A 45,138-nucleotide genomic window follows, 5' to 3' on the forward strand; every position below is an offset into this window, starting at 1 on the left:
TATCGACAGCACCATTGTAGATTTTCACACCGTCATCAGTTTGCTTGGTGCCAAAGTGGTCCCAGTGCGCACCAATTACAATGTACTCATCAGGAGTTTCGCTACCTTTAAGCGTTGCAACAACATTATGCGATTGCGCTTGAGAGATATCACTTTTCAGTGTCAGCGCTGCTTTCGCTTTTAAGTCGACAGGTTTAAAGTCAGCTTTTAGTGCGTTGGCTTTTTCAGTTTGATAATCAAGGCCTGCTTGAGCAAAAATTTCATTTGCCGCTTGCTCATCAATCCAACCCATTACAGGGATGTCAGAAGCATTCTTATCTTGGTCGATTAAGGTATATTTGCTACCCGTGTTCGAGCTTTCTACAACGCCCCAAGGGTATGCGGCAGGAGCAGTTTCGTGAACGATAAATACTGCTTTTGCACCTTGGCGAGCACCTTCTTCATATTTGTAAGTCCAACGACCGTAGTAGGTCATAGCATTACCGGTGAAAAGCGTGTCGTCTTGGGTGGCAAAACCAGGATCATTAACAAGCACGATAATTGTTTTGTCTTTTACATCAATATCTGCAAAGTCATCCCAATTATATTCAGGTGCATTAATACCATAGCCAACAAACACAACATCAGAGCCATCAATGTTGATCTCAGGGTTAATTTGTTGAGTACGGGCGGTAAAATCACTGCCAGCATTAAAGCTTAAATCACCCACTTGTAAGGTCATGTTTTGATCTGGAGTGAGTTTTGCCATAGTAACTGGCTGTAAAAACTCGCCATTAAAACTACCGCTTAAGCCGAGTTTTTTATATTCATCAGCTAAATAGTTAATAGTGAGCGTTTCGCCTTCAGTTAAAGGGCCGCGGCCTAAGAATTCATCAGAGGCGAGGGTTTTAATATGTGAGCGTACATTGGCAATGTTCACGGCTTCATTGCTTTCAGCACTTGGTTCATCAGTGCTTGTTGTTGGTTGCTCAGAGCAGCCGAATAAACCAATTGCAAGTGCTAAGCTTGCATACTTAAGGTGAGTTGTCATAGTTTTTCTGGTTGATTGCACAGGGTTTCACTATATGGGACGCGAAGGGGGCTGTCCAGAAAGAGTCTACAAATAACTAATTATTCAGGATGAAAGGATAATAATGCACCTTTCATCCTGTCAATTTTACCACCACGCTTTATCAATGGCGGTATCTTGAATTTTAAATACCTCACCAACTAACGGAGTACTCAGTGATACTTGCTCTTGTCCTGCTTTTTTAGCAACACGTTTAAGTGGGTCATACCAAGCATGAAAGGCCAGATCGAATGTTCCATTATGCACTGGCACCATCACATCACCTTGTAAATCGAGGTGAGCTTGTACTGATTGTTCTGGTGTCATGTGAATGTCAGCCCAATCTTTGTCGTAAGCACCGGTTTCAATAAAAGTGATATCAAACGGCCCATAACGATTACCAATCTCTTTAAAGCCAGAAAAATAGCCAGAGTCACCGCTAAAATAAAAGCGCTTGTCATTTACTTTAATAGCCCAAGAGCCCCAAAGGGTTGTATTGCCATCTGTTAAACCTCGGCCAGAGAAGTGCTGAGTTGGGGTAAATACAATTTGGCTATTTGCCATATTTTTCTCTTGCCACCAATCAAAACTATGGACTTTTTGTTCATCAACGCCCCATTTTTTCAGGTCGTTTTCGACTCCTAATGGCACATAAAAAGAATCTGTTTTATCAACAAGCTGTTTAATTGCCGCTTTATCTAAGTGGTCATAATGGTTGTGTGAAATAAACACTTTAGCAATGTTTGGTAGCTCTGCAATGCTGATAGGTGTTGGCTGAAAGCGCTTTGGCCCCATGAATGAAAAAGGCGAAGCGCGTTCTGAAAATACCGGATCAAATAGCCAGTATTCGCCATACACTTTCGCTAAAATAGAGGAGTGACCTAATTTCACAAAATGCACTGTGTCATTAGATAAACGCTCAAGCTGTGCATGAGAAACAGAATGCATAGGCAGTTCACCTTTTGGCTCTGCATCAATTTTCTTTTCTGTAATAAAGCGTTTGAAGATACCTAGCGTTTTCTTAAAGCTGGGTCTTTCTACCTCAGCAGTATTGTGGAACTTGCCATCAGATAATTGCGCAGAGTGGCTGTTATCACTCACGCCTTCAGCGGCTAATTGATTATTCATAATAAACACTCCTATCACGATGCATAGAGTGGCGATTGCGAGCCATTTTAGAAATTTCATATCGTCACCATAAGTAAACTACACGGTGTAGTTTTTCATGGTTTGCTATAAAAGTAAACTATCTAGTGCATTTTTTATTTTTGCGTTACACTAGTAACCCTTATCGGAGGGGTCCATGAAATTATCACAGAGAAAACGATTAGATATTTTGAATGCTGCTGAGACATTGTTTTTTCAGCAAGGTGTTGAGCATACCAGTATGGATCAGGTTGCAAGCTTAGCGGGTGCCTCAAAGCGTACCGTATATAATCACTTTGAAAATAAAGATGTGTTGTTTCAAGCCATTCTAGTGTTTATGTTTGAAAAAGTCCGCCAAGAGCAAGCGGTTGTATTTGATGCTGCTGTGCCAATTGCACAGCAGTTAACACGCATTGCTGAACAAGAAGTGGCACTTTTGACCTCTGAAGAGTTTTTAAAAGTAGCGAAAGTCGCTTTTATGCAGATGTTACAGCAGCCTGATTTAGCAAAATCATTAGCCAGTAATAACATGGGCTGTATGCAAGATCTGGTGGCGTTTTTAGAAGCAGGTGTGAAAGCACAGGTTTTAACTATTGATGATGTTGAGTTTGCAGCAAAACAGTTTGTGTATCAGTTAAAGTCGCTGATCTTTTATCCGTTGCTGTATGGCTTTGAGCGCCAAGAAGGCGACTCAGATAACAAAGTAATAAACGAAACTGTAAAAATGTTCTTAGCGCGTTATGGGCGCTGATATTTTGGAACATAAAAAAGCCCGCTTAATGCGGGCTTTTAAATAATTGTAAAAGTATTACTTCACTTCTTTACCAGCTGCTTGTTGGTCAGCATGGTAGCTTGAGCGAACAAATGGACCACAGGCCGCATGTGTAAAGCCAATTTCGTCTGCATAATCTTTTAAAGCATCAAACTCTGCTGGCGGCACATAGCGTTTAACCGGTAAGTGGTGCTTAGAAGGTTGTAGGTATTGACCTACTGTTAGCATATCAACGTTATGCTCGCGTAAGTCACGTAACACTTCTTCGATTTCGCTAATTTCTTCACCTAAACCTACCATCAAACCAGACTTAGTTTTCACATCTGGATGTGCTTCTTTAAAGCGGCGTAACAACTCAAGTGACCATTTATAGTCAGCACCTGGACGCGCTAATTTGTATAAACGCGGTGCTGTTTCTAGGTTGTGGTTAAATACATCTGGCGGCGTCTCGATTAAGATATCAAGGGCTCTGTCCATACGACCACGGAAATCAGGTACTAGAATTTCAATCGTGATTTCTGGGTTGTGCTTACGAATTTCACGAATACAGTCAGCAAAGTGCTGTGCACCACCATCACGTAAATCATCACGGTCTACTGAGGTGATTACAACATAGCTTAGCTTCATGTCTTTAATAGTCAGCGCTAGCTTTTCTGGCTCAGCTGCGTCTGGCTTTAATGGACGGCCATGGGCAACATCACAGAACGGACAACGACGAGTACAAATAGCACCTAAGATCATGAAAGTCGCAGTACCATGGTTGAAACATTCAGATAGGTTAGGGCACGAAGCCTCTTCACACACTGAGTGTAAACCATGTTTACGCATCGCTTGTTTAATACCATCAATACGTTCAGTTGATTTTGGTAAGCGAATTTTTAGCCACTCTGGCTTACGCAACATTTCGTTTTTTTCAGTCGGTAAAACTTTAACTGGGATCAGTGCCATTTTTTCTGCATCACGCAGTTTTACGCCTGGTTCCATTTTGACTGGTTTATTCATTCGTTTTCAAACCCTTCAGTGTGCTTAACCACAGTAGCATTAAGCTTTTTAATCATGTGTTTTACAAGCCCTGCACCTGCTTGCTCGAGGTTTTGCGGACCGTTAAGATCGGTTGTTTGCACCATGTTCATGCCAGCATAGCCGCATGGATTAATACGTAAGAATGGACTTAGATCCATACTTACATTTAGTGCTAAACCGTGGAAAGAGCAACCGCGGCGAACGCGAAGGCCTAATGAGGCAACTTTGCTGTCGTTAACGTAAACACCGGGTGCATCCGCTTTCGCGTAGGCATCAATGTCGTAGTCTTTTAACGTATCAATAATGCACTCTTCAAGCCAGGTTACTAGCTCCCTTACACCAATGTTTAAACGACGTAAGTTGAATAGCACATACATCATTTGTTGGCCTGGTCCGTGATAGGTAACTTGACCACCACGATCCACTTGGATCACTTCGATATCACCGGTATTTAATAAGTGCTCAGCTTTGCCTGCTTGGCCTTGCGTAAATACTGGCTCGTGCTCTACAAGCCAAATTTCATCTGCTGTGTGCTCATCACGGGTGTCGGTAAAAGATTGCATTTTTTGCCAAATTGGCATGTAACGCTGACGACCTAGTTGACGAACGATTAATTCTCTTTCGCTCACGACTTACTCCGTAATCGGCCTATAGCATGTGACGTACGTCATCGATGTTGCTGATCACGTTATAAATTTCTTCAATGTGCTCTTTACTTGTAACGGTTGCTACAAGCGTTACAGATTCGTAATTACCTTTGCTGCTTGGTTTTACCTTTGGCGCATAATCGCCAGGTGCAATTGGTTGCAGCTTTTCTAGGATCTGATCTGTTAGATTTACGTTAGCTAAGCCCATGATTTTAAATGTGAATGGGCATGGGAAATCTAAATACTCGTCAAACTTAGTATTTTTTACAGGTTGAACCACGACGGTGACTCCTCAAACAGTGAGTGTGCTTAATAGAGGTGTTCTCTGCCATTTCTTGGCGTTAAGCAAACTTAGATTACGACGCACTCGACCCAGCGCGACTGATATGGAGCGCATTCTATCATTTTTCAGACAAAAAAAAACGCCTTGCGGTGCAAGGCGTTTATAAACTTTATGACCAGATTACTGAATTTGTAAACGTAGGTAATCGTAGATCTTGCTAAAGAAGCTGCCTTCTTCCACTTCCTCTAGTGTAACTAGTGGATATTGTGCAATTTCTTCACCTTCAAGCTGTAAGAATAGCGTGCCTACTTTAGTACCTTTAGCAAGCGGCGCTTCTAATGTTTTATCAAGCTCGAAGTTCGCTTTTAAGTTTTTACGCTGACCACGTGGAATAGTAATAGGTGTATCTTCTAAGATACCTAACGATACGTTTTCTTTGTTACCCATCCAAATACGTTGCTCAGCAAAGCTGTCGCCTGCTTTATATGGCGTGATTGTTTCGAAAAAGCGGAAACCGTAGTTTAATAGCTTTTTGCTTTCAACTTTACGAGCACGTTCGCTTTCTGTGCCCATTACTACCGCGATTAAACGCATGTCATCTTTAGTTGCAGAAGTTACTAAGCTATAACCCGCTTCTGATGTATGGCCAGTTTTAATACCGTCAACGTTCATGCTTTCATCCCATAACAATGAGTTACGGTTGTATTGCTTGATGCCGTTAAAAGTGAATGATTTTTTCGCGTATACTTCGTACTCATCTGGTACATCGCGAATAAGTGCAGCACCTAATGTTGCCATATCACGTGGTGTCGTGAAGTGTTCGTTAGTATCTAAACCATGGCTATTTACGAAGTGGCTGTTAGTCATGCCAAGCTTTTCAGCGTGGGCATTCATTAAATCAGCAAATGCGCTTTCACTACCGGCAATGTGTTCAGCCATTGCTACACAGGCATCGTTACCTGATTGAATAATGATACCGTGGTTTAAGTCATCAACACTGATCTGCTTACCGACTTCGATAAACATTTTTGATGATTCAGGAAAATTCTTTGCCCAGGCTTTTTCACTGACTGTAACCATATCAGTTGGTGCAATATTACCTGCTTTTATTTCAGTACCAATTACATAACTGGTCATCATTTTGGTTAAACTAGCCGGTGCTAATTTTGTATCAGCTTCGCCTTCGACAATTACTTTACCTGTGGTGAAATCAACCAAGAAATAACCTTTCGCATTAACTTGAGGTGGGGCAGGGATAATTTGGGCTGTTGCAGAAAATACGCTAGCAGTGCAAACAAGGCCACAAACGCCACTTAAGATTTTATATTTTATAGATTTCATCGTACTCATTAATGGTTAAAGTTAAACATGTTGCGTTGACCTATTCTAAAGGTCTTACTCACTGTAAAGCAAGAACGCGTTCTGAAATTGGTTTTGTTTTAGCTTTTCTAAAACTGCTTGTGCTTCTGCGGCATCTTTTATTGGACCAAGACGTAATCGATAGATTCCATCTTTTTCAACAATGTTTGTTGGCACATGATATTGCTGACGAAGTTGAAACGCGAGCGCTTCAACATTAGCAAGAGTACTTCCCGCTGCAACCTGAATGTAGCTTAAACGAGGGGCAGAATTGGCAAGGGTAACAGCCTCAACCTTAACACGGGCTGTACCTTGTCGGTAATAACCTAATTTATAGGCCGCAGAATAAGATAAATCGATAATCCGGTCATCATGAAACGGGCCTCGGTCGTTTACGCGAACAATTACTGATTTTCCGTTGTCTAAATTTGTTACTCTGGCAAAGCTCGGTAGCGGCAGTGTTTTATGAGCTGCTGTCATCGCAAACATATCGTACACCTCGCCGTTTGAGGTGTGATAATTGTGAAACTTTCGACCATACCACGAAGCAATGCCTTCTTCAGAGTAGCCAGTTTCATCTAACATCGGCGTGTAGCGTTTACCACGGACTTCGTAAGGGCGACTAGCGCTTGCACTTTTAACAACCGGGGTGACTATAGCATCTTGCATTTCCAGCTCGGTTGGTTTTCGAAGCGGGGCTGCATCATGCTCCATAGCATAACGGCCTTGCTGAGATGAAGAGCTACACGCCGCAAGCAGCACAGAAAATAACGCTATAAGTAAGTAATTGACTCGCTGTGTCATTATTTTAAAAGCATCCTTTTATCGGTGGCGATAGACATGATAATGCCAAATCCGGCCATCAAGGTCACCATTGAGGTTCCACCATAGCTTATTAGAGGTAACGGAACACCTACTACAGGCAGTAAGCCCGAAACCATGCCAATATTTACAAATACATAAACAAAGAAGGTGAGTGTTAATGCGCCGGCAAGCAGTTTACCAAACGCATCTTGCGCATTAACCGCAATATATAAGCCACGGCCAATAATAAACAAGTACATACAAAGTAATAAACAAACCCCGAACAGGCCAAACTCTTCGCTCAGTACAGAAAAGATAAAATCGGTATGACGCTCAGGTAAAAACTCCAATTGTGATTGGGTGCCTTGTAGCCAGCCTTTACCTTCAACGCCGCCAGAACCTATCGCAATTTTCGATTGAATAATGTGGTAACCCGAGCCAAGCGGATCGCTTTCAGGATCTAAAAAGGTCAATACCCGTTGCTTTTGATAATCAAGCATCACGTAATGCCAAAAAGGCCATGCTGCCAAACCAACAGTGGCAGATAAAAAGCCAATAAGACGCCAACTTAGCCCAGATAAAAACAATACAAATATCCCTGAGCTGGCAATCAGAATAGAGGTACCTAAGTCGGGTTGCTCTTTAATTAAAATGGTTGGCACCATTACAATCGCAAAGCCAATAATTAAATGGATGATTCTTGGCGGTAAATGGTTACGCCCGATATACCATGCAACCATCATTGGCACAGCAATTTTCATTAGCTCTGACGGCTGGAAACGGGTCACACCTAAGTCAAGCCAGCGCTGTGCACCCTTTGAACTTACCCCAAATAACAACACCCCAACCAGCATTAAAAGCCCCACGCAGTAGAGCGGAATAACCATACTCTTTAATGTGTTAGGCGAAAACTGCGCGAGTATAAACATACCTAAGATAGCGCCAAACATACGTGTTGCGTGGCGTATCATCATGGCAGAGTCTTGGCCGCTAGCGCTGTAAACAATAGCAAGGCTGGCTACCATCATCGTCATAAGGGCGATAAGTAGTGGTAAATCGAGGTGTAGGCGCTGCCAAATTGAGCGTTTTTTATTTAATGGGATCATGGCGCGTCACTTTGGGCTATTTGAATCGGGTTCGCTGAGAAGTAGTAATCCATTAATTGACGCGCAATAGGCGCACCAACTGTACTACCACCACCGGTGTTTTCAACCACCACAGAGACCACAATTTGTGGATCGTTATAGGGTGCAAAACCAACATAGATAGCGTTATCACGTTGGCGCTCTTTAAGTGATTTTGCGTCGTAACGCTCACCTTGAGCAATACTCACAACCTGAGCAGTACCTGTTTTACCAGCTGGGTCGTAATTCGCCCCTTTAAATGCTTTATGCGCCGTACCTGTGACTTTATGTACGGTGTTGTGCATCGCATCTAGCGCAATTTGCCAATGATGTGGATTTTTTAATACTACAGGTGGCTTTTCATCATTATTAATTTGCGTTACTTCGTTTTCTTTTTTAGCGACTTGTACAAGGTGCGGAGGGTGATCGAGTCCGCGGTTCACTAATATGTTGGTAGCATTAGCTATTTGCATCGGTGTTGCGGTCCAATAACCTTGCCCGATACCCACTGAAATGGTGTCGCCGCGCCACCATGATTCTCTAAAGCGGGCTTCTTTCCACTCTCGCGATGGCATAATGGCAGATGTTTCTTCATGAATATCGATTCCAGAAAGTTCGCCAAAGCCAAACTGCGTCATAAAGTCACTGATTTTGGTGATCCCTAAACGGTAAGCAACATCGTAAAAATAGGTATCGCATGACTCTTCAATAGCACGATAAACATCAACATGACCATGGCCCCAACGTTTCCAGTCACGCCATTTGTGCTCCACATTAGGAATTTGGAAAAAACCCGGATCCCAAATTTGTGTTTGCTCGGTTACAAGTCCTTCTTCAAGGGCAAGGATCGACATATGAGGTTTTACTGTAGAGGCAGGGGCATAACGCCCTTGCGTGGTACGGTTAATTAGCGGTCTGTCAGGGTTTAACAACTTTTTGTAATCTGTGCTGCTGATACCATGAACAAATAAATTCGGGTCATAACTTGGGTTAGAGTAGAGCGCTAAAACGCCGCCATCTTTAGCATCAAGCACTACAATGGCACCACGCATATCTTTTAAGGCATGTTGAGCAATTTGTTGCAGGCCAATATCCAAAGTAAGTACTAAGTCGTGACCAGGCTCAGGTGGTGTGAGGCTTAAAGTGCGTATAACTCGGCCACGGTTATTCACTTCAACGCGCTGCGAACCAACCACACCATGAAGGAGTTCTTCGTAATACTTTTCGATACCCAGCTTACCAATGTCGTGTGTTGCACGGTAGTTAGTAGCTTGGCCTTCAGCTTCAAGTTTGGTGAGTTCTTTTTTGTTGAGTTTGGCAACATAACCTAAGGCATGGGTAAGGGTATCACCATAAGGGTAATAGCGAGCTAAACGCGCTTCGATACTAAAGCCAGGAAACTTATGCTGATTAACCGAGAACTTTGCAACTTCGGTTTCGTCTAAACGGGCTTTTAATACTTGGCTTTTAAAGCGGCGATTGTGTTTAATGTCATCTAGAAAGTCAGCTTTTTGTTGCTCAGTTATTTGAATAACTTTTTCAACTTCGCTCAGAGCCTCTTCAAGGTTATCAACTTCCTCGGGTATTACTTCTAAATTATAAACTGGCTTGTTTTCAGCCAGTAATACGCCATTTCTGTCGTAAATAAGCCCACGGTTAGGGGCAATTGGAATAACTTTGATGCGGTTATCGTTCGAACGTGTTTGATAGTCTTGATGTTCGATAACTTGGATGTTGTATAGGTTAGATAACAACACACCAATTAACAGTGTAACAAACACAAAACCCACAAATGCTCGGCGAGCAAACAAGTTTGCTTCAGCCGAGTGGTCTCGAATCGTGGGTCTGTGTTTTCGCATTGGCTTTACTACTCGCGATGATAAGGGTGGTTGTTATTCAAGCTCCAGCCTCGGTATAGGCTTTCTGCAACAATGATGCGCACTAGCGGGTGCGGTAGTGTCAGGTTTGATAATGACCACTTTTGCTCAGACGCTGCAATACACTCAGGTGCTAAGCCTTCTGGTCCACCAATCAATAAGCTAACATCGCGACCATCAAGCTGCCACTTTTCCATACTTTTTGCCAGCTGATGGGTATCCATTGGTTTACCGGTCACCTCTAGCGTTACAATGCGGTTACCTTTAGGGATAGCAGCTAGGGTCTTTTCGCCTTCAAGTTGTAAAATACGTTTGATATCCGCATTTTTACCACGTTTACCTGCGGGGATTTCAATTAGCTCAAGGGGCATATCACGTGGGAAGCGACGTTGATATTCTGTGAATCCGGTTTCAACCCATGCTGGCATTTTGGTGCCAACAGCAATCAATTGTATTTTCAAAATGGTTACCTATGTCCTTGCTAAGGGTTAGCCCCAAAGTTTCTCTAGATCATAGAAGTCGCGAGTTTGGTCTTGCATTACATGCACTACCACATCACCTAGGTCTACAAGCACCCATTCACCTTCGTTTTGGCCTTCGTAACCGAGAGGTTCTTCACCAGCATGGCGTGCTTCTTTAGCAACGTGATCAGCAATCGATTGTACATGGCGTTTTGAGTTACCTGAGCACACTAACATGTAATCAGTAATGTCAGACTTACCACGAACATCAAGCTGTACCACATCACGGGCTTTCATATCATCGACTTTATCAAGGGCAAATGCGAGTAGTTGTTTAGAATCCAAAGTGTTTTCTCAAAAATAAATAATCTTAATTTGTTATTTTATCACGCAGGCAGTATTTATTCATCTGTTTGGTAAAGATGATGCTGCGCAATGTATTGACTTACAGAGGTAGGTAAAAGTTCCGCTATATTATCATTTAAATGCAGCTTTTTTCTTATTTCGCTTGAGGCGGCATTAACTTGTATGCCATTTAAAAAGAATAACTTACCAGCAGGGGCTTGTTGTAGCTGGCTAAGTTGCTCTGTTAAGGCATGTGCCTTATAAGTGGCCAGTTCTCCAGCAACTTGGCAGTGTTGCCCCGGACGCTGGTACACCACAATATGACATAGTTTGACAATCTCTTGCCATTTAAACCATTTATCTAGGGTATTGAATGAGTCCATACCAATTAAAAACATAATCGGCGCTGCTGGGTTTTCTGCACGAAGCTCTTCTAAACTCAGCAAAGAATAAGACGCACCTTCTCGGTTTAGTTCGCGGTAATCAATAGCAAAATGCGGATTGTCGGCAATCGCAAGTTTTAGCATGTTAATGCGATGCTCATCACTAATTCCTGGCTTGGCTTTATGAGCAGGAATAGCACAAGGCATGAAGTAAAGGGTATCGAGTTGGCACTGCTGAACACACTGCTGGGCCATATTAATATGACCTAAGTGAATTGGATCAAAGGTGCCACCAAAAATAGCAATCATCAATTGTTACTCTTAGTCAAAGACCGGGTGGCAAGGTAAAGGTATCGCCACAGGTTGGCAAAACACTAAGCATATTTGCATTAATGCTTGGTAGGGGGCTACAAGGTTGCCTTGTTTATATGCGGCATCAAACTGAGCTAATTGCTTGGTAATTTGTTCGAGTACTTGGATGTTCAAGCGGTTTAAGGCCTGTTGTACAACAGCTTGTTGGTTTTTCCAAATATTATACTTTTTGTATAAATCAGCCATATTGGCACCATTCAAGCGCCCGTGTTGCATTGCCAGTAAGTTAGCGCCTTCTTTATTAATGGCCCAAAAAATACTCATGGCTTCAGTGTTATCGGCAGCCAGCTTAGTCATTACTTTAACTGCTTGTTCGGCGTGGCCATTTAATAAAGCATCACTCAAATCAAAAATATCAAACTTTGACTGGTTGAGTAGCCCTTGCATCACAGCTTGTTGGTCAATTAGCTCACTACCATAAAGCAAAGATAGCTTTTCTAACTCTTGATGACAGGCAAGTAAATTTCCTTCAGTGGCATCAATTAAGCTTTGTTTCGCGTTGTTATGAAGGTTTAAGTTTAAACGGTAGCATTGCTCATCTAACCAGCGGCTCAGGTGATTACCTGTTAATGGGTAACAAGGAACAAATAAGCCTTGCTTATCGAGGGCTTTAAACCAAGCACTGCGTTGAATATCTTGGCTGGCTTTGGCACCTTTTAAAACCAAAATAGTATCGGGATTAGCAAGCTCAACAAGCTGCTTAAAGATTTGACTGCCTTGCGTACCTGGTTTTTGCTCGTTTAAATCAAACTCAATTAAGGTACGAGCGCTGAACAGTGACATACTTTGGTATTGAGCAACAATTTCTTGCCAATCAAAACCCGGCATTAAAGTAAATTTGATTACCTCGTCAAAGCCTTGCTGTTTAGCTGCTTGACGAATTTGCATGATGCACTGAGCAATTTGGTAAGGCTCTTCACCAAAAACCATGTAAAAAGGCGCGAGGCCTTTTTTTAACTGGCTAGGAAGTTGGTTTGCATAACAACGCATTACAGTTGTGATAACTCACGAACAATACGACGACTCGCTTGCTTACGAATTTCGCCTAATAGCAAATCAAGCTCTTTTGCTTTTGCAAGAGCATTGTCTGGGTCGTCTTGGTAGTTACGATACAATTCAAAGCTTTGATTAATCGCTTTTTGTCCAGGGCGCTTGAGGGTATAGCTTACGCTATAGGCAAGTTCATATTCAGCAACCTGACCATTATCAAATAATGACAAGATTTGACGCTCTAAGCGGTCTTTGTGAATCTTTAACTCAGGGTGTTTACCAACTTGGTTAAGCTCAACTTTACTCGCAATCAGTTCTTTTTCGACTAATTCGAATAAGGCTGACTTTTCATCATCACCAACAAGGGTGAGTACTTTCAAGTCGTCAGGCAAGTTAGAGGCTTTCTTTAAGTGAAAGCCACAACTTGTCAGCAGTAAACAGACTAGCGCAAGGGCTAGTCCGTTTTTCAGTGCTTGAAGCGCTGCCATCTTAGTTAGCAACCACGTTAAGTAGTTTGCCAGGTACGTAAATTACTTTACGGATAGTCGCGCCTTCAGTGAACTTAGTCACGTTTTCTTCAGCAAATGCTAATGCTTCAACTTGCTCTTTGGTTGCATCAGCAGGCACTGTTAACTTAGCACGTAGCTTACCGTTAACTTGTACAATGATTAGCTTCTCATCTTCAACAAGTGCTGACTCATCAACTGTTGGCCATGCTGCATCTAAGATGTCGCCTTCTTTGCCAAGGTCTTGCCATAACTGGTGACACATGTGCGGTGTGATAGGCGCAAGCATGATAAGTAATGCTTCAAGTGCTTCGTTAGCAATTGCCACATCTTGTTTATCAGCAAGTGGTGCTTTAAGTAACTTGTTCGAGATTTCCATGATTGCAGCGATTGCAGTGTTGAATGTTTGACGACGTTCAACGTCATCAGTCACTTTTGCAATTGCTTTATGAAGTTCACGACGAAGAACTTTTTGGTCGTTGTTTAATGCTGATTTATCAAGCGCTTGGTAGCCTACTGTTTCTACATCAACAGCGTATTTCCAAATACGTTTTAAGAAACGCATTGCACCTTCAACACCTGAATCAGACCATTCAAGAGTTTGCTCTGGTGGTGCTGTAAACATCATGAATAAACGAACTGTATCTGCACCGTACTCGGCAATAACTTGTTGTGGGTCGATACCGTTGTTTTTCGATTTCGACATTTTGCTCATGCCCGCAGAGAATACCGGCTCGCCATCTTCTTTGTGCCATGCTTTAACAACACGACCTTTGTCGTCTGTTTCAGTTTGTACGTCTGTTGGTGAAATCCAGATATCACCGCCTTTCTCATCTTTACGATAGAAAGTATCAGCTAGTACCATGCCTTGACATAATAAGCGCTCAAATGGCTCATCTGAGTTTACTAAACCAAAGTCACGTAATAATTTGTGGAAGAAACGCGAGTAAAGTAAGTGCAAGATCGCATGCTCAATACCACCAATGTATTGGTTTACTGGTAACCAGTAATTGGCAGCACCTGGCTCGATCATGCCTTCGTCAAAACGTGGGCTACAGTAACGAGCGTAGTACCAAGACGATTCCATGAAGGTATCGAAGGTATCTGTTTCGTGGAATGCAGGCGCACCATTTACCGTTGTTTTAGCCCACTCAGGATCAGCTTTGATTGGTGAAGTCACACCATTCATAACGACGTCTTCTGGTAAGCGAACTGGTAGCATGTCTTCTGTTGCTGCAAGCTCATCACCATTTTCGTCGCTAAGCATTGGAATTGGAGAACCCCAGTAACGCTGACGGCTAACACCCCAGTCACGTAGACGGAAATTAACTTTACGCTCACCTACACCCAGCGCTTCTAGTTTGTCTGCAACGGCATTAAACGCTGCTTCAAACTCAAGACCATCGAACTCACCTGAGTTAACTAACACGCCTTTTTCTGTGTAAGCTTGATTGTCTAAATCAACCGTTTCTTCAGAGCCTGCAGCTGGTGCGATAACTTGGGCAATTTCAAGGCCATAAGCTGATGCGAACTCGTAGTCACGTTGGTCATGTGCAGGAACAGCCATAACTGCGCCTGAGCCGTAATCCATTAATACAAAGTTAGCAACCCAAATCGGTACTTGCTTACCTGTTAATGGGTGAATCGCATAAAAGCCAGTTGCAATGCCTTTTTTGTCCATGGTTGCCATGTCTGCTTCAGCGATTTTCGTGTTTTTACACTCATCAACAAACATAGCTACAGCATCGCTGTTTTTAGCGGCTTCTTGTGCAATTGGGTGACCGGCAGCAACTGCTACATACGTCACACCCATGAAGGTATCTGGGCGCGTTGTATAAACACTGAATGTATCTTCGTTATCAGCACGCTTAAATTCGATTTCTAAACCTTCAGAGCGACCAATCCAGTTGCGCTGCATGGTTTTAACTTGCTCAGGCCAGTGATCAAGTTTATCTAAATCGTCTAGTAGCTCTTGTGCGTAATCAGTGATTTTGATGAACCATTGTGGAATTTCTTTTTGCTCAACAATGGCACCTGAACGCCAACCACGACCATCAATAACTTGCTCGTTAGCAAGTACAGTTTGGTCAACTGGATCCCAGTTTACTGTTGACATCTTTTTGTATACTAAGCCTTTTTCGTAAAGCTTAGTGAAGAACCACTGTTCCCACTTGTAGTATTCTGGGTGACATGTTGCGATTTCACGATCCCAATCATAACCAAAGCCTAATTGCTTTAACTGGTCGCGCATGTAATCGATGTTTTCGTAAGTCCACTTAGCAGGGGCTGTGTTATTTTTGATTGCCGCATTTTCAGCAGGAAGACCAAACGCATCCCAACCCATAGGTTGCATTACGTTTTTGCCTTGCAAGCGTTGGAAGCGTGATACTACGTCACCAATGGTGTAGTTACGAACGTGACCCATGTGGAGTCGGCCGCTTGGGTATGGGAACATAGATAGGCAGTAATACTTTTCTTTGCTCTCATCTTCAGTGACTTTAAATACTTGGTTTTCTTCCCAGTAGGCTTGTACTTTTGACTCAATGTCTTGCGGGTTATATTGCTCTTGCATCTACGATTCCAGACTTCTTGCAAATTAATAAAAAATTGTCGATAAGGATAACCCAAAATACATGCTAATCACAGCGGCAAATAGGCGCTTTTGTTAATTTTCCAATGAAATATATTTTCAGGGCAGGTTAACCTATACTCAACTAGAATAACGGTTGATTTTTCATCATTTTTGAAGGAGTAAACGATGGCAGATTATAAATCTTGGCTTAGCGATTTAAGTGCATGGCTTAAAGACGTAAAAGATCATGAGCTAAAAGATGCAATGGAAAAATTTGTTGAGTCAGAGCAGGCACTTAAAGACTTAGGGCAAGAAAAGCTCAATCAGTATCGTGACTATCTACAACGCGATATCGACCACATTAAAGAAAACGACAGCCACTATGATTCACTCGCATGGCTAGAGCTTAAAGAATCGCTTTGGTATGAGTTATCGCACATTGAAGATAAAACCCAGCTCGAATGGCAAGCCTTAAACCAAGATTTTCAACATAATGGTGTTTATCAAGAGGGAGAATGGATAGCCATGGGCACATTAGTATGTAAAAATTGTCAGCATAGTTACGATGTTTACCATGCTACGCAAATTACTCCTTGTACTGAATGTGGCGGTATTTATTTTCGCCGTAAGGCATTACAACCTTAATCAGTGACGCAGGCTTGTGCTGGGCGTTACCTATAATGCCCAGTCAAGACTGGGAAATAAGAAGTTAGAATGACAAAAAAACTAATCCCTCTACCTATTTCTGCGTTAGCGCCTAAGATTGCCGCAAGTCATGTTGCAACTTGTATGCAAAACCCATATCCAGAAGCGTTGCCATTTATTGGTCAACAACGTGCACAAAGTGCCCTCGACTTTTCACTCGGAATGGAATTACCGGGTTACAATGTTTATGTGATGGGTGAAGCGGCTCACGGTCGTTACACCTTAGTAAAAGACAAACTCACAGCCCATTCAAAAGACCGCCCAACGCCTAATGAGTGGTTGTATGTTAACAACTATGATGACCACCGCGAGCCAATCGCGTTATTTATGCAAGCAGGTCAATCAAAGCAATTAGCTGACGATATAGATTCATTTATCGACGAAGTACTCGATACATTCCCAGCGGCTTTTGATAACCCAGGTTATCAACGCAAGAAAAAGTCAATCGATCGTGAATTCACCGATACTTACGATGCGGCAATTACTGCTGTTGAAATTGCAGCTCTTGAACAAAGTGTGGCACTGATTGAAGAAAATGGCGTTGTTGGGTTTGCGCCTTTAGTGAATGGTAAACAACTGAGCGACAGTGAATTTGCTGCTCTTGATGAGCCACTGCGTATCGAATTTTATGAGGTTATCGAAAAGCTTGAAGATGCGTTAATCGAAGCGCTGATTGAGCTTCCTCGTTGGAAACGAGAGTCATCTGAAAAGCTACGTAACCTTAAAAAATCAACTGCTGAGCTTGCCACTAAGCCACTCATTAAAGCCCTTGAACATAAATACGCGACACACATCGGTGTATTACGTTATTTAAAAGATATTCGTGAAGAAATCATTGATGCGGTACTTGAATGGCTCGACGATGATGAAAACGACGAAAACAAAGAAGACTTTGACCGTAAAGGGATGCTCACAGACTTCTTTGCGCCAAATATTCTAGTCGAATACAAAGAGGGCGATGCAGCCCCTGTGGTGTATGAGCCAAACCCGACCTTTGGCAATATTTTCGGCAAAATTGAATATGCGACTTCGCAAGGCTCGCTTATCACCAGTTACCGCTCAATTCAGCCAGGTGCACTGCATCGTGCTAATGGTGGCTATTTGATTATGGATGCCGAGAAAGTCATGGCGAACCCACAAGTGTGGGATGGCCTTAAGCTTTCTCTAAAAACGCATCAAATTAAAAACGACTTACCCTATCAAGACAGCTCTGTGGGAAGTAGCTTTACGTTACGTCCGCAGCTTATTCCTCTTGATGTAAAAATAGTGCTGCTAGGCTCTCGGGACCTTTATTACACCATTGGTGAATATGACGAAGAGTTTGCAGAGTTGTTCCGTGTCCTTGCTGACTTTGATTATTACTTGCCAAGTAGCGATAAACTGCAATATCAGTTCATTACCAAGGTGACTGAATATTGTCAGCAAACACTCAATTGCACCGTAAATGAAGCGGCTATGGCGAGGTTATTAAAGTTTAGTTATCGCCAAGCTGAGCACCATAACAAGCTCTCAGCTCGCTTTGCAGATGTATTAGAGTTAGTGGCAGAAGCCAGTTTTTATGCCAAACAAGATGGCCAAACCGTGATTGATGCTCATCACATAGATGAAGCCATTGTTGGTAAGCAATACCGCACAGGGCAAATTTCTGAAACCATGCTGAGTGATATCAAAGAGGGGCAAATTTTAATTGCAACCGAAGGTCACGCAGTGGGCAAAGTAAATGGCTTAACTGTGCTACATATTGGCGATACTTCATTTGGTACACCTGCACGCATAACAGCCACTGTATACGCAGGTGCAGATGGCGTAATTGACGTTGAACGTGAAGCCGAGCTGGGTAAAGCCATTCACTCAAAAGGGGTGATGCTATTAACTGGTTACTTAGGTAATAAGTATGCTCAGCAATTTAGCCTAACGCTCAGTGCCAATATCGCAATAGAGCAAAGCTATGGCTACATCGACGGTGATAGCGCCTCATTAGCAGAGCTGTGCGCGCTTATATCAGCCATTACAAACTTACCTATTAGCCAATCTATTGCACTGACAGGTTCAATTAACCAGCATGGTGATGTGCAATCAATTGGTGGCGTAAACGAGAAAATAGAAGGTTTCTTCAAACTTTGCAAAATGCGTGGCTTAACCGGTGAGCAAGGGGTGATTATTCCTAAATCAAACCAAGTTAATTTAGTGCTTGATGACGAAGTACTCGATGCCGTTGAAAAAGGGCGCTTTAATATTTATGCCGTTGAAACGGTTGATCAAGCACTGAGCTTATTAATGGATAAAGACGCAGGTGAAATGACCGCAGAAGTTTACCCTGAAGGCTCTATAAACGCGCTAGCCTTAGCAAGGCTTGCCAATATTGCAGATATCGTAAATGGCGACAATGATGATGAGAAGGACGCAGAATGATTAATTTAATACTTTTACTGATCATTGGTATTTTTTGTTTTTTAATCTTTAAAAATAGTAAAAAGGCGAAGCTACAAGCCCTTGAAAATGAAAAACTCGCCGCGGACTTTTTAGCGAATAACAGTAAAGCCGACGATGTTCATGAAACCACATCTGGGCTGCAATACAAAATTGAGCAAAGTTCAGGGAATGACACAAAGCCAAGTGCAACCAGTAAAGTAAAGGTTCACTATCATGGCACGCTTATGGATGGCAGTGTTTTTGACAGTTCAGTGGTAAGAAATTCGCCAATTAGCTTTGGTTTAAATCAAGTCATTGCAGGTTGGACCGAAGGATTACAGCTAATGAACGAAGGGGATAAGTTTACCTTTTATATCCCGCCTCAGCTTGCTTACGGCCGTAAACGCGTCGGCAGCATTCCAGCAGGTTCGCTACTTATATTTGATGTAGAGTTGATTAAGATAGAATCTTAAAATGTTAAAAAGGCTTCATCATGAAGCCTTTTTTAATAGTTATTTCTTAACCCTTACAAATACACCCACAGCACTCAGTAATATCACTACTGCCCACACTGGCCAATTGCCGTATTGGCTATAAATACTATCGCCTTTAATCAAAGTGATATTGGCCTCAAGTACATCAGCTTTAAATTGTGGCATAGCTAATTGTGATTTAGCGATAGGGTCGTAAACGGCGCTAATACCATTATTAGTAACACGAATTAGTGGGCGCTGTAACTCTAGGGCGCGCATACGCGCTATTTGCATATGTTGATGCGGGCCATGGGAGTCACCGAACCATGCATCGTTACTCACCGTGAATAAAATGTCAGAGTCACTGCGATAATTACCACGAACCAACTCAGAAAAAGCAATTTCATAGCAAATAGCCGGTAAAATATTTAAACCATTTGCGCGTAAATTGTTTTGTACTTCATCACCACGGGTAAAGGAGGACATAGGTAAATCAAACAGTGGAGCAATTGGGCGCAAGAAGTCCTGAAACGGCACAAATTCACCAATAGGTAATAACTGATGCTTTTGATAGCGATTTTTACCTAAATATTGATAGTGGCCTTCACTGTCATTGTGTTCTTTTTTACCAAGCACTATTAAGGTATTAAAAATGTTACGCGTGTCGTATTGGTAATCAACGATACCGGTAATAAGTGCGGTGTCATTAAACGTTGCTGCACTATCAAGGCCTGTTAAATACTCGGTTGATAAAGCTTCAAGCTCCGGCACCGCAGCTTCTGGCCAGACAATCAAATCAGCATTCCAATGCAGGCGAGTCATATCCTGGTATTTGCTCATAGTCGTCCAAAACTCAGACGGCTCAAAGCGAAGATGCTGTTTAATATTACCCTGCACTAGTACAGTCTTAATGGTTTTGTCTTGGTAGTGTAGCTGGCTGCTGCTTGCAATCGTATATAAGCCAGCTAATAGGGCTACAGAGGCGATAAGAGGTTTACCATCTTTATTTGCTAGGCGATATAAAGCAAACGCAATTAACATACATACAAGCGTAATCCCAAACTCACCAATCACTGGGGCTAAAAAATTAAGTGGGCTGTCTGTTTGCGTGTAACCAAAACTCAGCCACGGAAAGCCTGCTAACAATGTGCCACGTAAGTATTCTGTGGTTGCGATAGCGGCGAGTAACCAACATATAAAGCTATATGGGCCTGTAGCAAGGCGTGTTGCCAGCCAAGTAGCTAATGCAGGATAAAGGGCTAAATAAGCACAAAGCAACACCATTAACGAAAGTGATGCGATTAATGGCATGCCACCAAAGGTCGCTATTGATACATGCACCCAGCTTATACCTGCACCAAACCAACCTAAACCAAATATAAAGCCATATTTAGCACTTTGTTTAGCGGCTAATTTACCGTTTGCGAGAGGGTTAATGCAGTAGAGTAGAGCACCAAGGGAAAGAAAAGTTATAAACCATAGGTTATAGGGTGCGTAACTTAAGGTTAAAAAGAGGCCCGCAACAAGTGCGAGCCAGGCTTTTTTATCTTTTGCAAGGTGACTTAGGTTAGTTAGCAGTTTCTTCACTGTCGTTATCATCAGCCTTTGGAATGGTGACTTGCAATTGTAAGATACGGCGGTTATCTGCGTTAGTGACTTTAAATTGTAAGCCTTCTACCTCAATTGTTTCACCACGGCTTGGCATATGGCCAAATGCATGTAAAACAATACCACCTATGGTGTCAGCATCTGAGGTGCTGTAACCAGTTTTAAAATACTCATTAAAGTCATCAACTTCAGTCAGCGCCTGCACAGCGTAAACGTGTTTTGCAACTTGGCGAATATCTTGTAGGTCTTCACTTTCATCGTGCTCATCTTCGATTTCACCAACGATGATTTCAAGGATATCTTCGATAGTGACAAGACCAGACACACCACCATACTCATCAATAACAATCGCCATGTGGTAACGTTGTTGACGGAACTCATTAAGCAGCGTGTCTACACGTTTACTTTCAGGCACTACAACTGCAGGACGCAAATATTCACGTAAAGAAGGCAGTTGCTCATCTTTGTTGATGATCAGTGGTAATAAATCTTTTGCTAATAAAATACCTTCAACATGGTCTTTGTCTTCACATACCACAGGAAAACGTGAATGTGTTGAATCAACCATCATAGGTAATAGCTCTTCTAATGGTGTATCAACCTCTAAGGTTACCATTTGCGAGCGTGGGATCATGATGTCCCGCACTTTTAGCTCTGATACACCTAGCACCCCTTCAATCATATCCTTGGTTTCAGGGTCGATAAGGTCGCGTTCTTGCGCATCGGCAATTACTTCTACCAGCTCTTCTCTATTCTGGGGTTCCCCTTGCAACATTTGGGCTATGCGGCCCAGCCACGTTTTGCCAGAAGAACCCTGGCTAGTTTGCGAGTTGTCGTCGCTCATTGCGTCTAATTGCTCCGTTAATTTAAATATCGTCTCGATATGGGTCAGCGATGTTCAGATCGGCAAGTAATTGCTTTTCTATGCTTTCCATTTCAAGTGCATCTTCGTCCTTTATATGGTCAAATCCAAGTAAATGCAAGCATCCATGGATAACCATATGGGCAAAATGGTCGTGAAAGGTTTTTTCTTGCTCAATTGATTCGGCTAAAACAATAGCCGGACAAATGATTAAATCACCTACTAAAGGTAACTCAATGCCCGGTGGTGCTTCAAATGGAAAAGATAAGACATTAGTCGGTTTATCTTTGCCGCGGTAATCATTGTTGAGCTGCTGGCTTTGTGCTTCATCGCTGATCACTATAGTCAGCTCTGCATCTTCACGGTAGTTGCTAAGGGCTTTGTCAGCCCATAGCTGGAATTGTTCAAAGCTTGGTAAGTCGTCAAACTCACAGGCTATTTGTAAATCTAATTCTGTCACGAGTTTGCTTCTTGTTGGTTTGCTTGTGCTTCTTTCGCACGTTGCTTCTCTGCACGTTTTAAACGTTCTGCTTCATCGTTACGCTCATAAGCTTCAACGATACGAGCAACAACCGGGTGGCGAACCACATCGTGTGATTGGAAGAAGTTAAAGCTAATTTCATCGACACCGTTTAATACTTCGATTGCATGACGTAGGCCTGAGCGGGCACCACGCGGTAAATCGACTTGTGTGATATCACCCGTGATCACCGCTTTTGAATTAAAACCAATACGAGTTAAGAACATTTTCATTTGTTCTGCTGTGGTATTTTGGCTTTCATCGAGAATAATAAACGCGTCATTAAGCGTACGACCACGCATGTAGGCAAGGGGCGCGACTTCAATCACGTTTTTCTCTATTAACTTTTCTACACGCTCAAAACCCAGCATTTCAAATAATGCATCGTATAGAGGGCGTAAATACGGGTCGATTTTTTGGCTTAAGTCACCCGGTAAAAAGCCTAGTTTTTCACCAGCTTCAACCGCAGGACGAGTTAATAAAATACGGCGAATTTCTTGACGCTCTAAGGCATCAACAGCTGCAGCAACCGCTAAATAAGTTTTACCTGTACCGGCTGGGCCAATACCAAAGGTAATATCGTGGTGCAAAATATTTGCAACATACACGCCTTGATTATCATTGCGCGGTTTAATAACGCCACGGCGAGTTTTAATCACCATGTCTTTGCCATATACACCTGGGTTTTCATCTTGCTCTAGCGCATTTGATTCGCTAATTGCCAAGTGTACGGCTTCAGGTTCAATCTCGCCAATCAGGCCGCGAATAGGTTGAGTTTCAATATAGAGGTTTTTTAGTATCTCAACAGCCGCTGCTGCAAGGTGCAGTTTACCAGTTACTCTGAAGAAATTATCACGGTGTGCAATCTCAACACCAAGGCGGCGTTCAATTTGCTTAATGTTTTCGTCAAACGGACCACATAAAGATGAAAGGCGTTTGTTGTCGGCGGGTTCTAAATAAATCTCTAATGTTTTTAACTGATTACTCAAAATTGCTTCCTATTGATGGGTGCAGGCTGTGCCTGCACCAAGTGTCACCCTAAGGTACGAAAGTAGCAACGCCAATTTCGTTAGGGGCCGCAGCGGCCTCAGCTTCAGCAGCTTTACTTAAAATAGCTGAAGGTGCCACATCACGGCGTAAGTTCATTTCTGATTCTGTACGAATTAGTTCACCACGTAAAGAGTTTGGTAATGCTTCTGTAATACGTACATCAACGAATTGACCGATCACTGAGTGAGGGCCTTCAAAGTTAACCACTCGGTTGTTCTCAGTACGGCCACGTAATTCCATTGGGTTCTTCTTAGAAGGACCTTCAACTAGGATACGCTGTTCGGTATCAAACATTTGGCGGCTGATTTGCTGCGCCATTTGCGTGATACGGTTTTGCAGAATGTATAAACGTTCTTTTTTCTCTTGCTCTGTTACGTCATCTGGTAAATCAGCAGCAGGCGTACCAGGGCGCGCACTGTAGATGAAGCTAAAGCTCATATCAAAACCAATATCATTGATAAGGTTCATAGTTGCTTCAAAGTCCGCTTTACTTTCGCCAGGGAAACCAATGATGAAGTCTGAAGACATGCTTAAGTTAGGGCGAATTTTACGTAACTTACGAATCGTAGATTTGTACTCGAGTGCAGTATGACCACGTTTCATAAGGTTAAGAACACGGTCTGAACCACTTTGCACTGGTAAGTGTAGGTGGTCAACAAGCTCAGGTACGTCTGCGTACGCATCAATGATATCTGGCGTAAATTCTACAGGGTGCGATGTGGTATAACGAATGCGGTCAATACCGTCAATCGCAGCGACATAACGTAATAGATCAGAGAAGTAACAAATTTCACCGTCGTGAGTTTCACCACGATACGCATTTACGTTTTGACCAAGTAGGTTTACTTCGCGAACACCTTGCTCTGCAAGTTGGGCAACTTCAAGTAAGACGTCATCAAGTGGGCGGCTTACTTCTTCACCACGTGTATAAGGAACTACGCAGAATGTACAGTATTTAGAACAACCTTCCATAATTGATACAAACGCAGTAGGGCCTTCCGCTTTTGGCTCTGGTAAACGGTCGAACTTTTCAATCTCAGGGAATGAAACGTCAACTACCGAGCTGCTGTCGCCACTTTGCACTTGCTTAATCATTTCAGGTAAGCGGTGTAATGTTTGCGGGCCAAAGATTACATCAACAAACGGCGCACGTTGACGAATTGAGTCACCTTCTTGCGATGCAACACAGCCACCAACACCAATGATTAACTCTGGTTTGTCATCTTTTAATAGTTTCCAACGGCCAAGCTGATGGAATACTTTCTCTTGTGCCTTTTCACGGATTGAACAGGTATTGAGTAAGATCACGTCAGCGTCTTCAGCTTCTTCAGTTAACTGATAGCCGTTAGTCGCATCTAGTAGATCAGCCATTTTCTGAGAGTCGTACTCGTTCATCTGACAACCCCAGGTTTTAATATGCAGCTTTTTACTCATTGAAATATAGCCTCGTTTTCAATTCGGTAGTGACACAAAAATGTGTTAGAAACAGGATTAAGTGGCAAGTATGCCGACTTAAAGGACGCGTATTTTAGCTGGATACCCGCACAGATCCAAGTATAGTTTTTATCTTTGTGGTGTGAAATCAAACAAGTCACTGTTTTGAAATTCATAAGCAGTAAATGCACTGACACGCAATATTGAATTACGTTACAATTTATCTCGTATTTAAATAGCCAAATGAGCGAATATTAAATGAATAAAAATAAGGTAATTGTTGTCGGTGGCGGCATGGTAGGTGCTGCTACTGCTGTAAAACTGGCTAAGCAGGGTAGGGATGTCACCGTTATTGAAAAGCACCTTATCGATGCTGATCACATTTTAAGCTCAGATAAGGTTGATATTCGCATTTCGGCTATTAATCGTTTTTCAGAGAATTTACTCGATGAGCTTGGTGCAATGCCATTACTAAGACAAAATCGTATCGCACCTTATCAACAATTAGAGGCCTACCAGCAACAAGGCGAAAATTTATTGTTTGATAGCCATGAGATTGGCGAAACGCATTTAGGTCATTTAATCGAAAATAATTTAATTCAAGCAAGTCTCTGGCAGCAATTCGCCAAGTACAACATCGAAGAGATAGAGCAGTTATCAGCCATTACGGATATTACTCAAACGGCTGATTCAATCACCTTACATTATGGCGATACTCAATATAGCGCTGATTTAGTTGTTGCTGCAGATGGTGGACAGTCACAATTGCGAACTAAAGCTGGTTTAGGTGTAACAGGTTGGCAATATGGCCAGCATTGCATGGGCGTGTTAATCAAATTAGATGCCCCACAGCAGGTAAAAACGTGGCAACAATTTACACCAACCGGGCCTGTGGCGTTTTTACCAATGCAGGCGCCTTATGCTAATTTAATTTGTTATCACGATGCTGCGGTTTTAAAGCAGTGGCAAAAATTGTCGAATGAGCAACTTAAAGCAAAACTCATTGACCATTTTCCTGAACTACCGGGCGACTTTGAATTACTTGAGCATGCTGTTTTTCCACTTGCACGCCAACATGCCAATGATTACTCGCACGGACGTTTAGTTTTAGTGGGTGATTCGGCGCACACAATTAACCCGCTTGCTGGGCAAGGTGTAAACCTAGGCTTTCAAGATGTTGTAGCACTGGCAGATATTTTGGCAGATCAACCTGATGTTGGTCAGCAAGCGTTATTAAAACGCTACGAGAAAAAACGCCGCCACGCTAATTTACTAATGATGAGCATGATGGATGCATGTTATTTTGGTTTTTCAAACGAGATTAAACCACTGAGCTGGGTGCGCAGTAAGTTTTTAAAGCTTGCTAATAACACAGGCCCTGCAAAGAACTGGGTTTTAAAGTATGCGATTAGCGGGACATTAAGTTAATCGTAAAAAAATTAATCGTACAAAAGACAAAGAAGCGGGGTAATGAAAATTAGCCCGTTTTTTTTGCTAAAAATTACCGAATATACTTTGGAGAAACTTGAAACTTGAAACTTGAAACTTGAAACTTGAAACTTGAAACTTGAAAGGGAAGTAAGTAGTTGGCTGGGATACCAGGATTTGAACCTGGGAATGGCAGGATCAAAACCTGCTGCCTTACCGCTTGGCGATATCCCAACGCTAAACTTGAGAGTTTTAGTTCCACTTAAGAACATGGTGCGGAAGGAGAGACTTGAACTCTCACAACCGAAGTTACTGGAACCTAAATCCAGCGCGTCTACCAATTCCGCCACTCCCGCATCATTTGTACTAAAAGTACTGGTAGTTATTTTAGACTCTTCATTGAGTATTCTTTATCACTTTAAGAAAGTGGCTGGGATACCAGGATTTGAACCTGGGAATGGCAGGATCAAAACCTGCTGCCTTACCGCTTGGCGATATCCCAACAAAGAATAGCTTGATAGTTTTAGTTCTTATCAAGAACATGGTGCGGAAGGAGAGACTTGAACTCTCACAACCGAAGTTACTGGAACCTAAATCCAGCGCGTCTACCAATTCCGCCACTCCCGCATCATTCGTACTTAAAGTACTGGTAGTTATTTTAAACTCTTCATTGAGCAACAAAAAGAATGGTGGCTAAGACGGGATTTGAACCTGTGACCCCATCATTATGAGTGATGTGCTCTAACCAACTGAGCTACTTAGCCATCTTTTTTGTTAGCACTTCATCGCTGAGTGCGGGGCGTATTATGCTGATATGACCTAAATCCGTCAACACCTTTTTTGCAAAAAAATGCTTATCAGTGTTTGTTTGCATTAAAATTAAGCTAAGTGGCGAAATTTCATTTAAATTGCTGTTTTTTTGACTGCAATTTATGGGTTTAATTCCCAAACGCATCGTAAGAGTTTTAAAACGTACATTTAAAGTTGCTTGATTTTCATACAAAAATCAAGTTTCAAAATTAGTTAGCGTGATCTTTTAGGTGATTTAAACATAAAAAAGCGAAAGCGAATGAATTTATATAGGCTATTTTGTTACTAAGGGGGCTTATTTTTACTTTTAAAATACCCACAATTTGCTAATCGAGCAGTCAACAGTTTGTAAAATGGGGAGCGAGCTTTAGAAGTTCCCCTCAATTAACTGTTGTTATCACTCTTAATAACATAACTCACTGTTCAGCTTGAGTAACATAATACATCACTAAAAAGAGGAAGCAGAAGTATTACTCACCATGCTTTGATGTTTTAGTGAGTTAGTAATATTTAGGCAATAAAAAAGGCTCGTAATAACGAGCCTTTTTTTATAATCGAATGAGCAAATATGCTTATACGTTAAATAAGAAGTTCATCACATCGCCGTCTTTAACGATGTATTCTTTACCTTCTTGACGCATCTTACCAGCTTCTTTAGCACCGCTTTCGCCTTTAAACTCAATGTAGTCGTCAAATGCGATAGTTTGTGCACGAATAAAGCCACGCTCAAAGTCAGTGTGGATTTTACCCGCAGCTTGTGGTGCAGTCGCACCTACTGGGATTGTCCATGCACGTACTTCTTTAACGCCAGCAGTGAAGTAGGTTTGTAATTTAAGTAACTCGTAACCACCACGGATCACTAAGTTAAGACCTGGCTCTTCTAAACCTAGGTCAGCCATAAATTCTAGTTTATCTTCTTCTTCAAGTTCAGATAACTCAGATTCAATCGCTGCACATACTGGAATAACAACCGCATCTTCTGCAGCAGCAATTTCACGTACTTTGTCTAGGTAAGGGTTATTTTCAAAACCATCTTCTGCCACGTTAGCAATATACATGGTAGGTTTGATTGTTAAGAAGTTAAGCGGCTTAATCGCTGCTTTTTCTTCTTTTGTTAGTTCTAAAGAACGTAACGTTAAACCTTCATCTAAGTGTACTTTTACTTTTTCTAAAACAGCATTTTGCTCTTTAGCGTCTTTGTCGCCGCCTTTTGCTTTTTTAGCATTACGAACAATCGCTTTATCAGCACTGTCCATATCAGCAAGTACTAATTCAGTGTTAATTACATCGATATCATCAGCAGGGTCAATTGTGCCAGCAACGTGAACAATGTTTTCGTCTTCAAAACAACGAACAACGTGACCAATCGCATCTGTTTCACGAATGTTTGCTAGGAATTGGTTACCTAAACCTTCACCTTTCGATGCGCCTTTTACTAGACCGGCAATGTCAACGAATTCCATCGTCGTTGGTAAAATACGCTGAGGATTTACGATAGCGGCTAAATCATTCAAGCGCGCATCAGGAACCGGTACCACACCCGTGTTAGGCTCAATGGTACAGAAAGGGAAGTTAGCGGCTTCAATACCCGCTTTAGTTAGTGCATTAAATAGAGTTGATTTACCAACGTTTGGCAAACCAACGATGCCACATTTAAAACCCATAGTAAGATACCTTGTGTAATTTCATTAAAACGGATTAAGGTTTAAATGAATGTAGTCTGTTTTGTGCTTTTAACACACCATCTTTTGCAAGTATTTCCATACAACGAACTGCTTCGTCAACGGCGGCGTCCATTTTTTCTTGATCGTCTTTCGCGGCTTTACCTAGCACCCAGCCTGTTACCATTTCTCGGTGACCTGGATGACCAATGCCAATGCGAAGGCGCATGAAATCTTTTTGGTTTGCCATTTTCGCAATAATATCTTTTAAACCATTGTGACCGCCGTGGCCGCCACCTTTTTTAAGTTTTGCAACCCCAGGATCTAAGTCCATTTCGTCATGAGCAACGAGAATGTTCTCAACAGGGATTTTAAAGAAATTAGCGAGACTACTCACCGCCTTACCACTTAAATTCATATAAGTTGTAGGGATCAGTAATTTAAATTCTTGGCCTTGAATAATCACTTTGCCGGTGAGGCCGTGATATTTAGGATCATGTTTGAGTGTGCAGTTATAACGTGCAGCCAGTTCTTCGATGAACCAAGCACCTGCATTATGGCGTGTGTTTGCGTATTCGGGGCCTGGATTAGCCAGGCCCACAAGCATTTGAATAGAATTCAAGGTGTTTACACCTTAAAAATTATTCTGCAGCGTCTTCTGAAGCTTCTTCTTCAGCTGGAGCTGCTTTGTTAGCTTTAACAGTAACAACTGACTGATCGTGATCAGCGCCTTTAGTTAGCTCAACAGATGCAACACCTGAAGGAAGTTTAAGGTCAGAAAGGTGGATTGAATCACCAGCTACTAAATCTGAAACGTTAACTTCAACGAACTCAGGAAGTGCTTTAGGAAGACACGTGATTTCGATTTCAGTTAATTGGTGAACAACAGTGTTACCAGCTTTAGTTACTTTCTCTTCACCGATGAAGTGTACAGGCACTTTAGTGTGAAGTTTGTGAGTAGCATCTACACGTTGGAAGTCTAAGTGAGTGATCTTAGGCTTGTACGGGTGACGTTGAATATCTTTAAGGATAGCTTCAACTGACTCGCCACCGATGTTTAAAGTAAGGATGTGCGTGTAGAAACCTTCGTCTTCTTGCGCTTTGATCATATCTTTGTGTGCAAGAACGATTGATGCAGCTTCTTTGTCAGCACCGTAAAGGATTGCAGGAACTTTATCTTCACGGCGTAGGCGGCGGCTCGCACCAGTACCTGTTTCTGTACGTAATTCTGCATTGTAAGTGTAAGTTGACATAATGTCTCCAATAATTAATAGTCTTAGGGCCTTTGCGACCAAGGTCCCCAGCCAAAAGGCGCGCTATCATACCACCCCTTTCGGGGAAAATAAATAACGACTACAAAAAAAGCACCTAAGCGGTGCTTTTTTTAGTATTGCAGTAATGTTGATTAGTGTTCAAACATCGCTGAAATAGATTCTTCGTTGCTGATACGACGGATTGTTTCAGCAAGCATATCTGCAAGTGTAAGCACTTTGATTTTATCAATTGCTTTAAGCTCATCAGATAGTGTGATTGAGTCAGTTACGATAACTTCGTCAATAACTGAGTTACGAATGTTCTCAGCTGCATTACCTGAAAGTACAGGGTGAGTAGCATAAGCAAATACGCGTTTTGCACCGTGTTCTTTAAGCGCTGCTGCTGCTTTACATAAAGTGCCACCGGTATCGATCATGTCATCAACGATGATACAGTCACGACCTTCAACGTCACCAATAATGTGCATTACTTGTGAAACGTTTGCTTGTGGACGACGCTTGTCGATAATAGCAAGGTCTGTGTCGTTTAATAGCTTAGCGATTGCACGAGCTCGAACAACACCACCGATATCAGGAGAAACAACAACAACGTCATCGAAGTCGCGTTCTTTCATATCTTCAAGTAGAACTGGGCTACCAAATACGTTATCAACTGGTACGTCGAAGAAACCTTGGATTTGTTCTGCGTGTAAATCAACCGTTAGAACGCGGTCAACACCAACACTTGAAAGGAAATCTGCAACTACTTTAGCTGTAATTGGTACACGAGCAGAACGCACGCGGCGGTCTTGACGTGAATAACCAAAGTAAGGGATAACGGCAGTAATACGTCCAGCAGACGCACGACGTAGGGCATCAACCATAACGATAAGCTCCATTAAGTTATCGTTAGTAGGGTTACAGGTTGATTGGACAATGAAAACGTCAGAGCCACGAACATTTTCATTAATTTGAACACTGATCTCACCGTCACTAAAACGGCCAACAACAGCATCGCCTAATTCAATATACAAACGTTTTGCAACTTTTTGAGCTAGCTCAGGTGTTGCGTTACCAGCGAAGAGCTTCATGTCAGGCACGGTAGGGTTCCTCAGGCACTGAATTTTGGGACTAACAGGCTATGGTAGGCACCAAAGCAGGTTAACATTTACTTGTACGTTACTTCATTTCAAAGTGAGCATTTAATGCTGTATGAGCAGGAGAAAGTGTAGCACTACTTGCAACAAAACCTGTCCATTTTTCTGGTAATTGAGCTAAAACTTGTTGTGCTTGTGCCTCGGTTGAAAACTCAGCAAAGCAGCAAGCGCCTGTACCAGTCATCTTTGACGGGGCGTATTTTAGCAACCACTGCAGGGCTTTTTCAACCTCGGGGCAGAGCTTTTTAACTAAAGCCTCACAATCATTGCCTAAATTTTCTGTTTGCCAGTCTGCTTTTAGCTTAGGTGTGTCGCGCTTTAAATCTGGGTGGGTAAAAATTTTCGCGGTGCTCACATGCTGCCCTGGATGCACCACACAGAACCAACTTTGCGGTAATTCAACATTTTCTAGTTGCTCGCCAATCCCATGCGCAATGGCAGTGTGACCATTTATAAATACTGGTACATCAGCGCCTAATTTCACCCCAAGCTCTGCTAATTCTGTAAGTGATAAATCACAGCCCCATAGTTTATTAAGAGCAAGTAGGGTAGTGGCGGCATCAGATGAGCCACCGCCAACACCACCGCCCATAGGTAAACGTTTTAATAGCTTTATTGAAGCGCCTTGTTGGCAATTACAGTGTTGTTGTAATAAACGGGCTGCTTTATATATAAGGTTATCTGCAAGCTCAATACCGTTTGTATCACCTGTTACAGAAATATCTGGCTCGTTACTAACCGTAAATGTTAAGTCATCACCAAACTCTAAAAAGGTAAATAAGGTTTCGAGTTCATGGTAGCCATCTTCACGGCGACCATTTATATGAAGGAATAAATTAAGTTTTGCAGGTGCTATAAGAGTTAGCGGGGCGGTTGAAGTGTGTGTCATGATTAATTTAACTGCCAATCATTAAGTTGAATTTTAATACGAATTTTATTGTTTTTAAGGCTTAGCTTAACAGGAAGCCAATAACCATCTTGTTTGATGTAATCTGAATAGGTAATCTGCCACTGTTGACCATTGTGAGCTTGCCAAACAAGACTTTTTAAACGGCCTTGCTCATCATAGCTGGCTTGATCGTTCTCGACAGTGCCTTTTAGCCATTTTGCGGCATTATCCAATGGGATTGAAAAACCGGTTAAACGATATAACAACATTGATGCATCACGGTCGGTATAAACATTGTCGTCATACTCAAGTTCAGCACCTTGTGCATTTTGTTTTAAAGACAAAATGCGGGTACCAATAAAACTGGTAAGTACCATGTCACTGTATTGCTCATCATGTTGCCAATTTAAATTGGCTGACTGGCGCTGCTCTGTACTAATAAATGCCATTTTGCCTTGCACTTGCCATTGAGCTTGTTGTTCTAATCGGCTTTTCCAGTCAGGATAAATGTAATCAACTGTTGAAATTTTTTGCGCGCAACCGCCGATAAATAAAAAAAACATGAATAAAATCAAATATTGTTTAATCAAATGTCGTTCCTTACTTTCCATATTCCGCTGATTTTTGGTAAAATTAATGCCTTTACAGCTGGGCTTAGCAATATTTGGTACATATGACCATCGTAGCACTTGGTATAAATCACAAAACCGCATCCGTAGAATTACGCGAAAAAGTCGCGTTTTCGCCTGAGCAAATGTCTGAGGCGTTACAGCAATTAAGTGGTCATGCGCATTTTAATGAAGCGGTTATTGTTTCGACCTGCAACCGAACTGAAATCTATTGTAGCCTTGCCGAGCGTAATTCCCAAACCTTGTTGCACTGGTTAGCCAGTTTCCATGGTTTGGATGAACAAGAACTGAGCAACAATATCTATTACCATGAAGATCACGAAGCAATTAATCACTTAATGCGGGTGTCTTGTGGTCTAGATTCGTTAGTACTTGGCGAGCCGCAAATTTTAGGGCAAATAAAACAAGCCTACCATAATGCAAAAACTCACGATGCCATTGGTGTAACCTTTGACCGCTTGTTTCAAAAAACATTTTCTGTTGCAAAACAAGTTCGTACCGAAACTGACATTGGTGCCAGCGCTGTATCTGTTGCCTATGCCGCGGTTAATCTTGCGAAACATATTTACGGCAAACTAGATAAAACTAATGTACTGCTAATTGGTGCAGGTGAGACGATTGAACTAGTTGCTAAGCACTTATACCAAAACGATCCGCAAAAAATCACGGTGGCAAATCGTACTATTGAACGCGCTAAAACCTTAGCCAGTGAGGTTAACGCGGATGTGATTGCGCTTGCCCAGTTACCTGAGCGTTTACACGACGCCGATATTGTTATTAGTTCAACCGCCAGTACCTTGCCTATTATTGGTAAAGGGGTTGTAGAACAGGCGTTGAAAAAGCGCCGCCACAAACCAATGTTATTTATCGATATTGCGGTACCGCGTGATATCGAAAGCCAAGTAGGCGAATTAGATGCTGCCTATTTGTATTCAGTTGATGACTTACAAGCCATAGTAAGCGAGAATATCGCCGCCCGTGAGCAGGCTGCGGAGCAAGCGCAAGCTATTATTCGCTCACGTACCGATGAATTTGCTATGTGGTTGCGTTCACTCGATTCGGTGGATCTTATTCGCCATTATCGCAACGATGTACAAGATATAAAGTCAGAACTTGTCGAAAAAGCCCTTGGCCAGCTACAAGCAGGTAAAGAGGCAGAAAAAGTAATACTCGAGTTGGCAAACAAACTGACCAACCGCTTGATGCACGCACCTACCCGTGCCATTCAAGATGCTGCTAAAAAAGGTGAAGCAGCGGAGTTAAGCCAATTAAAGAAAATGTTAGGTATTGATCAGGAATAGTCGTTAAATGAAAGAGTCTGTTTATAGAAAATTAGAAACCTTAGTTGAGCGTTATGAGGAAGTGCAAGCGCTACTAAGCGACCCCTCTGTGATCAGCGACCAAAATCGCTTTCGTGCCTTATCTAAAGAATACTCAGAATTAGAAGAAATCGTAAAAGCATTTTTAGCGTACCAACAAGCGCAAGATGATGTTGCTACAGCAGAAGAAATGTTAAAAGACTCTGATCCTGATATGCGTGAAATGGCGCAAGAAGAATACAAAGAAGCAAAAGCACAAATTATTGCATTAGAAGATGAAATCCAAATTCTAATGCTACCAAAAGACCCTAAAGACAATAATAACGTCTATTTAGAGGTTCGTGCCGGTACTGGTGGTGATGAAGCTGCTATTTTCGCAGGTGACTTATTCCGTATGTACAGCCGCTACGCTGAAACTAAAAAGTGGAAAGTAGAGGTAGTAAGTACTAACGAAGGTGAGCACGGCGGTTATAAAGAAGTCATTGCGCATATCTCTGGCGAAGGCGTGTATGGTCAGCTTAAGTTTGAATCAGGTGCGCACCGTGTACAACGTGTACCAGAGACTGAGTCGCAAGGCCGTGTTCATACCTCAGCTTGTACTGTAGCCGTTATGGCAGAAATTCCTGAAGCGGAAGCAATTGAAATTAACCCTGCTGATATCAAAGTCGATACTTTCCGTGCATCGGGTGCCGGTGGTCAGCACGTAAATAAAACTGACTCAGCAATCCGTATTACACACATTCCAACGGGTGTGGTTGTAGAGTGTCAGGATGAGCGTTCACAGCATAAAAACCGTGCCAAAGCGATGTCTGTACTAGGTGCACGTTTACAACGAGCTGAAGATGAAAAGCGTCAAGCGGCTGAAGCGTCAGAACGTCGTAACCTAGTAGGTAGTGGTGACCGCTCTGAGCGTATTCGTACTTATAACTACCCGCAAGGTCGTATTACCGATCACCGTATTAATTTAACACTTTATCGTTTGAATGAAGTGGTTGCCGGTGATTTAGGAAGTGTTATCGAACCTCTAATGCAAGAACACCAAGCTGACTTACTTGCTGCGATGGGCGATGAATAATCGTGCCGCAAAGCATTGAACAAGCAATTGTTGCTGCAACGGCGTTATTAACGCCTAGCAGTGACAGTGCTAAGTTAGACGCACAAGTCCTGTTATTATCCATTCTTGATAAACCTCGTAGCTACTTATTTACCTGGCCCGAAAAACAACTTACCGAACAGCAGCAACTTGATTTTGAACAAGCATGTCAGCGTCGTTTAAATGGTGAACCAGTTGCTCACATTGTTGGTTTCCGTGAATTTTGGAGTCTTCCTTTAAAGGTTAATCCAACAACTCTGATCCCAAGACCTGATACCGAAACGTTAGTTGAATATGCTTTAAGCCTTGAGTTACCTACTACTGCAAACGTGCTTGACTTAGGCACTGGCACAGGGGCAATTGCCTTGGCATTAGCCAGTGAAATGCCTAATTGGCAGGTGACAGGGGTTGATAGAGTGGCTGATGCAGTTGAGCTTGCCAAAGAGAATAAACAACGACTCAATATTAACAACGCCACTTTTGCGTTGAGCAATTGGTTTAGTGCAGTAAGCACACAAAAGTTTGACCTAATTGTTAGCAATCCTCCGTATATTGAACATGATGATGAGCATTTAAGCCAAGGTGATGTTCGCTTTGAACCGCTCTCTGCATTAGTTGCAGATGACGACGGTATGGCTGATATAAAACAAATTATTACTATCGCACGTGACTATTTAGCAACAAATGGCTATCTTTTAATTGAGCATGGCTACAAACAAAGTGTGAAGGTACAAGAATTTTTTGCACAAATGTCGTATAGCCATATACTTACAATTAAAGATCTTGGCGGTAATGACCGTGTAACGTTAGCACAATGGCCTAAATAACAATTAAGTGCACTGTGCGTACATAGCCTTTGAGGATCCCATAGAATGGATGATTTTTTGTTTTCGGATGAAGCACTTGATGAAGTAAATGAGGTGGTTCAGGGTAGTTGGAAAGTCATCGTCGTAGATGACGAGCCAGAAGTACATGCCGTAACAAAGCTTGCGTTGAGTGACTTTGAATTTCAAGATAAACGTTTAGAGTTTATTAGCGCCTATTCGGGTGAAGAAGCCAAGCAGGTTATTCAACAGCATCCAGATGCGGCTATCGTATTACTCGATGTGGTTATGGAAACCGACGATGCAGGTCTCAAAGTCGCTAAGTTTATTCGCGAAACCGCAAAAAATAATCACATTCGTATCATTCTTCGTACAGGCCAGCCTGGGCAAGCGCCAGAGCGTCAAGTTATCGTTAATTACGATATCAATGACTACAAATCAAAGACTGAATTAACAGCACAAAAACTATTCACTGTGGTGATGTCGAGCTTACGTTCTTACCGTGACATTTTATCGATTGAGCAATCTCGCCAAGGCCTTGAAAAAATTATTAAAGCATCGCGAAATATTTTCTCGACTCATTCACTAGAGAGCTTTATTGAAGGGGTGATGCAGCAACTTACCTCATTGCTAGGTACTGTTGATCAAGCTATGTATGCAACAAGTTTAGTTGCCAGTAACCCGCAAGATAACCAAAAGAAGCTTGTGGTTTTTTCAGGGCGAGGTGAGTTTGAACGCAGTGAAGGCAAGGCGATTGAAGAAGTGCTCGATGAGGAGCAATTACAAGCCTGCCAACAAGCACTGAGCGAAAAAACCATCGTCTACCGTGAAAACTATTTATTTGCTTATTGCTGTAGTGAATGTAATCACAACTCGATGTTATTTATTTCCGGTATCCCGAAGCATTTAACCGACACTCAGCGCCATTTGATTGAAATTTTCTCGCAAAATGTACAGCTGGCGTATGAAAATGTGCAGCTACAATCTGAAATTGAAGCAACACAGCAAGAGTTAGTATTTAGACTTAGTGAAGCATTAGAGCAACGTTCAACAGAAACCGGTAATCATGTAAAACGTGTATCGCACATTTGTTATGAACTTGCCATGGGCTATGGTCTATCAAAACGCGAAGCAGAGCTTATTCGCTTAGCTGCGCCACTGCATGATGTAGGCAAAGTGGGTATTCCTGATGCTATCTTAAATAAGCCTGGGCCTCTAACCGACGAAGAGTGGGCCATCATGCAACAGCATGCTGAAAAAGGTCATTTAATTTTAAAAGGCTCAAATCGTGACATTGTTAATACTGGGGCGATTATTGCGTTATCGCACCATGAGCGTTGGGATGGTTCAGGCTATCCGAAAGGTTTAAAAGGTGATGACATTCCAATTGCTGGTCGCATTGTCGCTTTAGCTGATGTGTTTGATGCACTGCGCCATAAGCGCTGTTATAAAGAGCCGTGGTCACTTGACGATGTAGTTAAAGAAATTAATGCGCAACAGGGTAAACAATTTGATCCTAAGCTAATCGAAGTGTTTAATCAGCGTGTTAAAGAAATTGAAGACGTACTTGTACGTTATCCAGATTAATTAAAATAAAATTAGGGGCATATGGATTATTTAGCAGTAAAACATACTCACATGTTATTTGCCGTGTTGAGTATTATCTTATTTTACGTTCGTTCTTTTTCACGCTTAAAGACGGGCGCTCTGGCAAAAAATAAAGTGGTGTTTATTGGCAGCCACAGTATCGACACCTTATTACTTGTTTCTGCCGTGGCATTGATTGTAATGGCAGGTTTTAACCCACTTGAACAATCTTGGTTATTAGAAAAGATAATCTTAGTGGTAGCTTATATTGTACTAGGTATTGTTGCAGCTAAGCAAAGCGCACAAAGCGCGAAGGTTATATTACTTGCTATAACCACGCTTATTTTATTAGCAATTGGTTATTTAGCGTCTGCAAAAACAGCACTTCTTTTATAACAAATCTCTAGGCGGTATTTGATGGCATTGGCTGTTGTACCGCTTTTTTATATCTAATCGCTCAGTATTGGTAACTTAGGGCAAAAGTAGGTAAACTAGCTGTTCGTTTTTGAAAGAGATGTAGCAGTATAAATGACCACCCCTTGGTTTGAAGATCAAAATGAATCCTATCAAGATGAGGCCTTTGACGCATTTTCTTCTAAAGTGCTTTATCGTTGTATCGACGCCGAATTAAAGTGGGACCAACAAGCTGATTTAACAGCCTGTTATGACACCCTTAATGAGCTTGAAAATACGGTAACAGCTCTTTGCGCTGAATTAAAAGAGCCACATGAGCGTCTCGATAAGTTACTTGATACCTTTTATCAGCAATGGCTGTTTAGCTCATCAAGCTTAAAAGTGCCTGAGTATACGTTAAATAGTTTTAGCTACACCATTACCATGCGCAGTGGCACACAAACCACGCTGGCAATTTTACTTTGTCATTTATTACAGCATGCTGAACTAGACGCCACAGTCACGCTTAGTCAGGGAGACGTGCACGTTCACGTTGGCATGAGTGATGAAGAAGGTTATTTAATTGAGCCAAGCACAGGTCAGCAGAGCTGGTATATAACACCAGAGAATGCCTGTGAAGAAAATGGCGATGAGCAAGAACCGCTTGAACTGATTTTTGAAGAAGAGCTGTATAAGCTGTATCTAGCTCAACAAAAATGGTCGTTTATCAGCGAAAGTAAATTTGGCCATGCTTTGCATTGTGTAGAAATGCTGATGGAATTACTTGGTGATGACCCGTATGAGCGTCGTGACCGCGGCTATTTACTTAATCAGCTAGATTGCCCAAAAATGGCACGTGATGATTTGCAGTACTTTGTTAATGAGTGCCCAGATGATCCTGCTATCGAAGTTATTCAGCATCAAATTGCTGAAATAGAAGACAACAATAATACACACCACTAATTTAAAGGAACATTTATGACTGACGCCCACAGTGCGCTAATTACCAATGACGCAGTCGTACTTGGTTTGCTTGCCGTTATTTTGGGGTTTATTTTTAAAACCTCGCACAGTAATAATGCTGCCTGCCAAAAATTTTATAAATATGTACCGGCATTATTGCTTTGCTACTTTTTACCATCATTACTCAATACCTTTGGTATTGTTGATGGCCATTCTTCAAATGTATATTTTGTGGCGTCGCGCTATTTACTACCAGCTTGCTTGATATTGCTTACTATTAGTATTGATTTAAAAGCGATCTTAAACCTCGGGCCAAAAGCATTAATCATGTTTTTAACAGGCACCATGGGTATTGTTATCGGTGGTCCACTGGCTATCTTAGTGATGAGTGCCGTTTATCCAGAAGCGGTGGGTGGTCATGGCCCTGATGCTGTTTGGCGTGGTATGACGACCATCGCCGGTAGCTGGATTGGTGGCGGTGCAAACCAAGCTTCAATGAAAGAAATGTTTGAAGTAGGCGGCGATATCTTCTCTGCAATGGTGACTGTTGACGTAATTGTGGCTAACTTATGGATGGCTGTACTGTTATTAATGGCAGCAAACCATAAGGCGATTGATGCTAAAACAGGCGCAGATACGCGTGCAATTGAAGATTTAAAAGAGCGCGTAGAAAAGTATCACGCTGAGCATGCGCGCATGCCTACCTTAAATGATTACATGACAATTATTGCAATTGCCTTTGGTATTACAGGCCTGGCGCATTTTTGTGCTGACTTTTTAGGTCCGTTTTTTGGGGCTAACTTCCCATGGGCACAAGAGTACAGTTTAAACAGTAAATTCTTTTGGTTAATCGTTATCTCTACCACAATTGGTATTAGTTTATCGTTTACTAAAGTTCGCCATATTGAAGCCTTTGGCGCTTCAAAAGTAGCATCAAGCTTTTTGTATATTCTTGTTGCTTCAATTGGCTTACACATGAATATTACCGCGATTTTTGACTCGCCAATGTACTTTGTACTCGGTGTTATTTGGATGATTACTCACGCAAGCTTAATGCTTATTGTGGCGAAACTAATTAAAGCACCACTTTTTTATATGGCAGTAGGCTCTCAAGCCAATGTAGGCGGCGCGGCATCAGCACCTGTTGTCGCATCAGCATTCCACCCATCACTTGCGCCAGTAGGTGTTTTACTTGCTGTTTTAGGCTATGGTGTAGGTACTTACATGGCTTATATTTGTGGATTAATGCTACAAGCTGTTGCACCTTAAGGAATAGAAATGAACAACCAGTTAATTAAAATTAACGAGATTGAATTAGCCAACGACAAACCATTTGTATTGTTTGGCGGTATGAACGTACTTGAATCACGTGATTTAGCGATGCGTATTGCGGAGCATTATGTAGAAGTTACATCAAAGCTAAACATTCCATACGTGTTTAAAGCCTCTTTTGATAAAGCTAATCGCTCTTCAATTAATTCATACCGAGGCCCTGGTATGGAAGAAGGTTTAAAAATCTTTGAAGAAATTAAATCTACTTTTAATGTGCCACTGATCACTGACGTACATGAGCCGCATCAAGCAGCTCCTGTAGCTGAAGTAGTTGATGTAATTCAGTTGCCAGCATTTCTTGCTCGTCAAACTGACTTAGTTGTTGCTATGGCAAAAACGGGCGCTATTATCAATGTGAAAAAGCCACAGTTTTTAGCTCCACACGAAATGCGTCATATCATTAAAAAGTTTAATGAAGCGGGCAACAACAATGTTGCACTGTGTGAGCGTGGCACCAGCTTTGGTTATAACAACCTTGTGGTTGATATGCTTGGTATGGATGACATGAAACCAATGGCACCGGTTATCTTTGATGCTACACATGCATTACAACGCCCAGGTGGCCGAGCTGACTCTGCGGATGGTCGTCGTGCGCAAGCTGCAGAACTTGCTCGCAGTGGTATGGCATTAGGCATTGCGGGTTTATTTATTGAAGCGCACCCTAATCCGAATGAAGCAAAATGTGATGGTCCATGTGCACTAGCACTAAGCAAGCTAGAAGGTTATTTATCGCAAATGAAAGCGGTTGATGACTTAGTTAAAAGCTTTGCACCACTCGATACCAGCGCAAGCGATTTATAATATAAGTATATAAGTATGAAAAAGGCGACCATGGTCGCCTTTTTTTATTTGTATCGCTATAATCGACGCATAAGAAAAACTAATTATAAGTTTGGTGTTTATGTCTCGTCGTTTACCTCCTTTAAATGCACTAAAAGCATTCGAAGCCGCTGCCCGCCATTTGAGCTTTACCAAAGCAGCAGAAGAGCTATATGTAACGCAGGCCGCGGTAAGCCACCAAATTAAAACCCTTGAAGAGCATTTAGGTTTAAAGCTGTTTTTACGTAAGAATCGTTCTTTGCTGTTAACCGAAGAAGGGCAAGGCTACTTTTTAGATATTAAAGAAATTTTTACCCAGCTGATTGATGCCACAGAAAAACTACTTGCCCGAGGCGCGAAAGGTTCATTAACGGTAAGTTTAACGCCAAGCTTTGCGATTCAATGGTTAGTACCCAGACTTAGTTTATTTAATGAATTACATCCAGAAATCGACGTGCGAATTAAGGCGCAAGATCAGGATGAAAATTCACTTTCTGACGATGTAGATATTGCTATTTATTATGGTCGTGGCCACTGGAGCGGGGTGCAGACATATAAACTGCACACTGAATACCTAGTGCCTTTATGTAGCCCATTGTTGTTAACGGGCCCTAAGCCGCTTAATCAACCTAGTGATTTAGCAAATCATACCTTATTGCATGATACCACCCGTAAAAATTGGAAAACCTGGATGAAAACGGCAGGTGTACGTAATGTACAAGTTCACCAAGGGCCGATTTTTAGTCACTCATCAATGGTATTGCAAGCTGCGGTTCATGGGCAGGGGGTTGCAATTGGTAATAGCGTTTTAGCAAAGCCTGATATTGATGCGGGCCGACTCGTCATTCCATTTAGTCACTCATTAGAAAGTAAAAATGCTTATTATTTAGTGATCCGCGAATCGCAAACAGAGCTTGGCAAAATAGTCTCTTTCAAAGACTGGATGCTGAGCTTAGTTGAACAAGAACAAGAGTATTAACATGTTACAGTGGTTTAAAAGTGCAACGGGCAAGGCGCGTGCACAGTTTATATTTGCCCATGGTGCAGGGGCAGGCAGTGATTCTGAGTTTATGCAAACAATGGCTAACTTGATTAGTCAGCATGGGATTGATGTAGCCTTGTTTGATTTTCAGTATATGCAAATTGCAAAAGAAACAGGCAAGCGTAGACCACCCGAGCGTGCTCCTAAGTTACTTGCCTACTTTAGTGAAGTTTTAGCCGAGTGTCAGCCAGAATTACCGCTATTTATTGGTGGTAAATCTATGGGTGGGCGTATGGCTTCGATGCTTTGTACTGAGCAGGAGCAAGCTCAAATTGCTGGTGTAGTGGCTTTTGGCTATCCGTTTCACCCACCGGGTAAACCCGAAAAACTTCGCATAGACCATTTTGTTGATATGCCATGCCCTTTTTTAGTCCTGCAAGGTGAGCGTGATACGTTTGGTAATCAGCAAGAACTCGCTGAGCTTGAAATGGTTAATCCGCCAGAAATTAAATTTCTCAAAGATGGTGACCACTCATTAAAACCACGTAAAAAAAGCGGCATTACAGAACAAGAAAACTTACAGCAAGCTGCAGATTATGCAGCACAGTTTATTATGAATTTAGCGGCTGGAGATGCGCAATGATCAAACTATATTTAATGATTGGTAGCTTATTTTGCATGCTTTCGGTAATGCTTGGCGCATTTGCTGCTCATGGTTTAAAAAGCCGCGTTTCTGAGTATGCGATTGGAATTTTTAAAACCGCTGCTGAATACCAAATGGTGCATGGCCTTGCATTGATAGCAATTGCTATCTTAATTAAGTGGGGCATGAACTTAAGCTGGGCTGGTGGATTTTTTATCGCAGGTACCGTGTTATTTAGCGGTAGTTTGTATTTACTCGCACTTACGGGCATGAAGTGGCTTGGGCCTATCACCCCAATTGGCGGTGTTTGTTTTATTATTGGTTGGGCTATTTTGTTAGTTCAAGCAGCACGATATAAGTTTTAAGGGTTATCTATGTCGAGTGTAGTTATTTATTGTCGCAGTGGTTTTGAAAATGATGCCGCTGCTGAAATTACTTTTCAGGCTGCTGAACAAGGCTTTGCAGGTTACGTAAAAACAAAACCAAATACGGGTATTGTTGTTTACGAATGTTTTGATGCAAGCCATGGTGAAGAAATCATCAAAAAAGTAGATTTCAAAAATATGGTATTTGCTCGCCAATGGTTTACTGGCACCTTAGTCGATAACATGCCACTTGAAGACCGCGTTAGTGCTATTGTTGATACTGCCGCTGAGTTTCCTGAATGCGGTGACCTACGCGTAGAAACGCCAGATACCAATGAAGGTAAAGAGCTGAGTAAGTTCTGCAAAAAGATTTCTACACCTCTGAAAAAATCGCTTGAAAAGCGCTCGAAGGTAACACGCGAAATTGCTGAGAAAAAACCAGTTATGCATGTGTTATTTTTAGCAAACGACAGTGCTTATGTTGGCTACTCATACACATTTAATAATTCGCCTTTCTTTATGGGCATTCCGCGTTTACGTATGCCTAATGATGCGCCGAGCCGCTCAACATTGAAACTTGATGAAGCCTTTAACGTATTTATTCCACCCCATGAAGCTGAAGAGCGTATGCAACCTGGCATGCGAGGGGTTGATTTAGGCGCTTGCCCAGGTGGTTGGACTTATCAGCTGGTGCGCCGTGGGATGTTTGTAAGCGCAATTGATAACGGCCCTATGAATGATGACTTGATGGAAACTGGTCAGGTAAAACACTTTAGAGTAGATGGTTTTAAATACCGCCCTGAAAAGCGCAATATTCAATGGTTAGTGTGTGACATGGTGGAAAAGCCAGCAAAAGTGACTAACCTTATGATTGACTGGGCGGTGAACGCCTACGCAAAAGAGCTCATTTTTAATCTTAAACTACCGATGAAAAAACGCTTTGATAGCGTTTACGAATGTTTAAAAATGATTAAAGAAGAGCTTGATAAATATGGCGTAAGTTACGAACTACAAGCTAAGCACTTATATCATGACCGTGAAGAAGTCACGGTTCATTTAAATGTAACTAAGGTGCCACAAAGCCTTTACAGTTAATATTAATTTGAAATTTAAAAGGCCAATAGCTCACACTATTGGCCTTTTTATTAGGTATCAGAAAACCTAAATTTTAACGGTATTTACTACGGTAATTATCGACCCATAATCGTGTGCCACCGCAAACAGCAACGGGCATAACAATTAGGTTTACGAATGGGATAGCTGTTAAAATCATGACAGCTAAACCAAAACCATAAGAAAGTGTTTGCTTTTGCTTTAAGTCGTCTTTCATTTCATTAAAGCTAATTTTATGGTTATCGAATGCGTAGTCTTCGTATTGCACCGCATACATCCAACAGGTGAATAGCACCCATAAAACTTGCCCGATCACAGGTAAAATCCACAGTAAAATAAAAAATCCTATGGCACGTGGCAGGTAATAGCATAGTTTTGTCCACTCACGGCCGAGCATGCGTGGCACATCTTTCATTGTATCGAAAAGGCTATCGTCATTAATTTTTTGCCCAGTTAAGTAAAGCTCGACTTTTTCACTGAGTAGGCCGTTGAATGGGGCTGCTATAAAATTAGTGATAACCGTGAAGAGCATGCTGTAACTAAATAAAATCACCAGCACGGCAATCGGCCACATTAGCCATTCGAGCCAGCTAAGCCATTCGGGTAATAACGAGTTCATATAAGCGAAGCCATCGGTAAGCCAGCCATATAAAAAGAACAGCGAACTACCAAAAAGCAGGATATTGATTAATAAAGGAATAAGTACAAAACGTTTCAACCCCTTTTGGCTAATTAATTTAAAGCCAGAAAAGAAGTATTCCATACCTTGAGTGAACTGCACGAGAAAACCTCATCTTTTTTCTTGTTGTTTGCAGTATAGGGTTTTAACGATATTTGAACAGCTTTTTTCCGTAACAAAGTGTTTAACCCTTTACATGGACAGTCACTACATATAAGTGCTCTTGCAGTACAAAAGTTTTTGTCTACACTTTAGTTACAGCTAATGTATTTCAAATTATCAGTTCAAGGAGTGGACGATGGCTTTAGCAAGGAAGCGGCAAATCTGTTTGTCGAACACCAAATACTATCACTGCGTATCCCGTTGCGTTAGACGTGCTTACCTTTGTGGAGAAGACGCACTCACTGGTAAATCATATGAACA

General features: G+C 42.0%; 44 protein-coding genes, 5 tRNA genes and 1 pseudogene (1 of these 50 running past the window's edge). 18 read left to right on the forward strand and 32 right to left on the reverse strand.

The annotated features are described in order from the left end of the window. Both HUS62_RS07045 and HUS62_RS07050 read right to left on the reverse strand, forming a co-directional pair. A protein-coding gene (locus tag HUS62_RS07045; protein WP_175078998.1) for a M28 family metallopeptidase crosses the window boundary here: on the reverse strand, window positions 1–1,030 show its 5' portion. It extends 596 nt beyond the left edge of the window; only the first 1,030 of its 1,626 coding nucleotides appear in the window; the start codon lies at window positions 1,028–1,030; its stop codon lies off the left edge, out of view. 126 nt (window positions 1,031–1,156) lie between these two features. Further along, window positions 1,157–2,176, reverse strand: a complete 1,020-nt coding sequence (locus tag HUS62_RS07050; RefSeq protein WP_258536732.1) for an MBL fold metallo-hydrolase — start codon at window positions 2,174–2,176, stop codon at window positions 1,157–1,159. Between the two features lie 175 nt (window positions 2,177–2,351). Here HUS62_RS07050 and HUS62_RS07055 point away from each other — a divergent pair, with 175 nt between their 5' ends. Further along, window positions 2,352–2,945 carry a TetR/AcrR family transcriptional regulator gene (locus tag HUS62_RS07055; RefSeq protein ID WP_175079000.1) on the forward strand — a complete coding sequence of 198 codons (594 nt, stop codon included), beginning with the start codon at window positions 2,352–2,354 and terminating at the stop codon, window positions 2,943–2,945. Window positions 2,946–3,002: 57 nt separating this feature from the next. Here HUS62_RS07055 and lipA read toward each other — a convergent pair whose 3' ends face one another. The 13 genes from lipA to leuS all read right to left on the reverse strand — a co-directional run bounded on the left by lipA (window position 3,003) and on the right by leuS (window position 15,712). Next, the gene (gene lipA, locus HUS62_RS07060) at window positions 3,003–3,968 is read right to left on the reverse strand and encodes a lipoyl synthase (protein WP_054551675.1); all 966 of its coding nucleotides are present in this window, start codon (window positions 3,966–3,968) and stop codon (window positions 3,003–3,005) included. Then, on the reverse strand, window positions 3,965–4,618 hold the full coding sequence (gene lipB / locus HUS62_RS07065; protein WP_082389180.1) for a lipoyl(octanoyl) transferase LipB: 654 nt from the start codon (window positions 4,616–4,618) through the stop codon (window positions 3,965–3,967). Before lipB ends, lipA begins: the two co-directional genes overlap by 4 nt. 19 nt (window positions 4,619–4,637) lie before the next feature. After that, window positions 4,638–4,916 carry a DUF493 family protein YbeD gene (gene ybeD, locus HUS62_RS07070; RefSeq protein ID WP_054551674.1) on the reverse strand — a complete coding sequence of 93 codons (279 nt, stop codon included), beginning with the start codon at window positions 4,914–4,916 and terminating at the stop codon, window positions 4,638–4,640. A gap of 183 nt (window positions 4,917–5,099) precedes the next feature. Then, window positions 5,100–6,260: a serine hydrolase gene (locus HUS62_RS07075; protein ID WP_175079001.1), complete on the reverse strand. Its 1,161-nt coding sequence runs from the start codon at window positions 6,258–6,260 to the stop codon at window positions 5,100–5,102. A 54-nt stretch (window positions 6,261–6,314) separates the two neighbouring features. After that, window positions 6,315–7,082 (reverse strand): septal ring lytic transglycosylase RlpA family protein, encoded by a 768-nt coding sequence (locus tag HUS62_RS07080; protein WP_063527804.1) that lies wholly within the window; start codon window positions 7,080–7,082, stop codon window positions 6,315–6,317. Then, window positions 7,082–8,188, reverse strand: coding sequence for a rod shape-determining protein RodA (gene rodA / locus HUS62_RS07085; protein ID WP_062564348.1), 1,107 nt, complete (start codon window positions 8,186–8,188; stop codon window positions 7,082–7,084). Before rodA ends, HUS62_RS07080 begins: the two co-directional genes overlap by 1 nt. Further along, window positions 8,185–10,065, reverse strand: coding sequence for a penicillin-binding protein 2 (gene mrdA / locus HUS62_RS07090; protein WP_175079002.1), 1,881 nt, complete (start codon window positions 10,063–10,065; stop codon window positions 8,185–8,187). The genes rodA and mrdA overlap by 4 nt, the downstream gene beginning before the upstream one ends. Before the next feature lie 8 nt (window positions 10,066–10,073). Continuing rightward, complete coding sequence (rlmH, locus tag HUS62_RS07095) at window positions 10,074–10,544, reverse strand: 23S rRNA (pseudouridine(1915)-N(3))-methyltransferase RlmH (protein ID WP_036967350.1); 471 nt, start codon at window positions 10,542–10,544, stop codon at window positions 10,074–10,076. Between the two features lie 27 nt (window positions 10,545–10,571). Next, window positions 10,572–10,889 carry a ribosome silencing factor gene (gene rsfS / locus HUS62_RS07100; RefSeq protein ID WP_054551669.1) on the reverse strand — a complete coding sequence of 106 codons (318 nt, stop codon included), beginning with the start codon at window positions 10,887–10,889 and terminating at the stop codon, window positions 10,572–10,574. Between the two features lie 56 nt (window positions 10,890–10,945). Then, window positions 10,946–11,581 carry a nicotinate-nucleotide adenylyltransferase gene (gene nadD, locus HUS62_RS07105; protein ID WP_175079003.1) on the reverse strand — a complete coding sequence of 212 codons (636 nt, stop codon included), beginning with the start codon at window positions 11,579–11,581 and terminating at the stop codon, window positions 10,946–10,948. Between the two features lie 12 nt (window positions 11,582–11,593). Next, window positions 11,594–12,634: a DNA polymerase III subunit delta gene (gene holA / locus HUS62_RS07110; protein ID WP_175079004.1), complete on the reverse strand. Its 1,041-nt coding sequence runs from the start codon at window positions 12,632–12,634 to the stop codon at window positions 11,594–11,596. Further along, complete coding sequence (gene lptE / locus HUS62_RS07115; protein ID WP_054561826.1) at window positions 12,634–13,122, reverse strand: LPS assembly lipoprotein LptE; 489 nt, start codon at window positions 13,120–13,122, stop codon at window positions 12,634–12,636. The genes holA and lptE overlap by 1 nt, the downstream gene beginning before the upstream one ends. Window position 13,123: 1 nt before the next feature. Continuing rightward, on the reverse strand, window positions 13,124–15,712 hold the full coding sequence (leuS, locus tag HUS62_RS07120; RefSeq protein ID WP_175079005.1) for a leucine--tRNA ligase: 2,589 nt from the start codon (window positions 15,710–15,712) through the stop codon (window positions 13,124–13,126). 186 nt (window positions 15,713–15,898) lie between these two features. Here leuS and HUS62_RS07125 point away from each other — a divergent pair, with 186 nt between their 5' ends. From HUS62_RS07125 to HUS62_RS07135, 3 genes are all read left to right on the forward strand, one after another. Continuing rightward, window positions 15,899–16,357 carry a zinc ribbon-containing protein gene (locus HUS62_RS07125; protein WP_054551664.1) on the forward strand — a complete coding sequence of 153 codons (459 nt, stop codon included), beginning with the start codon at window positions 15,899–15,901 and terminating at the stop codon, window positions 16,355–16,357. Window positions 16,358–16,426: 69 nt separating this feature from the next. After that, on the forward strand, window positions 16,427–18,829 hold the full coding sequence (locus HUS62_RS07130) for a Lon protease family protein (protein WP_175079006.1): 2,403 nt from the start codon (window positions 16,427–16,429) through the stop codon (window positions 18,827–18,829). Next, window positions 18,826–19,302: an FKBP-type peptidyl-prolyl cis-trans isomerase gene (locus HUS62_RS07135; RefSeq protein WP_175079007.1), complete on the forward strand. Its 477-nt coding sequence runs from the start codon at window positions 18,826–18,828 to the stop codon at window positions 19,300–19,302. The genes HUS62_RS07130 and HUS62_RS07135 overlap by 4 nt, the downstream gene beginning before the upstream one ends. A 39-nt stretch (window positions 19,303–19,341) precedes the next feature. Here the strand turns inward: HUS62_RS07135 and lnt are convergent, their stop codons facing one another. From lnt to miaB, 5 genes are read right to left on the reverse strand one after another with little or no spacing between them, the layout of a single operon-like run. Beyond that, the gene (gene lnt / locus HUS62_RS07140; RefSeq protein ID WP_175079008.1) at window positions 19,342–20,889 is read right to left on the reverse strand and encodes an apolipoprotein N-acyltransferase; all 1,548 of its coding nucleotides are present in this window, start codon (window positions 20,887–20,889) and stop codon (window positions 19,342–19,344) included. After that, the gene (gene corC / locus HUS62_RS07145; protein WP_054551660.1) at window positions 20,870–21,754 is read right to left on the reverse strand and encodes a CNNM family magnesium/cobalt transport protein CorC; all 885 of its coding nucleotides are present in this window, start codon (window positions 21,752–21,754) and stop codon (window positions 20,870–20,872) included. The genes lnt and corC overlap by 20 nt, the downstream gene beginning before the upstream one ends. Window positions 21,755–21,776: 22 nt before the next feature. Next, entirely contained in the window at window positions 21,777–22,232 is a 456-nt protein-coding gene (gene ybeY / locus HUS62_RS07150) for an rRNA maturation RNase YbeY (RefSeq protein ID WP_054551659.1), read from the reverse strand. Next, a complete protein-coding gene (locus HUS62_RS07155; RefSeq protein WP_054551658.1) occupies window positions 22,229–23,281 on the reverse strand; it encodes a PhoH family protein in 1,053 nt (350 codons plus the stop codon). The genes ybeY and HUS62_RS07155 overlap by 4 nt, the downstream gene beginning before the upstream one ends. 49 nt (window positions 23,282–23,330) lie before the next feature. Continuing rightward, window positions 23,331–24,776 (reverse strand): tRNA (N6-isopentenyl adenosine(37)-C2)-methylthiotransferase MiaB, encoded by a 1,446-nt coding sequence (gene miaB / locus HUS62_RS07160; protein ID WP_138602619.1) that lies wholly within the window; start codon window positions 24,774–24,776, stop codon window positions 23,331–23,333. 258 nt (window positions 24,777–25,034) lie between these two features. Between miaB and HUS62_RS07165 the strand changes: the two genes are divergently transcribed. Next, entirely contained in the window at window positions 25,035–26,204 is a 1,170-nt protein-coding gene (locus tag HUS62_RS07165) for an FAD-dependent oxidoreductase (RefSeq protein WP_175079009.1), read from the forward strand. A gap of 159 nt (window positions 26,205–26,363) precedes the next feature. Here HUS62_RS07165 and HUS62_RS07170 read toward each other — a convergent pair. The 11 genes from HUS62_RS07170 to lolB all read right to left on the reverse strand — a co-directional run bounded on the left by HUS62_RS07170 (window position 26,364) and on the right by lolB (window position 32,564). Continuing rightward, window positions 26,364–26,438 (reverse strand) — tRNA-Gln (locus HUS62_RS07170). Between the two features lie 37 nt (window positions 26,439–26,475). Continuing rightward, a tRNA-Leu gene (locus HUS62_RS07175) sits at window positions 26,476–26,560 on the reverse strand. A gap of 71 nt (window positions 26,561–26,631) precedes the next feature. After that, window positions 26,632–26,706 (reverse strand) — tRNA-Gln (locus HUS62_RS07180). A gap of 40 nt (window positions 26,707–26,746) precedes the next feature. After that, window positions 26,747–26,831, reverse strand: a tRNA-Leu gene (locus tag HUS62_RS07185). A gap of 60 nt (window positions 26,832–26,891) precedes the next feature. Next, window positions 26,892–26,968 (reverse strand) — tRNA-Met (locus HUS62_RS07190). A 618-nt stretch (window positions 26,969–27,586) separates the two neighbouring features. Next, on the reverse strand, window positions 27,587–28,678 hold the full coding sequence (ychF, locus tag HUS62_RS07195) for a redox-regulated ATPase YchF (protein WP_055022130.1): 1,092 nt from the start codon (window positions 28,676–28,678) through the stop codon (window positions 27,587–27,589). A 34-nt stretch (window positions 28,679–28,712) separates the two neighbouring features. Continuing rightward, the gene (pth, locus tag HUS62_RS07200) at window positions 28,713–29,297 is read right to left on the reverse strand and encodes an aminoacyl-tRNA hydrolase (RefSeq protein ID WP_130167045.1); all 585 of its coding nucleotides are present in this window, start codon (window positions 29,295–29,297) and stop codon (window positions 28,713–28,715) included. A 19-nt stretch (window positions 29,298–29,316) separates the two neighbouring features. Beyond that, complete coding sequence (locus HUS62_RS07205) at window positions 29,317–29,928, reverse strand: 50S ribosomal protein L25/general stress protein Ctc (protein ID WP_130167046.1); 612 nt, start codon at window positions 29,926–29,928, stop codon at window positions 29,317–29,319. 152 nt (window positions 29,929–30,080) lie between these two features. Continuing rightward, window positions 30,081–31,028 carry a ribose-phosphate pyrophosphokinase gene (locus HUS62_RS07210; protein ID WP_054551652.1) on the reverse strand — a complete coding sequence of 316 codons (948 nt, stop codon included), beginning with the start codon at window positions 31,026–31,028 and terminating at the stop codon, window positions 30,081–30,083. A 79-nt stretch (window positions 31,029–31,107) separates the two neighbouring features. After that, a complete protein-coding gene (gene ispE / locus HUS62_RS07215) occupies window positions 31,108–31,974 on the reverse strand; it encodes a 4-(cytidine 5'-diphospho)-2-C-methyl-D-erythritol kinase (RefSeq protein WP_175079010.1) in 867 nt (288 codons plus the stop codon). A gap of 2 nt (window positions 31,975–31,976) precedes the next feature. Beyond that, window positions 31,977–32,564, reverse strand: coding sequence for a lipoprotein insertase outer membrane protein LolB (gene lolB / locus HUS62_RS07220; protein WP_175079011.1), 588 nt, complete (start codon window positions 32,562–32,564; stop codon window positions 31,977–31,979). An 83-nt stretch (window positions 32,565–32,647) separates the two neighbouring features. Between lolB and hemA the strand changes: the two genes are divergently transcribed. The 12 genes from hemA (at window position 32,648) to rlmM (ending at window position 44,018) form a co-directional block, all read left to right on the forward strand. After that, window positions 32,648–33,904 (forward strand): glutamyl-tRNA reductase, encoded by a 1,257-nt coding sequence (gene hemA / locus HUS62_RS07225; RefSeq protein ID WP_063528692.1) that lies wholly within the window; start codon window positions 32,648–32,650, stop codon window positions 33,902–33,904. A gap of 7 nt (window positions 33,905–33,911) precedes the next feature. Beyond that, the gene (prfA, locus tag HUS62_RS07230) at window positions 33,912–34,997 is read left to right on the forward strand and encodes a peptide chain release factor 1 (RefSeq protein ID WP_175079012.1); all 1,086 of its coding nucleotides are present in this window, start codon (window positions 33,912–33,914) and stop codon (window positions 34,995–34,997) included. A gap of 2 nt (window positions 34,998–34,999) precedes the next feature. Continuing rightward, window positions 35,000–35,842, forward strand: coding sequence for a peptide chain release factor N(5)-glutamine methyltransferase (gene prmC / locus HUS62_RS07235; protein ID WP_175079013.1), 843 nt, complete (start codon window positions 35,000–35,002; stop codon window positions 35,840–35,842). Window positions 35,843–35,887: 45 nt separating this feature from the next. Further along, window positions 35,888–37,426 (forward strand): DUF3369 domain-containing protein, encoded by a 1,539-nt coding sequence (locus HUS62_RS07240; RefSeq protein ID WP_054561813.1) that lies wholly within the window; start codon window positions 35,888–35,890, stop codon window positions 37,424–37,426. 21 nt (window positions 37,427–37,447) lie between these two features. Next, window positions 37,448–37,822: a SirB2 family protein gene (locus HUS62_RS07245; RefSeq protein ID WP_175079014.1), complete on the forward strand. Its 375-nt coding sequence runs from the start codon at window positions 37,448–37,450 to the stop codon at window positions 37,820–37,822. Window positions 37,823–37,954: 132 nt separating this feature from the next. After that, window positions 37,955–38,782: a tetratricopeptide repeat protein gene (locus tag HUS62_RS07250; RefSeq protein ID WP_054561811.1), complete on the forward strand. Its 828-nt coding sequence runs from the start codon at window positions 37,955–37,957 to the stop codon at window positions 38,780–38,782. Window positions 38,783–38,797: 15 nt separating this feature from the next. Then, a complete protein-coding gene (locus HUS62_RS07255) occupies window positions 38,798–40,051 on the forward strand; it encodes a DUF819 domain-containing protein (protein ID WP_063528688.1) in 1,254 nt (417 codons plus the stop codon). 9 nt (window positions 40,052–40,060) lie between these two features. Next, window positions 40,061–40,915, forward strand: coding sequence for a 3-deoxy-8-phosphooctulonate synthase (kdsA, locus tag HUS62_RS07260; protein WP_054561809.1), 855 nt, complete (start codon window positions 40,061–40,063; stop codon window positions 40,913–40,915). A 100-nt stretch (window positions 40,916–41,015) separates the two neighbouring features. Then, complete coding sequence (locus HUS62_RS07265; protein ID WP_175079015.1) at window positions 41,016–41,912, forward strand: transcriptional regulator GcvA; 897 nt, start codon at window positions 41,016–41,018, stop codon at window positions 41,910–41,912. A gap of 1 nt (window position 41,913) precedes the next feature. Further along, entirely contained in the window at window positions 41,914–42,558 is a 645-nt protein-coding gene (locus HUS62_RS07270; RefSeq protein WP_175079016.1) for an alpha/beta family hydrolase, read from the forward strand. Continuing rightward, window positions 42,555–42,923 carry a DUF423 domain-containing protein gene (locus HUS62_RS07275; protein ID WP_054551639.1) on the forward strand — a complete coding sequence of 123 codons (369 nt, stop codon included), beginning with the start codon at window positions 42,555–42,557 and terminating at the stop codon, window positions 42,921–42,923. The genes HUS62_RS07270 and HUS62_RS07275 overlap by 4 nt, the downstream gene beginning before the upstream one ends. 9 nt (window positions 42,924–42,932) lie before the next feature. Continuing rightward, a complete protein-coding gene (gene rlmM / locus HUS62_RS07280) occupies window positions 42,933–44,018 on the forward strand; it encodes a 23S rRNA (cytidine(2498)-2'-O)-methyltransferase RlmM (protein WP_175079017.1) in 1,086 nt (361 codons plus the stop codon). Window positions 44,019–44,091: 73 nt separating this feature from the next. Here the strand turns inward: rlmM and cysZ are convergent, their stop codons facing one another. Next, window positions 44,092–44,799, reverse strand: coding sequence for a sulfate transporter CysZ (cysZ, locus tag HUS62_RS07285; protein WP_220094984.1), 708 nt, complete (start codon window positions 44,797–44,799; stop codon window positions 44,092–44,094). A gap of 214 nt (window positions 44,800–45,013) precedes the next feature. On the opposite strand from cysZ, the pseudogene HUS62_RS23075 reads away from it, so the two are divergent. Beyond that, window positions 45,014–45,138 (forward strand): annotated as a pseudogene (locus HUS62_RS23075) (transposase); the annotation flags it as partial.

The organism is Pseudoalteromonas sp. 0303 (assembly GCF_013349995.1).
Classification (GTDB): domain Bacteria; phylum Pseudomonadota; class Gammaproteobacteria; order Enterobacterales; family Alteromonadaceae; genus Pseudoalteromonas.

What these genes read in the sequence shown, in the direction of transcription:
- HUS62_RS07050 (WP_258536732.1), bottom strand. Translation starts at nt 2,176, where the DNA reads ATGAATAATCAATTAGCCGCTGAAGGCGTGAGTGATAACAGCCACTCT.
- HUS62_RS07055 (WP_175079000.1), top strand. Translation starts at nt 2,352, where the DNA reads ATGAAATTATCACAGAGAAAACGATTAGATATTTTGAATGCTGCTGAG.
- lipA (WP_054551675.1), bottom strand. Translation starts at nt 3,968, where the DNA reads ATGAATAAACCAGTCAAAATGGAACCAGGCGTAAAACTGCGTGATGCA.
- HUS62_RS07075 (WP_175079001.1), bottom strand. Translation starts at nt 6,260, where the DNA reads ATGAAATCTATAAAATATAAAATCTTAAGTGGCGTTTGTGGCCTTGTT.
- HUS62_RS07080 (WP_063527804.1), bottom strand. Translation starts at nt 7,082, where the DNA reads ATGACACAGCGAGTCAATTACTTACTTATAGCGTTATTTTCTGTGCTG.
- rodA (WP_062564348.1), bottom strand. Translation starts at nt 8,188, where the DNA reads ATGATCCCATTAAATAAAAAACGCTCAATTTGGCAGCGCCTACACCTC.
- mrdA (WP_175079002.1), bottom strand. Translation starts at nt 10,065, where the DNA reads ATGCGAAAACACAGACCCACGATTCGAGACCACTCGGCTGAAGCAAAC.
- nadD (WP_175079003.1), bottom strand. Translation starts at nt 11,581, where the DNA reads ATGATTGCTATTTTTGGTGGCACCTTTGATCCAATTCACTTAGGTCAT.
- holA (WP_175079004.1), bottom strand. Translation starts at nt 12,634, where the DNA reads ATGCGTTGTTATGCAAACCAACTTCCTAGCCAGTTAAAAAAAGGCCTC.
- lptE (WP_054561826.1), bottom strand. Translation starts at nt 13,122, where the DNA reads ATGGCAGCGCTTCAAGCACTGAAAAACGGACTAGCCCTTGCGCTAGTC.
- leuS (WP_175079005.1), bottom strand. Translation starts at nt 15,712, where the DNA reads ATGCAAGAGCAATATAACCCGCAAGACATTGAGTCAAAAGTACAAGCC.
- HUS62_RS07125 (WP_054551664.1), top strand. Translation starts at nt 15,899, where the DNA reads ATGGCAGATTATAAATCTTGGCTTAGCGATTTAAGTGCATGGCTTAAA.
- HUS62_RS07130 (WP_175079006.1), top strand. Translation starts at nt 16,427, where the DNA reads ATGACAAAAAAACTAATCCCTCTACCTATTTCTGCGTTAGCGCCTAAG.
- HUS62_RS07135 (WP_175079007.1), top strand. Translation starts at nt 18,826, where the DNA reads ATGATTAATTTAATACTTTTACTGATCATTGGTATTTTTTGTTTTTTA.
- corC (WP_054551660.1), bottom strand. Translation starts at nt 21,754, where the DNA reads ATGAGCGACGACAACTCGCAAACTAGCCAGGGTTCTTCTGGCAAAACG.
- miaB (WP_138602619.1), bottom strand. Translation starts at nt 24,776, where the DNA reads ATGAGTAAAAAGCTGCATATTAAAACCTGGGGTTGTCAGATGAACGAG.
- HUS62_RS07165 (WP_175079009.1), top strand. Translation starts at nt 25,035, where the DNA reads ATGAATAAAAATAAGGTAATTGTTGTCGGTGGCGGCATGGTAGGTGCT.
- ychF (WP_055022130.1), bottom strand. Translation starts at nt 28,678, where the DNA reads ATGGGTTTTAAATGTGGCATCGTTGGTTTGCCAAACGTTGGTAAATCA.
- HUS62_RS07205 (WP_130167046.1), bottom strand. Translation starts at nt 29,928, where the DNA reads ATGTCAACTTACACTTACAATGCAGAATTACGTACAGAAACAGGTACT.
- ispE (WP_175079010.1), bottom strand. Translation starts at nt 31,974, where the DNA reads ATGACACACACTTCAACCGCCCCGCTAACTCTTATAGCACCTGCAAAA.
- hemA (WP_063528692.1), top strand. Translation starts at nt 32,648, where the DNA reads ATGACCATCGTAGCACTTGGTATAAATCACAAAACCGCATCCGTAGAA.
- prfA (WP_175079012.1), top strand. Translation starts at nt 33,912, where the DNA reads ATGAAAGAGTCTGTTTATAGAAAATTAGAAACCTTAGTTGAGCGTTAT.
- HUS62_RS07240 (WP_054561813.1), top strand. Translation starts at nt 35,888, where the DNA reads ATGGATGATTTTTTGTTTTCGGATGAAGCACTTGATGAAGTAAATGAG.
- HUS62_RS07245 (WP_175079014.1), top strand. Translation starts at nt 37,448, where the DNA reads ATGGATTATTTAGCAGTAAAACATACTCACATGTTATTTGCCGTGTTG.
- HUS62_RS07250 (WP_054561811.1), top strand. Translation starts at nt 37,955, where the DNA reads ATGACCACCCCTTGGTTTGAAGATCAAAATGAATCCTATCAAGATGAG.
- HUS62_RS07255 (WP_063528688.1), top strand. Translation starts at nt 38,798, where the DNA reads ATGACTGACGCCCACAGTGCGCTAATTACCAATGACGCAGTCGTACTT.
- kdsA (WP_054561809.1), top strand. Translation starts at nt 40,061, where the DNA reads ATGAACAACCAGTTAATTAAAATTAACGAGATTGAATTAGCCAACGAC.
- HUS62_RS07265 (WP_175079015.1), top strand. Translation starts at nt 41,016, where the DNA reads ATGTCTCGTCGTTTACCTCCTTTAAATGCACTAAAAGCATTCGAAGCC.
- HUS62_RS07270 (WP_175079016.1), top strand. Translation starts at nt 41,914, where the DNA reads ATGTTACAGTGGTTTAAAAGTGCAACGGGCAAGGCGCGTGCACAGTTT.
- HUS62_RS07275 (WP_054551639.1), top strand. Translation starts at nt 42,555, where the DNA reads ATGATCAAACTATATTTAATGATTGGTAGCTTATTTTGCATGCTTTCG.
- rlmM (WP_175079017.1), top strand. Translation starts at nt 42,933, where the DNA reads ATGTCGAGTGTAGTTATTTATTGTCGCAGTGGTTTTGAAAATGATGCC.
- cysZ (WP_220094984.1), bottom strand. Translation starts at nt 44,799, where the DNA reads ATGGAATACTTCTTTTCTGGCTTTAAATTAATTAGCCAAAAGGGGTTG.